45 protein-coding genes and 4 pseudogenes (1 of these 49 running past the window's edge) are annotated in these 53,662 nt (G+C 70.5%); 30 read left to right on the top strand and 19 right to left on the bottom strand.

Annotated features, from left to right (window positions below):
- The 4 genes from AB0M63_RS42380 to AB0M63_RS42395 all read right to left on the bottom strand — a co-directional run.
- Positions 1-1,237, bottom strand: partial view of a DHA2 family efflux MFS transporter permease subunit gene (locus AB0M63_RS42380; RefSeq protein ID WP_355902724.1) — the 5' portion only. Its footprint begins 224 nt before the window's first position; the window shows 1,237 of its 1,461 coding nt (coding positions 1-1,237); its start codon is at positions 1,235-1,237; the stop codon falls past the left edge of the window.
- Between the two features lie 100 nt (positions 1,238-1,337).
- Positions 1,338-1,904 carry a TetR/AcrR family transcriptional regulator gene (locus AB0M63_RS42385; RefSeq protein ID WP_366023161.1) on the bottom strand — a complete coding sequence of 189 codons (567 nt, stop codon included), beginning with the start codon at positions 1,902-1,904 and terminating at the stop codon, positions 1,338-1,340.
- Positions 1,905-1,935: 31 nt separating this feature from the next.
- The gene (locus tag AB0M63_RS42390; protein WP_366023162.1) at positions 1,936-3,141 is read right to left on the bottom strand and encodes an aminotransferase class I/II-fold pyridoxal phosphate-dependent enzyme; all 1,206 of its coding nucleotides are present in this window, start codon (positions 3,139-3,141) and stop codon (positions 1,936-1,938) included.
- Positions 3,138-3,605, bottom strand: coding sequence for a DinB family protein (locus AB0M63_RS42395; RefSeq protein ID WP_366023163.1), 468 nt, complete (start codon positions 3,603-3,605; stop codon positions 3,138-3,140). The genes AB0M63_RS42390 and AB0M63_RS42395 overlap by 4 nt, the downstream gene beginning before the upstream one ends.
- A 382-nt stretch (positions 3,606-3,987) precedes the next feature.
- Here AB0M63_RS42395 and AB0M63_RS42400 point away from each other — a divergent pair, with 382 nt between their 5' ends.
- Positions 3,988-4,143 carry a hypothetical protein gene (locus AB0M63_RS42400; protein ID WP_355902716.1) on the top strand — a complete coding sequence of 52 codons (156 nt, stop codon included), beginning with the start codon at positions 3,988-3,990 and terminating at the stop codon, positions 4,141-4,143.
- Positions 4,144-4,170: 27 nt separating this feature from the next.
- On the opposite strand, the gene AB0M63_RS42405 is transcribed toward AB0M63_RS42400, so the two are convergent.
- The gene (locus AB0M63_RS42405) at positions 4,171-5,622 is read right to left on the bottom strand and encodes an amidase (RefSeq protein WP_366023164.1); all 1,452 of its coding nucleotides are present in this window, start codon (positions 5,620-5,622) and stop codon (positions 4,171-4,173) included.
- A 313-nt stretch (positions 5,623-5,935) separates the two neighbouring features.
- On the opposite strand from AB0M63_RS42405, the gene AB0M63_RS42410 reads away from it, so the two are divergent.
- Positions 5,936-6,874, top strand: coding sequence for a L,D-transpeptidase (locus AB0M63_RS42410; protein ID WP_366023189.1), 939 nt, complete (start codon positions 5,936-5,938; stop codon positions 6,872-6,874).
- A gap of 82 nt (positions 6,875-6,956) precedes the next feature.
- Here AB0M63_RS42410 and AB0M63_RS42415 read toward each other — a convergent pair whose 3' ends face one another.
- Positions 6,957-7,247: a DUF6355 family natural product biosynthesis protein gene (locus AB0M63_RS42415; protein WP_355902712.1), complete on the bottom strand. Its 291-nt coding sequence runs from the start codon at positions 7,245-7,247 to the stop codon at positions 6,957-6,959.
- A gap of 303 nt (positions 7,248-7,550) precedes the next feature.
- On the opposite strand from AB0M63_RS42415, the gene AB0M63_RS42420 reads away from it, so the two are divergent.
- The 3 genes from AB0M63_RS42420 to AB0M63_RS42430 all read left to right on the top strand — a co-directional run bounded on the left by AB0M63_RS42420 (position 7,551) and on the right by AB0M63_RS42430 (position 9,865).
- Positions 7,551-8,405, top strand: a complete 855-nt coding sequence (locus AB0M63_RS42420) for a DUF1206 domain-containing protein (protein ID WP_366023165.1) — start codon at positions 7,551-7,553, stop codon at positions 8,403-8,405.
- 124 nt (positions 8,406-8,529) lie between these two features.
- Positions 8,530-9,390 (top strand): RNA polymerase sigma factor SigF, encoded by an 861-nt coding sequence (locus AB0M63_RS42425; RefSeq protein ID WP_355902958.1) that lies wholly within the window; start codon positions 8,530-8,532, stop codon positions 9,388-9,390.
- 43 nt (positions 9,391-9,433) lie between these two features.
- Positions 9,434-9,865: a hypothetical protein gene (locus AB0M63_RS42430; protein ID WP_366023166.1), complete on the top strand. Its 432-nt coding sequence runs from the start codon at positions 9,434-9,436 to the stop codon at positions 9,863-9,865.
- Between the two features lie 11 nt (positions 9,866-9,876).
- Here the strand turns inward: AB0M63_RS42430 and AB0M63_RS42435 are convergent, their stop codons facing one another.
- Positions 9,877-10,806: an anti-sigma factor RsbA family regulatory protein gene (locus AB0M63_RS42435; RefSeq protein ID WP_366023167.1), complete on the bottom strand. Its 930-nt coding sequence runs from the start codon at positions 10,804-10,806 to the stop codon at positions 9,877-9,879.
- A 157-nt stretch (positions 10,807-10,963) separates the two neighbouring features.
- Entirely contained in the window at positions 10,964-11,743 is a 780-nt protein-coding gene (locus AB0M63_RS42440; protein WP_366023190.1) for a pyridoxal-phosphate dependent enzyme, read from the bottom strand.
- A gap of 446 nt (positions 11,744-12,189) precedes the next feature.
- Here AB0M63_RS42440 and AB0M63_RS42445 point away from each other — a divergent pair, with 446 nt between their 5' ends.
- From AB0M63_RS42445 to AB0M63_RS42455, 3 genes and pseudogenes are all read left to right on the top strand, one after another.
- The gene (locus AB0M63_RS42445) at positions 12,190-13,155 is read left to right on the top strand and encodes a LysR substrate-binding domain-containing protein (RefSeq protein WP_355902706.1); all 966 of its coding nucleotides are present in this window, start codon (positions 12,190-12,192) and stop codon (positions 13,153-13,155) included.
- A 43-nt stretch (positions 13,156-13,198) separates the two neighbouring features.
- Positions 13,199-13,354 (top strand): annotated as a pseudogene (locus tag AB0M63_RS42450) (hypothetical protein); the annotation flags it as partial.
- A 267-nt stretch (positions 13,355-13,621) separates the two neighbouring features.
- Positions 13,622-13,786, top strand: a complete 165-nt coding sequence (locus AB0M63_RS42455; RefSeq protein ID WP_366023192.1) for a hypothetical protein — start codon at positions 13,622-13,624, stop codon at positions 13,784-13,786.
- Between the two features lie 16 nt (positions 13,787-13,802).
- On the opposite strand, the gene AB0M63_RS42460 is transcribed toward AB0M63_RS42455, so the two are convergent.
- Positions 13,803-14,258 (bottom strand): RpiB/LacA/LacB family sugar-phosphate isomerase, encoded by a 456-nt coding sequence (locus tag AB0M63_RS42460; protein ID WP_366023168.1) that lies wholly within the window; start codon positions 14,256-14,258, stop codon positions 13,803-13,805.
- Between the two features lie 68 nt (positions 14,259-14,326).
- Positions 14,327-15,130, bottom strand: coding sequence for a polyphosphate kinase 2 (gene ppk2 / locus AB0M63_RS42465; protein ID WP_355902703.1), 804 nt, complete (start codon positions 15,128-15,130; stop codon positions 14,327-14,329).
- Between the two features lie 156 nt (positions 15,131-15,286).
- On the opposite strand from ppk2, the gene AB0M63_RS42470 reads away from it, so the two are divergent.
- The 11 genes and pseudogenes from AB0M63_RS42470 (at position 15,287) to AB0M63_RS42520 (ending at position 27,672) form a co-directional block, all read left to right on the top strand.
- Positions 15,287-15,652: a ferredoxin gene (locus AB0M63_RS42470; protein ID WP_355902956.1), complete on the top strand. Its 366-nt coding sequence runs from the start codon at positions 15,287-15,289 to the stop codon at positions 15,650-15,652.
- 110 nt (positions 15,653-15,762) lie between these two features.
- On the top strand, positions 15,763-16,941 hold the full coding sequence (locus tag AB0M63_RS42475; protein WP_355902702.1) for an acyl-CoA dehydrogenase family protein: 1,179 nt from the start codon (positions 15,763-15,765) through the stop codon (positions 16,939-16,941).
- Positions 16,942-17,098: 157 nt separating this feature from the next.
- A pseudogene (locus AB0M63_RS42480) lies at positions 17,099-17,287 on the top strand (hypothetical protein); the annotation flags it as partial.
- The gene (locus AB0M63_RS42485) at positions 17,239-19,476 is read left to right on the top strand and encodes a serine/threonine-protein kinase (protein WP_366023169.1); all 2,238 of its coding nucleotides are present in this window, start codon (positions 17,239-17,241) and stop codon (positions 19,474-19,476) included. The pseudogene AB0M63_RS42480 and the gene AB0M63_RS42485, both read left to right, overlap by 49 nt.
- A gap of 48 nt (positions 19,477-19,524) precedes the next feature.
- Positions 19,525-21,111 (top strand): NAD(P)/FAD-dependent oxidoreductase, encoded by a 1,587-nt coding sequence (locus tag AB0M63_RS42490; protein ID WP_366023170.1) that lies wholly within the window; start codon positions 19,525-19,527, stop codon positions 21,109-21,111.
- Between the two features lie 63 nt (positions 21,112-21,174).
- Entirely contained in the window at positions 21,175-21,558 is a 384-nt protein-coding gene (locus tag AB0M63_RS42495) for a hypothetical protein (RefSeq protein ID WP_366023171.1), read from the top strand.
- A gap of 60 nt (positions 21,559-21,618) precedes the next feature.
- Complete coding sequence (locus AB0M63_RS42500) at positions 21,619-22,338, top strand: class I SAM-dependent methyltransferase (protein WP_366023191.1); 720 nt, start codon at positions 21,619-21,621, stop codon at positions 22,336-22,338.
- A gap of 65 nt (positions 22,339-22,403) precedes the next feature.
- Positions 22,404-23,513 (top strand): nitronate monooxygenase family protein, encoded by a 1,110-nt coding sequence (locus AB0M63_RS42505; protein WP_355902694.1) that lies wholly within the window; start codon positions 22,404-22,406, stop codon positions 23,511-23,513.
- A gap of 86 nt (positions 23,514-23,599) precedes the next feature.
- Positions 23,600-25,150 (top strand): acyl-CoA synthetase, encoded by a 1,551-nt coding sequence (locus tag AB0M63_RS42510; protein WP_366023172.1) that lies wholly within the window; start codon positions 23,600-23,602, stop codon positions 25,148-25,150.
- A 107-nt stretch (positions 25,151-25,257) separates the two neighbouring features.
- A complete protein-coding gene (locus AB0M63_RS42515; protein WP_366023173.1) occupies positions 25,258-26,754 on the top strand; it encodes an acyl-CoA synthetase in 1,497 nt (498 codons plus the stop codon).
- 54 nt (positions 26,755-26,808) lie between these two features.
- Positions 26,809-27,672, top strand: coding sequence for an alpha/beta hydrolase (locus tag AB0M63_RS42520; RefSeq protein ID WP_366023174.1), 864 nt, complete (start codon positions 26,809-26,811; stop codon positions 27,670-27,672).
- Here the strand turns inward: AB0M63_RS42520 and AB0M63_RS42525 are convergent.
- Both AB0M63_RS42525 and AB0M63_RS42530 read right to left on the bottom strand, forming a co-directional pair.
- Positions 27,641-29,245, bottom strand: a complete 1,605-nt coding sequence (locus AB0M63_RS42525) for a sulfatase (RefSeq protein ID WP_366023175.1) — start codon at positions 29,243-29,245, stop codon at positions 27,641-27,643. The genes AB0M63_RS42520 and AB0M63_RS42525 overlap by 32 nt on opposite strands.
- Before the next feature lie 954 nt (positions 29,246-30,199).
- On the bottom strand, positions 30,200-31,819 hold the full coding sequence (locus AB0M63_RS42530) for an acyl-CoA synthetase (protein ID WP_366023176.1): 1,620 nt from the start codon (positions 31,817-31,819) through the stop codon (positions 30,200-30,202).
- A gap of 167 nt (positions 31,820-31,986) precedes the next feature.
- Here AB0M63_RS42530 and AB0M63_RS42535 point away from each other — a divergent pair, with 167 nt between their 5' ends.
- The 7 genes and pseudogenes from AB0M63_RS42535 (at position 31,987) to AB0M63_RS42565 (ending at position 38,396) form a co-directional block, all read left to right on the top strand.
- Positions 31,987-32,787, top strand: coding sequence for a crotonase/enoyl-CoA hydratase family protein (locus AB0M63_RS42535; RefSeq protein WP_366023177.1), 801 nt, complete (start codon positions 31,987-31,989; stop codon positions 32,785-32,787).
- A 23-nt stretch (positions 32,788-32,810) separates the two neighbouring features.
- A complete protein-coding gene (locus AB0M63_RS42540; RefSeq protein WP_366023178.1) occupies positions 32,811-33,767 on the top strand; it encodes an OB-fold domain-containing protein in 957 nt (318 codons plus the stop codon).
- Positions 33,767-34,813: a thiolase domain-containing protein gene (locus AB0M63_RS42545; protein WP_366023179.1), complete on the top strand. Its 1,047-nt coding sequence runs from the start codon at positions 33,767-33,769 to the stop codon at positions 34,811-34,813. The genes AB0M63_RS42540 and AB0M63_RS42545 overlap by 1 nt, the downstream gene beginning before the upstream one ends.
- Positions 34,810-35,976, top strand: coding sequence for a thiolase domain-containing protein (locus AB0M63_RS42550; RefSeq protein WP_366023180.1), 1,167 nt, complete (start codon positions 34,810-34,812; stop codon positions 35,974-35,976). Before AB0M63_RS42545 ends, AB0M63_RS42550 begins: the two co-directional genes overlap by 4 nt.
- Before the next feature lie 82 nt (positions 35,977-36,058).
- A complete protein-coding gene (locus AB0M63_RS42555) occupies positions 36,059-36,301 on the top strand; it encodes a DUF397 domain-containing protein (protein ID WP_355902674.1) in 243 nt (80 codons plus the stop codon).
- A gap of 378 nt (positions 36,302-36,679) precedes the next feature.
- Positions 36,680-37,416 (top strand): annotated as a pseudogene (locus AB0M63_RS42560) (dienelactone hydrolase family protein).
- Between the two features lie 350 nt (positions 37,417-37,766).
- Positions 37,767-38,396 (top strand): GNAT family N-acetyltransferase, encoded by a 630-nt coding sequence (locus AB0M63_RS42565; protein ID WP_366023181.1) that lies wholly within the window; start codon positions 37,767-37,769, stop codon positions 38,394-38,396.
- Positions 38,397-38,710: 314 nt separating this feature from the next.
- On the opposite strand, the gene AB0M63_RS42570 is transcribed toward AB0M63_RS42565, so the two are convergent.
- The 3 genes and pseudogenes from AB0M63_RS42570 to AB0M63_RS42580 all read right to left on the bottom strand — a co-directional run bounded on the left by AB0M63_RS42570 (position 38,711) and on the right by AB0M63_RS42580 (position 40,234).
- Positions 38,711-39,058: a peptidase inhibitor family I36 protein gene (locus AB0M63_RS42570; protein ID WP_366023182.1), complete on the bottom strand. Its 348-nt coding sequence runs from the start codon at positions 39,056-39,058 to the stop codon at positions 38,711-38,713.
- A 349-nt stretch (positions 39,059-39,407) separates the two neighbouring features.
- Positions 39,408-39,590: pseudogene (locus tag AB0M63_RS42575) on the bottom strand (IS5/IS1182 family transposase); the annotation flags it as partial.
- Positions 39,581-40,234, bottom strand: a complete 654-nt coding sequence (locus AB0M63_RS42580; RefSeq protein WP_366023183.1) for a pyridoxamine 5'-phosphate oxidase family protein — start codon at positions 40,232-40,234, stop codon at positions 39,581-39,583. The gene AB0M63_RS42580 and the pseudogene AB0M63_RS42575, both read right to left, overlap by 10 nt.
- A gap of 195 nt (positions 40,235-40,429) precedes the next feature.
- Here AB0M63_RS42580 and AB0M63_RS42585 point away from each other — a divergent pair, with 195 nt between their 5' ends.
- Together AB0M63_RS42585 and AB0M63_RS42590 are read left to right on the top strand one after the other, a co-directional pair.
- Positions 40,430-43,327 carry an AAA family ATPase gene (locus AB0M63_RS42585; protein ID WP_366023184.1) on the top strand — a complete coding sequence of 966 codons (2,898 nt, stop codon included), beginning with the start codon at positions 40,430-40,432 and terminating at the stop codon, positions 43,325-43,327.
- Positions 43,328-43,477: 150 nt separating this feature from the next.
- On the top strand, positions 43,478-43,975 hold the full coding sequence (locus AB0M63_RS42590) for a hypothetical protein (protein WP_355902664.1): 498 nt from the start codon (positions 43,478-43,480) through the stop codon (positions 43,973-43,975).
- Positions 43,976-43,982: 7 nt separating this feature from the next.
- On the opposite strand, the gene AB0M63_RS42595 is transcribed toward AB0M63_RS42590, so the two are convergent.
- Together AB0M63_RS42595 and AB0M63_RS42600 are read right to left on the bottom strand one after the other, a co-directional pair.
- Positions 43,983-45,953 carry a peptidoglycan recognition family protein gene (locus AB0M63_RS42595; RefSeq protein ID WP_366023185.1) on the bottom strand — a complete coding sequence of 657 codons (1,971 nt, stop codon included), beginning with the start codon at positions 45,951-45,953 and terminating at the stop codon, positions 43,983-43,985.
- Positions 45,954-46,229: 276 nt separating this feature from the next.
- Entirely contained in the window at positions 46,230-47,372 is a 1,143-nt protein-coding gene (locus tag AB0M63_RS42600; RefSeq protein WP_355902660.1) for an aminoglycoside phosphotransferase family protein, read from the bottom strand.
- Between the two features lie 243 nt (positions 47,373-47,615).
- Here AB0M63_RS42600 and AB0M63_RS42605 point away from each other — a divergent pair, with 243 nt between their 5' ends.
- Positions 47,616-49,124, top strand: coding sequence for a hypothetical protein (locus tag AB0M63_RS42605; RefSeq protein WP_355902658.1), 1,509 nt, complete (start codon positions 47,616-47,618; stop codon positions 49,122-49,124).
- A gap of 38 nt (positions 49,125-49,162) precedes the next feature.
- On the opposite strand, the gene AB0M63_RS42610 is transcribed toward AB0M63_RS42605, so the two are convergent.
- Complete coding sequence (locus AB0M63_RS42610; RefSeq protein WP_355902656.1) at positions 49,163-50,590, bottom strand: SpoIIE family protein phosphatase; 1,428 nt, start codon at positions 50,588-50,590, stop codon at positions 49,163-49,165.
- Positions 50,591-51,138: 548 nt separating this feature from the next.
- Between AB0M63_RS42610 and AB0M63_RS42615 the strand changes: the two genes are divergently transcribed.
- Entirely contained in the window at positions 51,139-53,409 is a 2,271-nt protein-coding gene (locus tag AB0M63_RS42615) for a M4 family metallopeptidase (protein ID WP_366023186.1), read from the top strand.
- Here AB0M63_RS42615 and AB0M63_RS42620 read toward each other — a convergent pair.
- The coding region (locus AB0M63_RS42620; protein ID WP_366023193.1) for a hypothetical protein at positions 53,399-53,662 on the bottom strand (264 nt) is incomplete at its 5' end. The genes AB0M63_RS42615 and AB0M63_RS42620 overlap by 11 nt on opposite strands.

The raw sequence follows: 53,662 nt of genomic DNA on the forward strand, positions 1-53,662 counted from the left end.
TCGCACCGCCGACCTGCCGGGTGGTGTTGACGAGGCCACCGGCCAGCCCGGCGTCCTGCTGCGGGACGCCCTCGACGGACAGTGCTGTCAGTTGGACGAAGGCGATGCTCAGACCCAGGCCGATCAGGACGGTCGGGCCGAGGACATCGGCGAAGTAGCTTCCCTGGGCGCTGATTCGGGACAGCCACAGCAGTCCGGCGGCCTCCGCCAGCAGTGCGCCGGTGACGGTCGCGGTGGAGCCGATCCGGCGGGAGATCCGCGGTGCCAGAGTGGAGCCGAGCATGTTGGCGAAGGCGAGGGGGAGTTGGCCAAGGCCGGTGACCAACGGGCTGAGGCCGAGGACCTGTTGCTGGTAGAGGGGCAGGAAGTAGAACAGGGCGATCCACACCGAACCCAGCAGTGCCATCAGCACGTTGCCGGCGCTGACCCGTCCGGTGCGGAACAGGCGGGGCGGCAGCAGCGGGTTCGGGTGGCGCCGCTCGACCAGGACGAACGCGGTCAGCAGTACGGCGGTGGCGGCGAAGGCCCCGAGGACCGTGGTGTCCGTCCAGCCCGAGCGGCGGGCCGACGTCAGACCCCACACCAGCGCGGTCAGCGCCAGGGTCACGGTGGTGGTGCCGAGCACGTCGAACCGCCCGCTGCCGGTGACCGGCGTGCGCGGCACGCACACCGCGACGGCGGCCAGCACCCCGGACGTGCCGAGGGCGACGGCGTAGAAGATCCACTGCCAGCCCCACGCCTGGGTCAGGACACCGCCGAGGAGGACTCCCGCCGCGCCTCCCGCGCCGGAGACCGCCCCCCACACCCCGAGGGCCCGGCCCCGGCCCGGGCCGGGCGGGAAGAGTCCCATCACCAGGGCCAGCGCGGCCGGGGCGATCGCCGCCGCGCCGACTCCCTGGACCGCGCGGGCCGCGATCAGCACGGTGGACGACGTGGCAAGCCCCGCGGCGAGTGAGGAGACCCCGAACAGCGCGAGTCCGGCCAGCAGGATCCGGCGGCGGCCGAGCAGGTCCGCCGCCCGGCCGCCCGCCAGCAGCAGCGCCCCGAAGGCGAGACCGTAGGCGTTGACCACCCAGGTGATGCCGCTGTCGGACAGCCCGACGCCGGCGCGGATCTGGGGGAGGGCCACGTTCACGATCGAGGTGGCCAGCATGACGGTGAACTGCGCGGCGGCCAGGGCCGCGAGCGCGGCTCCGGGGCCGCGGCCGGTACCGGTGTCAGTGTCGGTGGATTTCACTGCGCACTCCATGTGTGGTCAACCACTCACTAGTGATGCCTAAAGAAAGGCGGGGCTGTGCGCCCCACCTGTGAGACTCGTCGCGCGGTCGCGCCGGGTGTCAGTAGTGCCGGATGTCGGCCGACAGCGTCCGGGTCCACGGGGCGTCCACGTCGAACGCGCCCATGGAGACGATGAGATGGCACAGCATGCCCCGCGAGAAAAACTCCTGCACCTGCGCCTCCGACCCGCCCGAAGCGCCGCGCACATACTCCACCAGCCGGGCATACCCCTGCCGGACCGCTTCCCGCACCGCCGGCTCGGACACCGCCGCCGCCTGCGCGTGCAGTTGGATCAGCATCAGATCGTTGTCGCTGATCAGCTTGGCGTACGCCGCGCCCATCGCCGACAGGACCACCTCCGCGGAACTGCCCTCGGCGCCGGCCGCGCCCTCCTCCAGGCTGGCCCTCACCTGGACGAAACAGTGCTCGACCACCGCCGTGAACAGCAACTCCTTGTTCGGGAACAAGCGGTACACGTACGCCTGCGAGATCCCCGCCGCCTTCGCCACCTCGGTCGTCGTGGTGCCCCAGTAGCCCCGGGCGGCGAAAGCGCCGATCGCGGTACGCAGCACCGTCTCGCGGCGCTCCTCGGCGGTGGACAACTGGCGGGGACGTTCGCTTTTCATGTGAGTACTCAACCACTCACACTTTTGGGTGTCAAGCCACCGGTCGGGTGGGTGTCCGGCCGAGTGCCTTGGTGAGGCCGTTGAGGATGTCCTCCAGCACGGCCTGGGAGGTGGCGAAGTTCAGGCGCAGGAACCCGTCCGCGTCCGGGCCGAACGGGCTGCCGCCGTCCAGCAGGACGTCGCCGGCCCTCAACACCCGTTCCACCGGCGGTTCGCCGAGCCCCAGTGGCCGGGTGTCGATCCAGGCCAGGTAGGTGGCCTCGGGCAAGTGATGGCGTACCTGGGGGAGTTGTGCCTGCAGCACCTCATGGACCCGTCGGCGGTTGCGGTCCAGGACGGTCAGCAGTTCGCGTTGCCAGGCGTCGCCGTCGTTCCATGCGGCCAGGGTGGCGACGACTCCGAGCGGCGACACCGTGCCGTACAGATCCGGCGGTTGTGCGTCACGGAGGGCGAGCAGCCGGTCCGGGCCGTAGTGGGTGATCGCGCAGCGGATGGCGGCGAGGTTGAACGCCTTGGTGGCGGACGTCAGTGTGACGGTCCGGCTCGCGGCGTCGGGGGAGAGGCCGGCGAAGGGAATGTGCCGGTGCGGGGCGTGGGCCAGCTCGGCGTGGATCTCGTCGCTGATGACCAGCAGGTCGTTCCGACGCGCGATGGCGGCGATCTCCTCCAGTTCCCCACGGGTCAGGACGCGGCCCGTCGGGTTGTGCGGGTTCACCAGTACGAGCACCTTGCAGTGCTCCCGTGCCACCGCGGCATCCAGCGCGGCGAGGTCCATGTGCCAACCCGCGTCGGTGTCACGCATGGGGATGGGCACCGTCCGGCGTCCCATCGTCGCCAACGTGGCGAGGAACGGTGGGTAGTTGGGGGTCTGCACGGCGACCGCGTCCCCCGGACCCGTCGCCAGGTGCAGGACGAGTTGGAGGCACTGGATAAGGTCGGTCTGCTCGCGTACCCGGTCGGCGGGTGCCGCCCATCCGTAGCGGTCGGCCATCCGCCGCGCGAAGGCGGTACGCAGCGGGCTGCCGTCCGGCCAGTCCGGATAGCCTAGATCGCGGCGGTCGACGGCGTCGCGCAGCGCGGCGGTGACGGCGGCGGGGACGGGGAAGTCCATGTCCGCCACCCAGGCCGGCAGTACTTGCGGTCCCGGGCGATGCCATTTCACGCTGCGACGAGCCCGTAGCCAGTCGCGGTCCAGGTCGTCGAAGCCGGGCATCGGCCGGGTCACGGTGGTGGTCATGAGGAGGCTCCCTGCTGGAGCAGATCGTGGGTGATCTGTATCTGGCCGTGGTGTTGGGCGAGCTCCTCCAGCACGTGCAACTGGACGCCCCGCACGCTCAGTTCGCGGTCGGGACCTTCGAAGTCGGCGGGTGGTGTGTTGAGCGGCGGTGCCGTCGGCGTCACGGAGTCGAGGTCGGCCTCCAACCGCTCGAACAGTGCGTCGACCTCCTTGCGCAGCTGCCGTCCGTGGCCCGTGGCGGTGAACTCCGAAGCACGGTCACGGTCGACCTCACGTCCCGCGATGATGTGCCCGGTCCAGTAGTCGGCGACCGCCGCGCAGTGGTACGTGATCGCGTACACGGAGTTGGCCCCGGTCAACGGCGGGCGGGTGTTGCCCAGTTCGTCGCCCAGGTCCTCCAGGACGTCGAGCATCCCGTCGAAGGCGCGGCGCAAGAAGTACAGGTACTCGTTCTGATCTTGCAAGGTGGGTTCCTCATCGGCAGTGAGGCGAGACGGACCTTGTCCGGCACGGCCTCCATGGGACGACCGTAGCGTCACCGACTTATGTGGTGACGAATCGAGAGTGGCTCAATCGTGCGTCACCTGTCAATGCGGTGTTCCCGTGTAGTGAAAATGCGGAATCCCGCGACTTCACCTGCATACATCGAGTGCCAGGTCGCCTCACCGTCCTTCTTGCTCACCCTATTGACAGGTGACTTCCGAGGGTGTGACGGTGAGCCATCGCCCACACGAACGAGCCGTCGCGGTCGGTCGCGGTCATCCGCCGACGCGACGCCCAGCCGAAACGCCGTCGAGCGATGCCGTGTGGGCCGAGTCATCCATCACGCACTCCCAGGGACGCCAGATGAAGAAGAGAAGGTCGCTCACCGAGCACCACGGCATCGACTGGGTGAGCTACGCGGCCTCCTTCGTCGTGGCCGCCCTGGCCCACGAACTGCTCAGGACACCGCACACCACTGCAGAGACCACGCCGGTCGACCCGGCTCTCACGACGTCGTGAGAGCCGAGCCCCGGGCTGCCGGTCGTACTAATTCGGTCGCTGGAAGCCGCCCATCCTCTGCTCCAGCAGTTCCGCCAACCGCAGCGGAGTGCGGTCCTCGAACATCGGGCCGATGAGCTGTACGCCCACCGGCAGGCCCTCGGGGGAGCGGCCCGCCGGTACGGCGGTGGCGGGGAAGCCGGGCATGGTGGCGACGCCGGCCCAGACGAGCTGGTCGAAGTACGGGTACCGGACGCCGTCGATGACGAGCCGGCGTTGTCGCGGATCGGGATTGTGGTCGTGCGGGAACGCGGGGGTGGGCGTGATGGGGCACACCACGACGTCGAACTCGGCGAAGAGCTGCCGCCAGCCGTGGCGGTGGACCTCGCGAGAGTTGTTCGCCTCGATCCAGTCGCGGTGACTGAGCACCACGGCGCGCAGCAGCTCCGCGTCGAGACTCCGGTCGTCCGCGTCCAGTCCGGCGGCGCGGGCCCGTACCTCTTCGTACGACTCGACGGGAAAGCGCGCGGCCGTACCCGAGAACAGCAACCGCGCGTAGAGCAGCGCGGCCTCGGTCAGGTCGGGCAGCAGCGGACTGTGCCGTTCGACGCGGGCCCCGCCCTCGGCCAGCGCGTCGGCCACCCGGTTCACGCCCGCCCGTACGGCGGACCCGGTCGGAATGACCGGATGGTCGTCGAGGACCAGGACCCGGAAGTCGCCGAGCCGCTCATGGCGCGCGGGCGGCAGCGTCAGGTCGTAGGCCACACCGTGCGTCAGCGGGTCAGGACCGGCCATGACGTCGAGCAGGAGCGTGAGGTCGCGGGCGGTGCGTGCCATCGGACCGACGACGGCGAGTTCGAGGTCGGTCGGCAAGACCGGCGCGAGCGGCGGCACCATGCCGCGGCTCGCCGCCAGCCCGAGTGTCGGCTTGTGCGCGTAGACACCGCAGAAGTGCGCGGGGGTGCGCAGCGAACCGGCGAGGTCGGAGCCGATGGACAGCGCACCGAATCCGGACGCCAGGGCCGCCGCCGATCCGCCGGAGGATCCACCCGACGTGCGGTCGTGATCCCACGGGTTGTTGGTGGTGCCGTAGATCTCGTTGAAGCTCTGGATGTCCTGCAGCCCCAGGGGCACATTGGTCTTGCCCAGCACCACCGCGCCCGCGGCCCTGAGCCGCGACACCTGTACCGCGTCCTCGGCCGGCACGAAGTCCCGGTGCTGCGGCATGCCCCAGGTCGTGGGCAGCCCGGCGATGTCGTACGACTCCTTGACCGTCACCGGAATCCCGAGCAGCGGCCGGTCCTCGCCGCGGGCGCGCGCCCGGTCGGCGGCGTGTGCGGCGGCCCGTGCGCGGTCGAAGTCCGGCACACAGATCGCGTTGATGTCCTTGTCTTCCCGCTCGATACGAGTAATCGCCTCGTCGGTCAGTTCCGCGGAGGTCACGTCACCGGCACGCAGGGCGGCCGCCAGTTCTTCGGCTGTCCGAAAATTCCACTCCATGAGCGCGAACGTAACCGCCGCTGGTCAGGGCCACGAAATGCCGTTTCGCGCAACGGGGTTGAGGTCTTCGTGACGGTATCGGCGGCCCGGTTCCGAAACCGCGCCCGGCGCACCCCGACTGCTGTGGACCGCCCGGGGTACCGCAGCCAGGGACGAATCTTGAGACACGTTTTACATGGCGGACGCAACTGACACCCGGTCCGTTGTTGTCTGACATGAAGCCGGGTCCGTCAGGGCCGAAGAACGAGAGAGAGTGGGGCACGTCGTGGGACGGCGCAAGGGCAGCATAGGGATCGCACTCGTCACGGGTGTGATGCTGGTGGGCGCGAGTGCCTGCGGCGGGGGCGGCAGCGACAAGGCGAGCGGCGACGACGCGAAGGCTTCGGCGAAGTCGAGCGCGAGCGCCTCGCCGTCGCCGACGAAGCCCGCCGGGCCGCCGATGCTGCTGGACACGATCACCCCGCAGACGGGCACCACGGTCGGCGTGGCCATGCCGATCTCGGTGATCTTCACCAACCCGGTGGCGGCCAAGGCACGGGCCACCGTCGAGAAGCACATGAAGGTGAGCGCCTCGACCTCGGTGGCTGGCGCCTGGCACTGGATGGGCGACCGGCGCGCCGACTGGCGCCCGAAGACGTACTGGCCCTCCGGCACGACGGTGAAGATCGACGCCGACATGACGGGCGTCGGCAACGGCAACGGACGCTACGGCGTGCACAACTACACCCACACCTTCAAGATCGGCGACGATGTGCGCGCCGACGTCTCGGTGACCGGCCACACCATGAAGGTGACCAAGAACGGCGCGGCCGTACGCACCCTGTCGATCAACGCGGGCAGCGCCGAGTATCCGACGTGGGACGGCACGATGGCCGTCATCGACAAGCAGGAGAAGGTCCACATGACTTCCTGCAGCGTCGGCATCAGCTGTGACAAGGGCAGCCCCAACTATTACGACCTGACGCTGCCCTGGGACATCCACCTCACCCAGTCCGGCACCTACGTGCACTACTCGACCGGCGACCCGAACCCGGGCAGCGGCAGCGCCCGCGGCTCGCACGGCTGCGTCCACCTCTCGCTGTCGGACGCCAAGTGGTTCTACGGCCAGGTCAAGCAGGGCGACCCCATCACCATCACCGGATCGCCCCGCGGCAAGGCCCCGGCGGACAACGGCTACGCCGACTTCAACCTCGACTGGAGCCAGTGGCTCGCGGGCAGCGCCTCCGGCGAGGGGACGACCGCGGCACTGTGACGCACCGAGGCGGCGGTACCGGTCGGCACGCGAGAGTGCCGACCGGTACCGCCGCCGTCGTATGCGCGGTTCGGACCGAGTGTCAGCAGGTGCGCCCGGTGTAGTGGGCGCCCTGGATCTTGCGAGCGGACCCGAGCCAGGTCCTGCCGGGGCCGACACACGTCTCGTAGTCCGGCGCCCGGGCGACCTCCACCTTGATGACGACCTGCGAGCCGTCGGAGGTGCAGTGCCGGTAGAAGGCGTCGGAGCCGGTCTCGTAGAAGCCGCACGGTTCGGTGGCGGTCAGGGGACTCGCGGCGGCCACCGCACCGAGCGAGGTGAGCACGAGTGCGGCGGAACCGAGGGCGCTGGTCACCAGGCGACGAACACGCAAAGGGAAACTCCTTGGCCAGGGGAGGCACAGCCCGAAGGGCCGGTGCCTGCCGATCATTTGGACACGCGCCCCAGGATCTCCGCGTCGACCCGCGTGGTCGGTCGAACGCCTCCGCATTCACCCGGTGAATCGATTTGTCGCTACGGCAATCGGATGGTTCGGCGTTTCGCGGCGGGACCGCCCTCCGATTCCGCCTCCGGGCCGCCGCCGCACATCGAAAGGCCCGCTCGGGGCACGCGGCAGTACGGGACGCGAACCGTGCGTCCGGCCTTCGGCCCGTCCAGTGTTGTGAGGAAAGGCATCATGACGTCGTCGCATACGCACAAGTGGGGCCTGGGGAACGCGAGTTCCACCGACCGGAGCCGTACGCCGGGAGAGGCCGAGGGAAAGAAGGCGCTGGCCGTCACCGGACGTGTCGGATTCGTCGCACGTGGTGTCGTGTACGTCCTCGTCGGCGTCCTCGCGCTGCAGATCGCGTTCGGCGACGGTGGCCGGGAGGCGGACCGGCAGGGGGCGTTGCAGCAGGTCGCGGCGCAGCCCTTCGGGAGGGTGATGCTGTGGCTGCTGGTCGTCGGCTTCGGCTGTATGACGATCTGGCGGGCCGCCGGGGCGGTGCTGGACAACGGGCCCCAGCGCAAGGTCGGCTCACGGTTGCTCGACGGGGGCCGGGCCGTGTTCTACGGCTTCGTCTGCTGGGGTACGGCGTCCTTCGCCGCCGGGACCGGTGGCTCCTCCGGCAGCGACGCGAAGTCGCGGGACTGGACCGCCTCGGCGCTGAAGCTCCCGGGCGGTCAGGTGCTGGTGGGTCTGGCCGGCTGTGTCCTGATCGGTGTCGGGGTGGTGATCGCGGTACGGGCGGTGATGCGGCGGTTCCTGCGCAAGCTGGAGACGGAGCGGATGGGTCGCCGGGTGCGCCAGGTCGTCACCGGTCTCGGCGTGGGCGGCGGTGCGGCGCGCGGTGCGGTGTTCGCCGGGGTGGGAGTGTTCGTGCTGGTGGCGGCCATCCGCTTCGACCCCCATCAGGCCAAGGGCATGGATGCCACGCTGCGCACCTTCGCGCACACTCCGGCGGGCCCGTGGCTGCTGGTCGCGGTGGCTCTCGGTCTGGTTCTCTTCGGCGGTTTCTCCTTCGCGTCGGCACGCTGGCGCCGCCTGTGAACTGACGCGCGGTGCGGCCCAGTTGGATTGATGCCGTCCGGACGGACATGCATTCGACCAGAAGGGGCACGCGACGTTGGACCCTGTTCACCACTCCAGCTAAGGCGGCATCGTGGCACCCTCCGTGAACGCCCTCGAAGCAACCGCTCCCGCCCGCACGGCGGCACCGGACACCGTGGACGACCTCCCCTGGATCGAGGACGGGTCCAAGGTGGCTCCCCAGGACGCGCGGACGCTGTCCCGGCTGTTCCTGGACCGGCTGCGGGTCCTGGAGGAGGGCACGCGGGAGTACCAGTACGCGCGGAACACCCTGATCGAGATGAACCTGTCCCTGGTGACCTTCGCCGCGCGCCGCTTCCGCAACCGGGGCAGCGGTGACATGGAGGACGTCATCCAGGTCGGCACGATCGGCCTGATCAAGGCCATCGACCGGTTCGACCTGTCGCGCGAGGTCGAGTTCACCTCGTTCGCGATCCCCTACATCCTCGGCGAGATCAAGCGCTTCTTCCGCGACACCACCTGGGCCGTCCACGTTCCCCGGCGCCTCCAGGAACTCCGCGTCGACCTCGCCAGGAGCAAGGAGACCCTCGCCACCGAGCTGGGCCGCACCCCGACCGTCAAGGAACTCGCCGCCCATCTGAACCTCACCGAGGACGAGGTCATCGAGGGCCTGGTCGCCGCCAACGGCTATGTCGCCGGTTCCATCGACACCCCGGCCGGCGACGACGAGGCCGACAGCGCGCCGAAGTACGCGGACACCATGGGCGATCCCGACCCGGCCCTGGAACTGTTCGAGGACCTCCACACGCTCGGCCCCCTGCTGCAACAGCTCGACGAGCGGGAGCGGACCATCATCGAGATGCGCTTCGGCCAGGAGCTGACCCAGGCGGAGATCGGCCGCGCGCTGAACCTCTCGCAGATGCACATCTCCCGCCTGCTCAACCGCACCCTCGCGAAGCTGCGCACCGGCCTCCTGCCCACGTGATCCCCACCCGCACCGGAGGACCGCACCGAAAGGACCACCAGGGATGAGCGCCGACCACGATCCACTGCACCAACCGTCCGCACCGGTCGTCACGGAGCCGGTACCGGACCTCCAACTGCAGCTACTGGTACGGCTGATCGGCCAGGATGCACAGGCCGCCCTGCCCATCACGCTCACCGTCGGCGGTACTTTCCTCCACGGCGACCTGATCTCGCACGAGGCATGGACGGCCCACTGGGCACACAGCCTGCACGGTGTCGACGGCCCCGGGGCGAAGCTGCTGGAGCGGTTCCCGGAACAGGTGGACGAGGTGATCGTGGAGAAGCAGGGGCGCCCCGCCCCGCAACGGCTGCCGCAGTGGATCCATCTGCGGGACGCCACCGGCGTCGCGGCAGCGGGCGGGTCGGCGGTCATGCCCCTGTGGCGCGGCCGGCTCACGGATGTGTCGGGCTGGTCCCTGGGCAAACCGCAGTAGCCGTCGACACGTCAACGGGCCAGGTGGAAGCGGATGGTCGTGCCGTCCGGAGCCGTATGGACGCGCACGAGATCGGCGACGTAGTGCACCAATAGGAGACCGCGTCCGCCGGGCTGCTCGCGGGCGGCCGGGCGACGGCCGGCCAGAGGATCCGTGAACCGGCCGTGGTCCTGGACCTCGCAGAGGATCTGCTCGCCCTCGGCCCAGATCCGCAGCGTCCCCGAACCGCCGCCGTGCAGCACGCTGTTGGTGGTCAACTCCGCGACGGCCAGCGTCAGATCCTGCAGTCGTACGCCCGCCAGGCCCAGCCGCTCGGCCTCCTGGACCGCGAAGTAGCGGGTCTTGGGGAGCGTCTCCGCGTCGAAGGCGAAGTGCGCGGCGCCCGGTGGACAGCGGAGAGGCTCGTTGTAGCGGGCGAGCACCCGCTGCGGATCGTAGGTCCCGCTGGGCAGGTGGCGGTCTCCGACGATGACGACCGGATGGGTGGCGCGGGCGTCGGCGAGCACGTCGGGTGCCAGGCCGTCCGCGTCGTACGGGCAGAGAATCGTCACCTCGCGGCCCCCGAACGCGGTGTTGATCAGCGCCTCGTGCTGGACGCACGCCGGGTACTCGACGGCGGTGCGGCCGGGCCAGATCGGTTCCCCGATGATCCGTACCCGGCGGCCGGCATGGGCGTCGGCGAAGGCCCGCAGCACACCGGGGATGATCCGCCCCGGGTTGCGGCCGACCTCGGTCATGTCGAGGAACCGCACCTCGGCGGCGCCCGATCCGAGCCCGGTCCTGATCAGTTCCAGCCGGGGGCCGGGAACGGCGACCGCGACGGCCTCCCCGGCGGCCAGCCCGGCCCGCAGGAACGGCACCGTACCGGCCGTGTACTGCTCCTCGCCCCGGTAGAACAGCGCGGGATGCGCGAACGGTTCACCCCGGGTGGCCGTACTCATCGTGCCGCCACCTCGATCCTTGTCGGGCCGGGCCAGGACAGGTCCACGAGCGCGGCGACAGGACGGTCGGCGGGTCACCGCACCGGCAGTCTACGGGGGTAGCGCGACGGGGTGGCGGGAAGTCAGGAGGAACAGAGGCCCACGGCCCCCGAGTTGATCAACCTCGTAGTCGCTCCTCCGCGTGGGGGTTGGCCGCGGTGCCCTCGGTGCTGAGCAGGACCAGGGCCGAGGCGGGACCGACGCCCAGGGCTGCACGGCGTACGTCGGCGCCGTCTCCGGTCAGCGCGGCGCGGGCGCCCGCCAGGGAGGCCGCACCGCAGGGGCCCGAGGAGACACCGGCGGCGGCGAGGTCGCGTGCGGCGCTCGCGCTGTCGGCGTCCGTGACCGCGACGGCGGCGTCCAGCCCCTCGCGCAGGAAGGGCCAGGCCAGGCTGGAGACCGTGCCGCAGTTGAGACCGGCCATGGTGGTGGTGCCCGTCGGCACGTTGACCGGTTCCCGGCGGCCGAGGCTTGCCAGGACACAGGCCGCGGTGTCGGGCTCGACCGACATCAGGGCGGCCGGAGCGGACCCGTTCCGACGACCGCGGTAGTGGGCGACGGCCGCCTGCGCGAGCGAGCCCACGCCCGCCGGGACGACCACCAGACCGGGAGCCTCGGCATCCAGGGCCCCCAACTGCTCGTCGATCTCGGCGAACAACGTCGAGTAGCCCTCCACGATCCAGCCGGGAATCCGCTCGTACCCCGTCCACGCGGTGTCCTGGACGAGCACGGAGTCCGACCCGCGCCGCGCCGCCCCGGCCGCGCGGCGCACGGCCTCGTCGTAGGAGCCGGGAACCAGTACGACGTCCGCGCCCTCGTGCTCGATGGCGGTCACGGCCGCCGGATGGACGCCTCGCGGCACGAAGACCTGGGCCCGCTGTCCGAACAGCCGCGCCATACGGGCCACGGCCCGGCCATGGTTGCCGTTCCGTGGCGGTGATCAGCAGCTTCGGGTCGTCGTCCGCCGTCCGCCGCTCCAGAATCCGGTGGATCGCCCAGGACGCTCCCAGCGCCTTGAACGCGGGCAGTCCCAGCCGCGAGGACTCGTCCTTGACGAACACGCGCCCGACTCCGAGTTCGGAGGCGAGCGAGGGGAGTTCGGTGAGTGCGGTGGGTGCGTAGCCGGGCAGGCCGGCGTGGAAGTCCCGTACCTCGGCCGGGGGCGGGGCGCAGGTCCAGGTTCTGGCGGCGGACCGGACGTACCACGGCAGGCGGCGCGGGACGGAGCTGCCGGAGAGGAGAGAGGTCATGGACACATGATCAGCGTGCGACCAAACATATGATTGGTCCAGCGAATGTTTTCGACGGGTACCCATCAGAAATACCGACCAATGGAGCCACGTCGTGTTCGACCTGCACCGGCTGCGCCTCCTGCGTGAGCTGAAGCACCGCGGAACGCTGGCCGCCGTCGCCGCCGCCCTCTCGTACAGCCCCTCCTCCGTCTCCCAGCAGCTCTCGCAGCTCGAATCCGAAGTCGGCGTCCGCCTTCTGGTGCCCGTGGGGCGCCGGGTGCGGCTCACCCCGCAGGCGGAGATCCTCGTCGCCCACACCGAGGCCGTACTCAGGCGATTGGAGGAGGCCGAGGCGGACATCGCCACCTCGCTCACCGATCTCACCGGCACCCTGCGCATCGCGTCCTTCCAGACCGCGGCCCTCGCCCTCGTGCCGAACGCGCTGACGCTGCTCCGCGACGCCCACCCCCACCTGCGGGTCCACGTCACGCAGGCTGAACCCGGCGAGGCCCTGCCCGCGCTCCTGGCCCGCGACTACGACCTCGTCCTCACCGAGGAGTACCCGGGCAACCCGCACCCCCGCCCCGCCGAACTCGAACACGAACCCCTCTGTGACGACCCCCTGCGCCTGGCCACCCCGAGATCCACCGGCGCCGGACCGACCGAGGAACTCCGGGCAATGGCCGACCACCCCTGGGTCATGGAACCCGTGGGCACCCCGGCCCGGCACTGGGCCACGGCCCTGTGTCGTACCGCGGGCTTCGAACCCGACGTACGGTTCGAGTCCGCCGACCTGGTCCTGCATCTGCGACTGGCCGAACTGGGCCATGCCGCCGCACTGTTGCCGGACCTCGCGTGGAGCGGCCGGCCGCCCGCCGTCGCGCTGCGCGAACTCCCCGACGGTCATCGCGCCCGCGCACTGTTCACCGTCGTACGCGGCGGACGCGGCCACCACCCCGCCATCCGGGCCTGCCGCGACGCACTCCGGCAGGCGGTCGCCGCACAGCCCTCGCCCTCGCCCGCTGGTCGCAGGACTACCTGGTCCGCAAGGGCACCTGGCCCACCGAATACCGGGTGATGCGCGCCCTGTCCGCCCGGGAGGCTGCCTGGGACCGGACCGGCTGGTCCACAAGTCGCCCGGCAGCGGCAGCAGCGACCTCGGCGACTGGCCCGCCGCCAACCGGGACGGATACGTCTTCACCGACGTCAACACCGTCGTCGACGCCTTCCAGTACGCGGCCTTCGACGCCCTGGCCAAATGCGCCACCGCACTCGGCGAACAGCAGGAAGCCGCGTCGCTGCACAACCGCGCGGCCACCCTCGCCACAGCCCTGCGCGACGTCGTCCTCGTCACCCTCCCTGAAACCCGACGTGACCTTCTCCCGCGCCTGGGCCTCCGTCCCGGCGAACGTCATCCCCCGCCAACTGCTCGGCGTCCGCGTCAGCGCCCCGGGCGCGGTCCGGTATCCGTCTCGGTACGCCGCACTGCCACCGGCCACACCACACCCGCGACCCTGCCCCCGAACACCCGGGCCGCACTCGACGTGGAGATCGGCGACGCGAACCCGTCCGACTACCGCGTGAAGGCGACACCCCCGGGCGACCGCACGCAGGCGCAGGTCACGTCCTTCACCGATGTCACCGGCACCGTGCTGCGCTTCGGACCGATCGGGGCCGGCACCACGGAGGTACGGCGCGACCGTTCCTGACAACCCGTCATATCGCCTACGAGGAAGCCCTGCTCAGATCCAGACGTCCGATGCGGGCCACGTTCCCGCGGTCCTCGGCGTCCTCGCTGGCCGCCGCGGCGAACCAGGCGTCGAGGATCTCCTTCAGCAGCGGCTCGGAGGTCAGCCGCAGGCTGAGGGCCAGCACGTTGGCGTCGTTCCAGCGGCGCGCGCCGTCCGCCGTGTAGGCGTCCGTGCACAGGGCCGCCCGTACCCCCGGCACCTTGTTCGCGGCGATCGACGCGCCCGTGCCGGTCCAGCAGCACACGACCGCCTGGTCCGACATCCCCTCGGCGACCTCACGAGCCGCCACCTCCGAACAGACCGCCCACTGAGGGTCGTCCCCGGGCCGCAGCGCCCCGTGCGCCGCCACCTCGTGACCGCGCTCGCGCAACTCCGCGACGAGCGAGCGCGCCACGGGTTCGTCCATGTCCGAGGAAACAGAGATCCGCATGCTTCGGAGGCTACTCCAGGCGTGCGGGTGGAGCGGTTTCCGCTGAGGGGGCTGGTGAGGGCCAGGGCTCAGAGGCTCGCCGCGTGGTCCGGGACGTAGGTCTGCAGGCCGCGCGGCGGACGTTCGTAACCGGTGGACGGCGGGCGGGGCGGGAGTTCGAGGACCGGCGGCGCCACCTCGCGGTAGGGGAGCGAGCCGAGCAGGTGGGCGATCATGTTCAGCCGGGCCCGGCGCTTGTCGTCGCTCTCGACGACGTACCACGGGGCCTCCGAGACATCGGTGTGCACCAGCATCTCGTCCTTGGCCCGCGAGTAGTCCTCCCAGTGGGTGATGGACTCCAGGTCCATCGGCGAGAGCTTCCAGCGCCGCAGCGGATCCTCCAGCCGACGCCGGAACCGGTCCTGCTGCACCGCGTCGCTCACCGAGAACCAGTACTTGCGCAGCACGATCCCGTCCTCCACGAGCATCCGCTCGAAGATGGGGCACTGGCGCAGGAACAGTTGGTACTCCTCCTTGGAGCAGAAGCCCATCACCCGCTCGACTCCGGCCCGGTTGTACCAGGAGCGGTCGAACAGCACGATCTCCCCGGCGGCCGGGAGATGCTCGACGTACCGCTGGAAGTACCACTGGGTGCGCTGCCGGTCGGTCGGCTTCGGCAGTGCCGCGATGCGGGCGACGCGCGGGTTGAGGTGTTCCGCGACCCGCTTGATGGTGCCGCCCTTGCCCGCCGCGTCCCGGCCCTCGAAGACGATCACCAGCCGGGTGCCCTCGGCCCGCACCCACTCCTGGAGCTTCACCAACTCCGTCTGCAGACGGAGCAGTTCGGTCTCGTACTTGGTGCGCGTCAGCTTTGCCGCTTTCTTGCCGGCCATGCTGCCTCAACCCCTCGATGACGTGCGCTCTCGCTCGTGTCCAAGGTCGAACACCTCGAAAGCACCGTACTGATCGCCGGGTGCCCGCGCACCCCGTACGCCCGCCGTGCCGGGTTTGCGGTCGCCGGCAGCGGCAACCCGGACCGTGTGACAGCGATGACGACCCAACAGGAGCTCGTCCGGTTTCTGGAGGACCGATTCGCCTGCGCGCAGGCCTGCACCGAGTGTGCGCGGGCCTGTGTGCTGCGCGTCAGCCGCTCGGATCCGGACGCGACCGACCACGAGGCAGTCGTACGACGCAAGGCGCTGCTGTGCGCGGAAGTGTGCGACGCGACCTGCCGGATGCTGGCCGAACAGAACCTCCAGGACGAGTCCGCCCTCCGTCTCCAGGCCAAGTGGTGCCTGCTCGTGTGCCTGGAGTGCGCGCAGGTCTTCGACGCGCAGCCGGGCGCGGAGGCGGACGCGGACGCCTGCCGGGACTGCGCGCGGGCCTGCACGGAGTTCATGGCCACCCTGAACTGACCGGCGCAGGCGCCCTCTTCGCCGGTATCGCCGCCTCGCCATTCCCAATTTCTGGAACACGTTCTACGGTGTGCGCCGTCAGGACCGGCCTTGGGGAGCCAGGAGGCGCCGTGCATCTCGAATACACGCCCGAGCAGCAGCGGCTGCGGACCGAACTGCGCGCCTACTTCGCCGAGTTGGTGCCCGACCACGCCTACTCCCGCTATGCCGACCCCGCCGCACAGAAACGCTTCTACCGCGAGACGATCCGCCGGCTCGGCACGGACGGCTGGCTCGGGGTCGGCTGGCCGCAGGAGTACGGCGGGCGCGGGCTGACGCCGATGGAGCAGTTCATCTTCTTCGACGAGGCCGCGCAGGCCGGCGTACCGCTGCCGCTGATGGCGCTCAACACCGTCGGCCCGACGATCATGCAGTTCGGCACCGACGAGCAGAAGGCGTACTTTCTCCCTAAGATCCTCTCCGGGGAGATCGACTTCGCGATCGGCTACAGCGAGCCCGAGGCCGGCACCGACCTCGCCGCCCTCAAGACGCGGGCCGTGCGGGACGGCGACGAGTACGTCGTCGACGGGCAGAAGATCTGGACCACCAACGGCGACACCGCCGACTGGGTCTGGCTCGCCGTCCGCACCGACCCCGAGGCCCCGCCGCACAAGGGCATCACCATGCTCCTGGTGCCGACCGCGGACCCCGGCTACTCCTGCACGGTGATCAACACCCTCGCCTCGCACGACACCACCGCAAGCTACTACGAGAACATCCGCGTCCCCGTCTCCCGCCGCGTCGGGAACGAGAACCAGGGCTGGCGCCTGATCACCAACCAGCTCAACCACGAACGCGTCACCCTCGCAGCCCACGGCACGATGGCGATCCGCGCCCTGCACGACGTCCAGCACTGGGCCATGGAGACCAAGCTCGCCGACGGCCGCCGCGTCGTCGACCTCCCCTGGGTCCGTCGCCTCCTCGCCCGCACCCACGCGCGGCTCGACGCGATGAAACTCCTCAACTGGCAGATGGTGAACGCCGTCCAGGAAGGCACCCTCACCCCGCAGGACGCCTCCGCCGTCAAGGTCTACGGCTCCGAGGCCCGCCGCGACGCCTACGCCTGGCTCATGGAGATCGTCGCCGCGGCCGGCGCCCTGAAGGAGGGCTCCGCGGGCGCCGTCCTGCACGGCGAACTGGAACGCGGCTACCGTTCCGCCGTGATCTTCACCTTCGGCGGCGGCAACAACGAGATCCAGCGGGAGATCATCTCGTGGATCGGGCTGGGGATGCCCAGGGTGCGGCGCTAGACCGTCCAGTTTCCGCAAGTCCCGCCCGCCTCGCGACGCCCGGCAGCGGCGGGCGTACGCACCGACTGCGACACCAGCCGCTTCCGCAGCGGGCGCGAGGCCCGCCCCGCGGGCGAACGACGTGACTTCACGGACACGTCCCGGTCCGCCGAGGTTCCCGCCCGGACACAATCTCCGCGCCGTGTCACGGCTGCGCCCCGGCTCTCGCCCACCCCCGTACAAAGTCGGACGATCGCTCGCCATACTGGACGAGCCAGGGGAGGGCGGGACGAACACCGACGGGGGCGATCGCGGGCGATGGGGGACAGCAGGCTCATCCACGGCCGCTACCGGCTGCTCGATCTGATCGGGCGCGGCGGTATGGGCGAGGTGTGGCGGGCGCGGGACGAGTCGCTGGGGCGCCATGTCGCCGTGAAGTGTCTCAAGCCGCTGGGCCCGCACCACGACCAGTCGTTCACCCGTGTGCTGCGGGAGCGGTTCCGGCGCGAGGCCCGGGTCGCCGCCGGGCTCCAGCACCGGGGGGTGACGGTCGTCCACGACTTCGGCGAGTCCGACGGCGTCCTGTACCTCGTGATGGAGCTGCTCGACGGCCGCAACCTCGGCCAGCTCCTGGAGGACAACCAGCAGCGGCCGCTGCCCGTCCCCGATGTCGTCGACATCGCCGAGCAGGTCGCCTCCGCCCTCGCCTACACCCATCAACAGGGCATCGTGCACCGGGACTTGAAACCCGCGAACATCATGCGGCTGACCGACGGCACGGTGAAGATCTGCGACTTCGGCATCGCCCGCCTCGGCGCCGACATCGGCTTCACCTCCCGGCTGACCGGCACCGGAATCGCGATGGGCACCCCGCACTACATGTCGCCGGAACAGATCAGCGGCGACGAGGTCGACCAGCGCAGCGACCTCTACTCCTTCGGCTGCGTGCTGTACGAACTCTCCACCGGGGCACCGCCGTTCGACCTCGGCGACGCCTGGGCCATCCTCATCGGCCACCGCGACACCCCGCCCCGCCCACCGCGCGCCCGTCGGGCCGAACTGCCCGAGTACCTGGAGAAGGCCATCCTCGACCTGCTGGCCAAGCTCCCGGAACAACGCCCGGGCGACGCTCGGGAGTTGGGCCGCCGGATCACCATGGGCCGTACGACACCCGTGTACGTGCCGACAGTTGTGACCCCGCAGCCCCGACTCCGCCCGTCCGAACCGGTGTCACGCGAAGCCCGCCTGCCGTCCTGGACGCGCGGCATGACCACCGGGCACAAGGCGACCGGCGCCGGACTGCGCACCACTCCGCCGGACGCCGGAGCCGGTCTCACCGGCGAATGGATCGCCCGCCCGGCCACCGGCCACGCCGAGGAGCCGGCACCGGCCTCACCGTCCGCACCCTCCCCGGAGATCCTCAACTCCCTTGCCGGACGCCACAACGCGGGCCTGAGCCTGGGCCGGCTCGGCCGCTGGGCGGAGGCCGGCGAGGTGCACCGCGCGGTCGCCGCCGAACGCACCCACCTCCTCGGCCCGGACCACCCCGACACCCTCGCCAGCCGCTATGAACTCGGCTTCACCCTCAGCCGCACCGGACGGCCCGCCGACGCCCTGCGCGAGTACACGCACGTCGCCCGCGCCAGAGAGCGGGCGTTGGGCGCCGACCACTCCGACACGCTCGCCGCCCGGCAGGAAATGGCGTACGTCCTGGGCCAGTTGGGCCGCCACTTCGACGCACACCAGGTGTACACGTCCGTACTCGCCGCCCGCGAGCGCACCATGGGCCCCGACCACCCGGACACCCTGCGCTGCCGCCACAACCTCGCCTTCAACCTCAGCCGGCTCGGCCGACCGGAGGACTCGTACCGCATGGCCTGCGAGGTCGCCGCCGCCCGCGCCCGCGTATTGGGCCCCGGCCATCCCGACACCCTGGTCACCCGCTACGAAGTCGCCTACGCCCTCGGCCAGTTGGGCCGTTGGCCCGAGGCGCTGCAGACCTACGGCGAGGTCGCCGAGGCCCGCGCCCGGGCGCTCGGTCCCGACCACGCCGACACCCTCGCCGCCCGCTACGAGATCGGCATCAGCCTCGGTCGCCTCGGCCGCAGCGCCGACGCCCTCAAGCTGTACCGCGACCTGATCGACGACCGCACCCGCGTCCACGGCCCCGCCCACCCCGAGACCCTGCGCGCCCGCCACGGCCTCGGCGTCAACCTCGGGCGCCTCGGCCGCTGGGAGGAGGCCCTCGCGGAGTCCCGTGACGTGTGCGCCATCCGCGAGCGCGTGCTGGGCGCCGACCACACCGACACCCTGGTCAGCTGCCGCGAGGTCGCCGTCGGTCTCGGCTGGCTCGGCCGCTGGGCCGACGCGCTCACCGAGTACCGCCGAGTGGCCGCCGCCCGCGAGCGCGTCCTCGGCCCGGACCACCCCGACACCCTCGCCAGCCGCAACGACGAGGCCCACTGCCTGGAACAGCTCGGCCGCAGCGCCGAGGCGGTCGAGCTGTACCGCCGGGTGGCGGTGCTACGGCAGCAGGGGGCGTCCGGTGGCCACTGACGCGGTCCACCTCTGGCCGACCTAGATCACCTCGTGTTACGAAGAACCATGCCTGCACACGAGGGACAACGGACGCACGAGGGACACCGGGCGTACGACGCCGTCATCGTCGGCGGCGGCCACAACGGCCTGGTCGCCGCCGCCTATCTGGCCCGGGCCGGGCGCTCCGTGCTCGTCCTGGAACGGCTCGACAACACCGGCGGCGCGGCCGTGTCGACCCGCCCGTTCGCCGGTGTCGACGCCCGGCTGTCCCGGTACTCGTACCTGGTCAGCCTGCTGCCCAAGAAGATCGTGCGGGACCTCGGCCTCGACTTCCGCATCCGCGGGCGCACCATCTCGTCGTACACCCCCGCCGAACGCGACGGCCGCCCCACCGGCCTCCTCGTCGGCGGCGGCGAGCGCCGCACCCGCGACGCCTTCGCCCGGCTGACCGGCGGCGACCGTGAGTACGCGGCCTGGCAGCGGCTCTACGGCATGACCGGCCGCCTCGCGCAACGGGTCTTCCCCACGCTCACGGAGCCGCTGCCCACCCGCGAGGAGCTGCGTCGGCGCGTGGACGACGAGGACGCCTGGCGGATGCTCTTCGAGGAGCCGATCGGCGTCACGATCGAGGAGAACTTCACCGACGACCTGGTCCGGGGCGTCGTCCTCACCGACGCCCTCATCGGCACCTTCGCCGACGCCCACGACCCCTCCCTCGCCCAGAACCGCTGCTTCCTCTACCACGTCATCGGCGGCGGCACCGGCGCCTGGGACGTCCCCGTCGGCGGCATGGGCGCCCTCACCGACGCCCTGGCCACCACCGCCCGCGAGGCCGGCGCCGTACTCGCCACCGGGCACGAGGCCGTCCGCATCGACACGGACGGGCGGGCCGCCGAGATCACGTACCGCACGGCCGACGGCGACGGCGTCGTGGCCGCCCGGCATGTCCTCGTCGGCGCCTCGCCCCAGCAACTGGCCGCCCTCACCGGCGACGAACCGCCCGCCCCCGCCGAGGGCGCCCAGCTCAAGGTCAACATGCTGCTCAAGCGGCTGCCCCGACTCCGCGACACCTCGGTCGACCCGCGCGAGGCGTTCGCCGGCACCTTCCACATCGCCGAGGGCTACGACCAACTGGCCGCCGCACACGCCCAGGCCGCGGCGGGTTCCCTGCCCGCCGCTCCGCCCTCCGAGATCTACTGCCACTCCCTCACCGACCCGAGCATCCTCGGCCGGGACCTCGTCGAGGACGGCTACCAGACCCTCACCCTCTTCGGCCTGCACACACCGGCCCGCCTGTTCGAACGGGACAACGACGCCGTACGCGAGGAACTCCTGAAGGCCACGCTCGCCCAGCTCGATGCCCACCTCGCCGAGCCGCTCGCGGACTGCCTGGCCACCGACGCGGACGGACGCCCCTGCATCGAGGCGAAGACCCCGCTCGACCTGGAGCGCGACCTGCGGCTGCCCGGCGGCAACATCTTCCACCGCGAGCTGACCTGGCCGTACGTCCAGGACGGCGCCGGCCGCTGGGGCGTCGAGACCCGGCACGCGAATGTCCTGCTGTGCGGGGCGGGCGCGGTGCGCGGCGGGGGAGTGAGCGGGGTACCGGGGCACAACGCGGCGATGGCCGTGCTGGAGGGCGACGCGGGCTGACCGCCCTGGTGCCCTGCCGGGGAAGTGGTGCTTTTCTTGGAGTGGACGAGAGGAGCGATCGCCATGGACAGCGTGCATCTGGTGCCAGGGCACCCGGAATCCGTCTCGGTGGAGATCAGCGGGTGCAGCAAGGAGGACGCCCGGATCGTGTTCGACACGCTGTGCGCGTGCTTCGGATCCGACCGGTGCGCCGACGACGTGCCCCGGGACCACCACGACACCCGCCCCACGGTCTGGCTCGGCACCTTCGACGTCGCCGACGCCCATGAGGAAGGCGCCGGTGGCCCGCCCCGGCTCGCGGCCTCCGTCGACGCGGACGTCCAGGGCGGGTACTGGGCCGTCGAACGGTTCCGTACGACCCTGGACTCCCTGTTCACCGTGCACGACCTCGCCACCACCTCCGGTGACCAGGAGCGGGAACTGCACGTACGACTCGGGAACCGGTAAACGGAGGTCGTGTCCTCGGTCCGGGACTTCTACGACGGGCTCGCCGCCGACTACCACCTGATGTTCCCGGACTGGGACGCGAGCATGGCACGCCAGGCCGAGGCGCTCGGCGGACTCGTGCGCGCCCGGCTGGGCGCGGGGCCGCAGCGAGTGCTGGACTGCTCCTGCGGCATCGGCACCCAGGCCATCGGGCTGGCGAGGGCAGGACACCGGGTGACCGGAAGCGACCTGAGCCCGGCCGCGGTCGCCCGGGCCGCCGCCGAGGCCGCGGCTCGGGGCGTAGTCCTCCCGGTGACGGCGGCGGACATGCGGGCGCTGCCGTTCCGGACCGCCGCCTTCGACGTCGTGGTCTGCGCCGACAACTCGCTGCCGCATCTGCTCACTTCGGACGACGTACGCGCCGCTCTGGTCGGTATGCGCCGGGTCCTGCGCGAGGACGGACTCCTCGTCCTGAGTGTCCGGGACTACGACGGAATCCGCGCCGCCCACCCCGCGTCGGCACCGCCCCAGGTGTCGACGACCGCCGAAGGCCGGGCGATCACCTTCCAGTTGTGGCACTGGCACGAGGACGGCGAGCACTACGACCTGGAGCACTTCCAACTCGTGCCGGACGGGGACGGCTGGGCGGTACGGGTCCGGCGGAGCGCCTACTGGGCCCTGACGCGGCGCCAGTTGACCGATGCCGTGCTCGACGCGGGCTTCACGGACGTCGGTTGGCGCGAGCCGGAGAGCAGCGGCTTCTTCCAGCCCGTGCTCACGGCTCGGCGGGCCCGGCGCTGAGGAAAATCTGACGGAGCATCAGAAAAGGCCTTCCGTCGTCCGGAGGACTGCGGCATTCTGCGCCCATGCAGACGGAGTTGAGCAAGAAACTGGGAGTCGAGCACGCCATCTTCGGCTTCACGCCGTTCCCCGCCGTCGCTGCGGCCATCAGCCGGGCCGGCGGTTTCGGAGTGCTCGGCGCGGTCCGCTACACCGCCCCCGACGATCTCAAGCGAGACCTCGACTGGCTGGAGGCGCACGTCGAAGGGATGCCGTACGGCCTGGACGTCGTCATGCCGGCGAAGAAGGTGGAAGGGGTCACCGAGGCCGAGGTCGAGGCGATGATCCCGGAAGGGCACCGGCAGTTCGTCACCGAGACCCTCGCGAAGTACGGCGTGCCCGAACTCGCCGAGGGCGAGGCGTCCGGCTGGCGCATCACCGGGTGGATGGAACAGGTCGCCCGCACCCAGCTCGACGTCGCCTTCGACTATCCGATCAAGCTGCTCGCCAACGCCCTCGGCTCCCCGCCCGCCGACGTCGTCGCCCGCGCCCATGACCAGGGCGTGCTCGTCGCCGCGCTCGCGGGCAGCGCCCGGCACGCCCGCAAGCACGCGGAGGGCGGCATCGACATCGTCGTGGCACAGGGCTACGAGGCGGGCGGGCACACCGGCGAGATCGCCTCCATGGTGCTCACGCCCGAGGTCGTCGAGGCCGTCGACCCGCTGCCGGTACTGGCGGCAGGGGGCATCGGCAGCGGACAGCAGGTGGCCGCCGCGCTAAGCCTCGGCGCCCAGGGTGTGTGGCTGGGCTCCATATGGCTGACCACCACAGAAGCTGAGCTCACCTCGCCCAAGCTGGTCGAGAAGCTGCTCGCCGCGGGCTCCGGCGACACCGTCCGGTCCCGCGCCCTGACCGGGAAACCGGCCCGTCAACTGCGCACCGAGTGGACCGACGCCTGGGACGACGCGAGCGGACCCGGCACCCTTCCGATGCCGTTGCAGGGCCTGCTGGTCGCCGAGGCGGTCTCACGCATCCAGAAGTACGAGGTCGAGCCGCTGCTCGGCACGCCGGTCGGCCAGATCGTCGGCCGGATGAACAGCGAACGCAGTGTCCAGGCCGTCTTCGACGACCTCACCCGCGGCTTCGAGCACGCCGTCGACCGCATCAACCGCATCGCCGGAAGGAGCGGGCAGTGAGCACACAGGGGGAGAACACACAGGGCGGGGCCACACAGCGCGCGGCCACACAGGGTGGCGTCACACAGAGGGGCGCCAAACAGGGTGTGAGCACACCTCCCGCCGGTTTCTGGGCGCAGGCGGCGCTGGACCCCGACCGTGAGGTCCTCGTCGCTCCCGACGGCGAGGTGTGGACGGCCGGACGTCTGCACGCCGCCACCAACCGACTCGTCCACGGGTTGCGCGCGGCCGGGCTGGAGCGCGGCGACGCCTTCGCGGTCGTCCTGCCCAACGGCGTCGAGTTCTTCACGGCCCATCTGGCCGCCACTCAGGCCGGGTTCTACCTCGTCCCCGTCAACCACCACTTCGTCGCTCCCGAGATCGCCTGGATCGTCGCCGACTCCGGCGCCAAGGTGCTCATCGCGCACGAGCGGTTCGCCGAGCCCGCCCGCCAGGCCGCCGACGAGGCCGGCCTCCCCGCCACCCACCGGTACGCGGTCGGTACGGTCGAGGGCTTCCGGCCGTACGCCGAACTCCTCGACGGACAACCGGAGTCGGCGCCCACCGACCGCACGCTCGGCTGGGTCATGAACTACACCTCCGGCACCACCGGACGCCCCCGCGGCATCCGTCGCCCGCTGCCGGGCAAGCCGCCCGAGTCGGCATACCTCGGCGGTTTCCTCGGCATCTTCGGCATCAAACCGTTCGACGACAACGTGCACCTGGTCTGCTCGCCGCTCTACCACACGGCCGTCCTCCAGTTCGCGGGCGCGAGCCTGCACATCGGGCACCGCCTGGTCCTCATGGACAAGTGGACCCCGGAGGAGATGCTCCGCCTCATCGACCGTGAGAAGTGCACCCACACCCATATGGTCCCGACCCAGTTCCACCGCCTCCTCGCCCTCCCCGAGGACGTACGGGCGCGCTACGACGTCTCGTCCATGCGGCACGCCATCCACGGCGCCGCCCCGTGCCCCGACCATGTGAAGCGGGCGATGATCGACTGGTGGGGCCACTGTGTGGAGGAGTACTACGCGGCCAGCGAGGGCGGTGGTGCCTTCGCGACCGCCGAGGACTGGCTGAAGAAACCCGGCACGGTCGGCAAGGCCTGGCCCATCAGCGAACTCGCGATCTTCGACGACGACGGAAACCGGCTCCCGCCCGGTGAACTCGGCACGGTCTACATGAAGATGAGCACCGGCGGCTTCGCCTACCACAAGGACGAGGCCAAGACGGAGAAGAACCGCATCGGCGACTTCTTCACCGTCGGCGACCTCGGCCTTCTCGACGAGGACGGCTATCTCTTCCTCCGCGACCGCAAGATCGACATGATCATCTCGGGTGGGGTCAACATCTACCCGGCCGAGATCGAGTCCGCGCTCCTCGCCCACCCCGCCGTCGCCGACGCCGCCGCCTTCGGCATCCCGCACGACGACTGGGGCGAAGAGGTCAAGGCAGTCGTCGAACCGTCCCCCGGCCACGAGCCCGGCCCGGACCTCGCCGCCGCCCTCCTCGACCACTGCTCCGAGCAACTCGCCGGCTACAAGCGGCCCAAGAGCGTCGACTTCATCACCGAGATGCCCCGCGACCCCAACGGCAAGCTGTACAAGCGCCGGCTGCGGGATCCGTACTGGGAGGGCCGTGTCCGGCCTATGTGAGGGCGGCGTGCGAGAGGGCGGCGTGTATGGGCCCGGCACATGTGGGCCGGGCCCACCTCGACCACCCGGCTTGACCCGCCCGGGCGTCGGCCCGAGGATCATGTGTCATGACGCCCGGACACGGCAGCACGGTTGACGGGGTACTGCGACGCAGCGCCCGACGCACTCCCGCACGCGTGGCGGTGAACTACGGCGAGCGCTCCTGGACGTACGGCGAACTCGACGACGCCGTCTCCCGCGCGGCGAGCGTGCTCCTCCGCCAGGACCTCGCGCCTGGCGACCGGGTCGGTTCCTACGGCCACAACTCGGACGCCTACCTGATCGGCTTCCTCGCCTGCGCCCGCGCGGGCCTGGTGCACGTACCGGTCAACCAGAACCTCACCGGCGACGACCTCGCGTACATCGTCGGCCAGTCCGGCAGCGCGCTCGTGCTCACCGACCCCGATCTCGCCGGCCGACTCCCCGACGGCGTACGGACGTTGCCGCTGCGGGACGCGGACGGCTCGCTGCTGGAGCGACTGGAGTCCGCGCCGCCGTACGACGGTCCCGAGCCGCGCACCGAGGACCTGGTCCAGTTGCTCTACACCTCGGGCACCACCGCGCTGCCCAAGGGCGCGATGATGACCCACCGGGCCCTGGTACATGAGTACTTGAGCGCGATCACCGCCCTGGACCTGAGCGCAGGGGACCGGCCGGTGCACTCGCTGCCGCTGTACCACTCGGCGCAGACGCATGTGTTCCTGCTGCCGTACCTGGCGGTCGGCGCCACCAACATCATCCTCGACGCGCCCGACGGGGACCGGCTCTTCGACCTGATCGAGGCGGGCCGCGTGGACAGCCTGTTCGCCCCGCCCACGGTGTGGATCGGCCTGGCGAACCGGCCCGACTTCGCGACCCGCGACCTGAGCGGCCTGCGCAAGGCGTACTACGGCGCGTCGATCATGCCGGTGCCGGTCCTGGAGCGGCTGCGCGAGCGGCTCCCCGGGCTGGCCTTCTACAACTGCTTCGGGCAGAGCGAGATCGGACCCCTGGCCACCGTCCTGGGCCCCGACGAGCACAAGGGCCGGATGGACTCCTGCGGCCGACCCGTGCTGTTCGTGGACGCCCGCGTGGTCGACGAGGACGGCAAGGACGTACCCGACGGTACACAGGGTGAAGTCGTCTACCGCTCACCGCAGTTGTGCGAGGGCTACTGGGACAAGCCCGAGGAGACGGCAGCCGCCTTCCGCGACGGCTGGTTCCACTCCGGCGACCTCGCGGTGCGGGACGCGCACGGCTTCTACACAGTCGTCGACCGGGTGAAGGACGTCATCAACTCCGGTGGAGTACTGGTCGCTTCGCGCCAGGTCGAGGACGCGCTCTACACCCACGAGGGAGTCGTCGAGGTCGCCGTCATCGGCCTCCCCGACGACCGCTGGATCGAGGCCGTCACCGCGGTCGTCGTCCCGCGCGGAGAGGTCACCGAGAGCCAACTCATCGACCACGCCCGCGAGAAGCTCGCCCACTTCAAGGCACCGAAGCGGGTCGTGTTCGTGGAAGAGCTGCCGCGCAACGCGAGCGGGAAGATCCTTAAGCGGGAGTTGCGGGAGCGGTTCGGGGGCTGAGCGCCCGATCAACCGGCTTGCGCCGCCCGGTGACCGGCGGTGAGGATCGACGGCATGCCGACCTTCACCGCCACCGACGGCACCGAACTCGCCTACCACGTACGGGGCGTGGGCGAGCCGTTGCTCGTGCTGCCCGGAGGGCCCATGCGGGCCTCCGCCTATCTCGGTGATCTGGGCGGGCTGACCGCGCATCGCCGGTTGATCCTGCTCGATCTGCGAGGCACCGGTGACTCCGCGGCGCCGGCCGACCCGGCGACATACCGCTGTGACCGGCTGGTCGACGACGTGGAGGTGTGGCGCGCCCACATGGGGCTGGACCATATGGATCTGCTCGCCCACTCGGCGGGCGGCAGTCTCGCGATGCTGTACGCGGCCCGGTATCCCGAACGGGTGGCACGGCTCGCGCTCATCACCGCCACCCCATGGGCACTGGACATGCCGGCCACGGCCGAGGACCGGCTCGCCGCGGCCCGGCTGCGGAAGGGCGAACCGTGGTTCGAGGACGCGTTCCCGGCGTTCGAGGCGTGGCTCGCGGGCACCGGGGACTTCGATCCGGTCTTCGAGCCCTTCTTCTACGGCCGGTGGGACGCCGCCGCCGAGGGACACGCCGCGCTCGGGGACGAGCAGAGCGCCGACGAGGCCGCCGACGCGTACTTCGCCGAGGGCGCCTTCGACCCGGCCGCCGCCCGGGCCGCCCTCGCAGGCCTGCCCGCCCCCGTCCTGCTGCTCGCGGGTGAACTCGACGGCGGCCCCCGGCCCGACCTCGTCCGCCGTGCCGCAGACGTCTTCCGGAACGCGGAGTCCGCGGTCCAGCCGGGGGCCGGTCACTACCCGTGGCTGGACGACCCGGAGTGGTTCGTGCGCCGCGTCACCGCGTTCCTCGACGTCACTTCGCCTGGCTCCCGAACGCCGTCATGAAGCGGTCCCGGAACTTGTCCATGCCCAGCACCGGCGCGTTGTCGGCGGGCTTGATCCCGTCCGTCCAGCCCCAGTTGGAGATGCGGTCCAGCACCTTCGGGTCGTGGGCGACGATGGTGATCGGGACGTCCCTGTCGCTGGTGCCGCCGGTGACCGTCGGGACGGGCTGGTGGTCACCGAGGAAGACGAGGACGGTGTTCTTGTTGCCGTAGCGCTGCATCCACTGGGTCAGGCTGTCCACGGAGTACTGGATGGCCTTGCGGTACTCGGTGCGCACGCGCTTGGCGCTCTTCCAGACCTCCGTCGGGTTCGTGCCCTCCTTCTTGATCTGGTTGAAGATCGTGCCGTCCCCGAGCTGGTTCCAGGGGATCGTGTGGGCGATGGGGGACCAGGGGTTGTGGCTGGAGGCGAGGATGATCTCCGCCATGATCGGGTCGCGGTTCTTCTTGCCGTACTCCAGCTTCTCGAAGGACTCCAGGCTGAACTGGTCCGGCACCGGCGTCCAGCTGAAGTACGGACCGTTGTAGCCGAGGTGGGTGGAGTCGTAGATGTTGTCGAGGCCGAAGTACTTGCCCTCGGGCCAGGACTTGCGCACGCCGGGGACGATGCCGACCGTGCGCCAGGCGCCGGTCTTCTGGAAGTAGCTGGTCAGAGTCGCGCGGGTGCTCGTGGTCACGGTGCGGTAGCGCTGCTGGTTCTTGATCCACAGGCCGGACAGGAACGTCGAGTGGGCGAGCCAGCTTCCGGCGCCCGTCACGGGCGACCTGAGCCAGGCGCTGCGCGAGGCGAAACCGGCCGCCTTGAGCCGGGCATCGCCCGCGGCGAGCGTCTTGTCCATCTCCGGTGCCATCGTCGGATCGTCGAGCGCGACCCGGCCGTAGCTCTCGATGAAGGTGAACAGCACGTCCTTGCCACGCAGTCCGGTCAGCAGTTGGTTGGACGGCGTCTTGGCGAAGGCGTCGACGGTGAGCTGCTTCTTGAAGACGTCGGCGTCGCCCAGGCCCTCGCGGACGTACTTCACACGATTGCTGAGGAACTGGCTGTAGCCCTTGGTGGCGAGCGTGACCCCACCGACCTGCACACTCAGGGTGAAGCACATGATCCACACAACACCGAGCACAAGTGTGGTGCGTACGGCCATGGGGCGATGCCTGGCCATCACGTCCGCCAGCCGCACCATCGCGAGCGCGCTAGCCGCGAGCACGACGATCAGCAGGACGATGACCCCGATGATCGCGAGTACCTCGCCCGAGTGCCCGAACGAGTCCTTCATCCAGTCCGCCGCGTCGCTCAGCAGAACCCAGTCGAAGACCAGGTCGAAGGGGCGGGCCAGGGTCTGGTAGAAGCCCATGTCCATGCACTTCAGGACGGTCGTCAGCCCGACGAACGCGCCCAGGACGACAGCGGCGATCCGCCGCGCCCGCGACGGCAGCGCGAGCAGCACGACCGCGAGGATGATCAGCTCCACCGGGAGTCGCAGGAACGACTGGAACGTCATCCGGTCAAGCCGATCCGGCACGACCAGCGCGACGAGCAGCAGCACAGCGGCGAGGACACTCGTACCTACGCCCACGACACGTGCGGCACGTGGATATCGCCGACGCCAGCCGAACAACCCGGCTCGGGCCGGGAGGTGGGCAGCCGGTTCGGCGGCTTCCGGGGGCGTGGCTGATTCGGCGGAGTCGCCGGGCTGAGTCGACTGTGCGGGGTTCTCGGGTTGAGCAGGCTCGGCAGACTGCGAGGGTTGGGCGGATTGCGCGGGCGCCGCCGATTCAGTGATCTCGGCGGGCTGAGCAGATTCCGTCGGTTCGCCAGACGCATCAGGTGCGTCTGGTTCAGCGGGGTCGTCAGGCTGAGTCGACTCCGCGAGGTTGTCGGGTTGAGCGAGTTCGCTGGACGTTGCGGCTGCTGTGGATTCCGCAGGCACGGCTGATTCGGCGGGGTCATCAGGCTGAGTCGGCTCTGCGGGGTTGCCGGCTTGAGCGGATTCTGCGGGTGATGCGAATTCCGCAGACGCGGCCGGTTCAGTGAGGTCGCCGCGTTGCGTCGGCACCGCGGGGCCGCCGGACTCCGTGGGCTCGTCAGGCGCTGCGGGTGCTGCCGGCTCGGCGGACTTGGCTGATTCGTCCGAGTCGATCGCCTCGACAGAAGCAGCGGCCTCGTCCGACCCAGCCACCCCATCCGACCCGGCTACCCCTTCCAGCTCGACCGCCCGGTCCGACGCGGCCGCCTCACCCAAGCCGCTCGCGTCGCCCGATCCCGTCGACTCGGTCGCGCCCGCCAATTCGTGTTGCTCAGGTGGCTCCTGTGGTTCGGGTGATGTGGCGGCCTCCGTCGCCGCTGTCGGATCGGTCTCCCCGGTGGCCTTCTGGTCCGGCGATGGGTGAGAGCGAGTGAAGAGCGGCACCCGAACGTCCTTCCGTGCTGAGCCCGGTGATGGCATGGCGGACCCGGCCCGGGCCACCGGATCCGTCACCACCAGTACGGGCGCACGCTACCGCCAGTTCAACCCAGGGTCGGCACTGGCTCACTCATCCGCCGCGACGGCCACCTCCCGCGCCCACCGGTAGTCCGCCTTGCCGCTCGGGGAGCGCTGGATGGACTCCGAAATCACCAGTTGGCGCGGGATCTTGTAACCGGCCAGGTGAGTGCGGCAGTGCGTCTGGATGTCGTCCAGCGACGGTCGTACCGCGCCCGCGCGCAGTTGTACGACGGCGGCCACATGGTTGCCCCACTTCGCGTCCGGCACCCCGGCCACCAGCGCGTCGTAGACATCCGGATGCGACTTGAGCGCCTGCTCGACCTCCTCCGGATACACCTTCTCGCCACCGGTGTTGATGCACTGCGAGCCACGCCCGAGGACCGTGACGACGCCCTCCTCGTCCACGGTCGCCATGTCGCCCAGCAGCACCCACCGTCTGCCGTCCTTCTCGAAGAAGGTCTCGGCGGTTTTCCGCGGGTCGTTGTAGTAGCCGAGCGGCACGTGGCCGCACTGGGCGACCCGGCCGATCTCACCGACGGCGACCGGCTCGTTGGTGGCCGGATCGACCACCTGGGTACGGGAGTTGACCCGGATGCGGAAGGACTGCCCGGCCCCCGAGTCGGCCGTCGCCGTGCCGTTGAAGCCGGACTCGGACGAACCGTAGTTGTTCAGCAGCATCGTGTTCGGGAGCAGCTCCTGGAACTGCCGGCGCACCGTCTCCGACATGATCGCGCCCGAGGACGAGACACTGAACACCGACGAGCAGTCCGTGCCCTTCATCGGCCCGTTGAGGGCGTCGATCAGCGGCCGCAGCATGGCGTCGCCGACCAGGGACATGCTGGTGACCTTCTCCTTCTCGACGGTCCGCAGCACCTCCTCGGGCGCGAACTTCCGGTGGATCACGATGCGTTGGCCGAAGTTGAAGCCGATGAACGCGGTGAGCGTGGAGGTGCCGTGCATCAGCGGGGGAGTGGGGAAGAACGTGATGCCCGCCCCGCCGGCCGCGACCCGCTCGGCCAACTCCTCCGGTTTCTTGACGGGTTCACCGGTCGGCGCGCCGCCGCCGAGCCCCGAGAAGAACAGGTCCTCCTGGCGCCACATCACACCCTTGGGCATCCCGGTCGTGCCGCCGGTGTAGATGATGAACTGGTCGTCTCCCGAGCGGGCCGGGAACCCGCGCTCGGGAGACCCCGCCGCCTCCGCGTCCGCGAAGGGCACGGCCGGTACGTCCGGGGCGCCTGGTGCCGGTGTCCCCACCCGCACCAGGTGCCGAAGCTTCTCCGTCCGCGGCAGCGCTGCCGCCACCCGCTCGGTGAACTCCGTGTCGAAGACCAGCGCCACGAGATCGGCGTCCCGATAGAGGTACACCAACTCCTCTTCCACGTAACGGTAGTTCACGTTGACCGGTACGACCCGCGCCTTGAGGCAGCCCAGCACCGTCTGCAAGTACTCGATGCCGTTGTAGAGATGGAGCCCCAGGTGCTCACCCGGACGTATCCCGCTGTCGATCAGATGATGGGCGATACGGTTCGCGGCCGCGTCCAACTCCGCGTAGGTCAGGCGGCGTTCCGCGCCCGTGCCCGGGTGGTCGATGTACACGAGCGCCTCGCGGTCGGGGACCACGTCGACGACCGACTCGAACAGGTCGGCAATGTTGTACTCCACCACTCCTCCTGACGTCGGTTCGCCGGTCATCAGAGCAAAGGGCGCGGCAACTGTGAAGGGTCCGCGCAGAAGAAATCTGACTGAGTGTCAGAAACCTCTTGTACTGGCAGGGCACCTCCTGCAACCTGTTCTCGTTCCGGAGGCGGTACGGCGACGGGAGGACGACCATGGGCGGTACGGAACACCTGACCGTGCGGCGCGAGGGCGCCACACTGGTGCTCACGCTCAACAGGCCCGAGGCGAAGAACGCGCTCTCGCTGCCGATGCTGGTCGGCCTGTACGACGGCTGGATCGAGGCCGACGCGGACGACGCGATCCGCTCGATCGTGCTGACCGGCGCGGGCGGCGCGTTCTGCGCGGGCATGGACCTCAAGGCCCTCGCGGGCAAAGGCATGGAGGGCCAGCAGTACCGGGACCGGCTCAAGGCCGACCCCGACCTGCACTGGAAGGCGATGCTGCGCCATCACCGCCCGCGCAAACCGGTGATCGCCGCCGTCGAGGGCCACTGCGTGGCCGGCGGCACCGAGATCCTCCAGGGCACCGACATCCGGGTCGCGGGGGAATCCGCGACCTTCGGCCTGTTCGAGGTCAAACGCGGTCTCTTCCCGATCGGCGGCTCGACCGTCCGTCTCCAACGGCAGATCCCGCGCACCCACGCCCTGGAGATGCTGCTCACCGGCCGCCCGTACAGCGCACGGGAAGCGGCGGACATCGGCCTGGTCGGACATGTCGTGCCCGACGGCACCGCCCTCGCCAAGGCCCTGGAGATCGCCGAACTCGTCAACGCCTGCGGGCCGTTGGCCGTCGAGGCTGTCAAGGCGTCGGTGTACGAGACCGCCGAGCTGGCCGAGACCGACGGTCTCGCCTCCGAACTCAAGCGCGGCTGGCCGGTCTTCGACACCGCCGACGCGAAGGAGGGGGCCCGTGCCTTCGCCGAGAAGCGACCGCCCGTCTACAAGCGAGCCTGACGCTCGCAAGGAGGCAGCCCCTCATGCCCGAAGTCCTCAAAGCTCCCCTGACCCTCGAATTCCCCTTCACCCGCTCCCTCGGCCCGGTTCAGAGCGCCTTCCTCACCGGGCTGCGTGAACGGGTCGTCCTCGGGGTGCGGACCGGCGACGGCCGCGTGCTCGTGCCGCCCGTCGAATACGACCCCGTCACCGCCGAGGAGATCCGCGATCTCGTCGAGGTCGCCGCCGTCGGCACGGTCACCACCTGGGCCTGGAACCACGAACCCCGCCGCGGCCAGCCCCTCGACACCCCCTTCGCCTGGGTCCTGGTCCGCCTCGACGGCGCCGACACCGCCCTCCTGCACGCCCTCGACGCCCCCGGCCCCGACGCGGTCCGCACCGGCATGCGTGTCCGCGTCCGCTGGGCCGGCGAACGCACCGGAGCCATCACGGACATCGCCTGCTTCGAACCGTACGAAGGCAGTTACGAAGGCAGCGAGGCGCACCAACTCGCCGACCACACCGGCGAGTTCGAGGACATGGTCACCGGCATCGTCGCCCCCGCGCGCCTCGACTACGTCTACTCGCCCGGCCGCGCCCAGACCGACTACATCCACGCGCTGTCCGAACAGCGCACCGTCGGCGAACGCTGCCCCTCCTGCCGCAAGGTGTACGTCCCGCCGAGGGGTGCGTGTCCCACATGTGGCGTCGCCACAGCGGAACATGTCGAAGTGGGTCCGCGCGGCACCGTCACCACGTTCTGCATCGTCAACATCAAGGCGAAGAACCTCGACATCGAGGTGCCGTACGTCTACGCGCACATCGCCCTCGACGGCGCCGACCTCGCGCTGCACGGACGGATCGGCGGTATCCCGTACGACCAGGTGCGCATGGGGCTGCGCGTCGAGGCGGTGTGGACCGAGGGTGGGCGTTATCCCGACCACTACCGGCCGACCGGCGAGCCCGACGCGGACTACGACGCCTACAAGGAGCTGCTGTGATGCGTGAGATCGCCGTCGTCGCCTTCGCGCAGACCGACCACCGGCGCACCACCGAGGAACTCTCCGAGGTGGAGATGCTGATGCCGGTGCTGCACGGCGTCCTCGAACAGACCGGCCTCAAGACCGCCGACATCGACTTCACCTGCTCCGGCTCCAGCGACTACCTCGCCGGCCGCGCCTTCTCCTTCACCCTCGCCCTCGACGGCGTCGGCGCCTGGCCACCGATCTCCGAGTCGCACGTCGAGATGGACGGTGCCTGGGCGCTCTACGAGGCGTGGACCAAACTCCTCACCGGCGACGCCGACACCGCGCTCGTCTACTCGTACGGCAAGTCGTCCCCCGGCTCCGTGCGCGACGTCCTCACCCGGCAACTCGACCCCTACTACGTCGCCCCCCTGTGGCCGGACTCCGTGGCGCTGGCCGCCCTCCAGGCGCAGGCCCTCATCGACGCGGGCGACACCGACGAACCCGCGCTCGCCGCCGTGGCGGCCCGCAGCCGCACCGACGCGAGCGCCAACTCCCATGCGCAGATGCGTGGTTCGGTCCCGCAGGGTGACTACGCCGTACGCCCGCTGCGCACCGGCGACTGCCCGCCGATCGGCGACGGGGCGGCCGCCGTGATCCTCGCGGCCGGGGACCGGGCGCGCGAACTGTGCGAACGGCCCGCCTGGATCCGGGGGATCGACCACCGCATCGAGGCGCACAGCCTGGGCGTACGGGAGTTGACCGACTCGCCGTCCACCCGGCTGGCCGCCGAGAAGGCCGGGGCCTTCGAACGGCCCGTCGACACCGCCGAGTTGCACGCGCCGTTCACCGCGCAGGAGGTCGTCCTGCGCAAGGCGCTGCGGCTCGGGGACGACGTACGCGTCAACCCGTCCGGCGGCGCCCTGGCCGCGAACCCGGTCATGGCCGCCGGGCTGATCCGCATCGGCGAGGCCGCCGCCCGCATCCACCGGGGCGAGTCCGACCGGGCCCTCGCCCACGCCACCTCCGGCCCCTGTCTGCAACAGAACCTGGTCGCCGTACTCGAAGGGGATCCGCGATGAGCAAGGAGCCCGTGGCCGTCGTAGGCATCGGCCAGACCAAGCACGTCGCCGCGCGCCGGGACGTGTCCATCGCGGGACTCGTCCGTGAGGCGGCCCGACGGGCCCTGGACGACGCCGAGTTGACGTGGGCCGACATCGACGCTGTCGTCATCGGCAAGGCGCCCGACTTCTTCGAGGGCGTCATGATGCCCGAGCTGTACCTCGCCGACGCGCTGGGCGCCGTGGGAAAACCCATGCTCCGGGTGCACACCGCAGGCTCGGTGGGCGGCTCGACGGCCCTGGTCGCCGCCAATCTCGTCGCGGCCCGCGCGCACGGCACCGTCCTCACCCTGGCCTTCGAGAAGCAGTCCGAGTCCAACGCCATGTGGGGACTGTCCCTGCCGATCCCCTTCCAGCAGCCGCTCCTCGCCGGTGCGGGCGGCTTCTTCGCCCCCCATGTGCGCGCCTACATGCGGCGCACCGGGGCGCCCGACACGGTCGGCTCCCTGGTGGCGTACAAGGACCGGCGCAACGCGCTGAAGAACCCGTACGCGCATCTCCACGAGCACGACATCACCCTGGAGAAGGTCCAGGCCTCGCCGATGCTGTGGGACCCGATCCGCTACTCCGAGACCTGTCCCTCCTCGGACGGCGCCTGCGCGATGGTCCTCACCGACCGGGCAGGAGCGGCCCGCGCCCCACGTCCGGCGGCCTGGATGCATGGGGGCGCCATGCGTAGTGAACCCACACTGTTCGCCAGCAAGGACTGTGTGTCACCGCAGGCCGGCAAGGACTGCGCGGCCGATGTGTACCGGCAGGCGGGGATCGCCGATCCGCGCCGGGACATCGATGCCGTAGAGATGTATGTGCCGTTCTCGTGGTACGAGCCCATGTGGCTGGAGAACCTCGGGTTCGCCGACGAGGGAGAGGGCTGGAAGCTCACCGAGTCGGGGGTGACCGAGCTGGACGGCGACCTTCCCGTGAACATGTCAGGGGGAGTGCTCTCGACCAATCCGATCGGCGCCTCGGGCATGATCCGCTTCGCGGAGGCCGCCCTCCAGGTCCGCGGGCAGGCCGGAGAACACCAGGTGGAAGGCGCCCGGCGGGTTCTCGGGCACGCCTATGGCGGCGGATCCCAGTTCTTCTCGATGTGGCTCGTGGGCAGCGAACCGCCCGCCTCCTGAAAGGTCCCCCTCACGTGGCCTGTTGGCATCAGAAACCGATCGCTAGGCTGGCCGCGGACGACGAATCGGGAGGAGCACGGACGTGGCCGAGAGCACCATCCAGCAGCACCCGCTTGCGGGCTGGGAGAAGCCGGAGCTGGACCTCAGTGACGCCGATTGGCACTCAGGCAGCCGTGGACTGGGGGATGTCCAGATCGCTTTTGTCGAGGGATTCATCGCTATGCGCAACAGCGGCCGCCCGGAAAGCCCTTCCTTGATCTTCACGCCCGCGGAATGGGGCGCGTTCGTGTCGGGAGCGCGGGAAGGGGAGTTCGACCTGACGTGAAGGGTGTTTCACCCGTTTTGCCGGACGCGTCATGTGGAGTGCGTTGCGGCGCGTGAACCAGTCGGAAAGGGCTTGGGCGTACGCCCTGAGTGGCCGTGGGCTTCTGACGGTGGACAAAGGCAGCGTCGCTGCCCGTGGCGAGGTGACCGAGCCGGCTGGTTCTTTCTCCGGCCTGGCGGTCACCCCGGCGACCCGGCGTTTGTCGACGACACCGGGTCGTCGGTGCCGTCCGAGCATTCGACGATGCCGTACAGCGAAGCCCTGAGCTCCCGGCCCCCGTCACCCATGCGACTCAGTGTCATTGGTGGTGATGTTGACCGTCTGCCAGCGGCAGAACACCGGCCGGATCGGGCTCGACGATCACTACGGTCCAGTCCCATGACGAAGATTACGACGCGTACGGTGGAGTACCCGGCCGACGGTCTGACGATGATCGGGCACCTCGCGCTCCCGGCCGGTGCCAACCGTCGCCCCGCGGTGCTGCTCGGACCGGAGGGCATGGGGCTCAGCGACGTCGAGCGCCGCCGGGCCGATGCTCTCGCCGAGCTGGGATATGTAGCGCTGGCCTTCGACCTTCACGGCGGGCGCTATTTGGCTGACCCCGAGGAGATGCTGGCCCGTTGCCTGCCACTGCTCGCTGATCCCGACCGGATGCGGGGCATCGGCCATGCGGCGCTCGACGTGTTGCGCGCCGAACCGCGGACCGACCCCGACCGGATCGCCGCCGTCGGCTACGGCACCGGGGGCGCCGTCGGGCTGGAACTCGGGCGCGACGGCGTCAGCCTGCGCGCGATCGGGACAGTCAACGCACTGACCACCGGCCGACCGGGCGAGGCGGCGCGCATCCGCTGCCCGGTGTGGGCCGGGGTCGGGTCGGAAGACCCGATCATGCCGCCCGCGCAACGGAACGCGTTCACCGCTGAGATGCAGCTGCGGGCGTCGACTGGCGCCTCGCGGTCTACGGCGGCGCCTTGCACGCCTTCCACCACCCGCCGGTCGACCACCCCGTGGTTCCAGGCGTCGGCTACCACTCACGGCACGCGCAGCGAGCCTGGCGCGATGTCGTCGATCTGCTCGCCGAGTGCCTGCCCGTGACGGAGGATCTGGGGGCATGACCCAGGTGAGCATGCTGGCGCCGGGCCCGGTCCGGATGCTCGATCGCGGAGACGCGGTCGCCCGGCACGTCGGAGCGCGACCCTTCCGCCCGCCGTCGAAGGTGAGTCCGAGCGCATCAGGGCTTCAAGACCATCTTCGGGTTCGCGGTGAAGAACCTTCAGTTTCCCTGAACTCACGGGCCTCGCGGGGCTCCAGGAACATCTGGTAAGCACGGCGCGTGGAGGAACTTGCACGACTCAGCGATATCGAGCGGGCCGCGGCCGGCGACGGGCTGACAATCTGGGCCGCCCAGGGGCAAGGCGATGGCAGCCTGGGGCCAGGGGTACGGGCTTGGCGCCACGGTGCGGCGGTGGCGGTGGCCAGCCCCAACTCGCAACAGGATCGGCTCGCGGTCCGGGGCGACAGTGCCGACGCGGCCGTACTGGTGACGCGGGTATGGGAGGAGGTCGGCCCGTCCTACCGGCTCTTGGGGGAGGCTGCCTTGATCGATGTGCTGTTGCGTCGATTGACCGTCCTGGAGCTGGTCCACCACTTCTTCTGGATGGAGACCATGTTGCCCTCCGGTGCCGCTGGCGCGGGTGCGCGGTGGCTGGACGCCGGCGAGGAGAAGGCGGCGACGGCGCTGTTCGACCGCTTCTTCCCGGACTCCTATGCGCAGCCGGAGCGCGCGGGTGTGCGCCGGTGGGCCGGGGTCCTCGGCGAGGTGGACGGTGGCGCCGGGGCGGAGCCGTTGGCGGTGGCGGCGGACGCGTGGTCCGCGGCCGGGTGCGGGTTCATGGGCGGAGTGGTCACCCACCCTGCAGCCCGCGGGCGCGGCCTCGCGCGGGCGGTGTGCGGCTTCGTCGTGGATGCCCTCGTCAACCAGCACGGCCGCGCCTCTCTCATGGTGCTCACCCGCAACGCGCCGGCCGTCGCCACGTATGAACGCCTCGGTATGACCAAGCGTCTGTTCGGAGCGGCGCACATTCCGGCCCGGTGAGGCCGAGACCCACCGCGGCAAGCCGATGCTGGACGGCGCCCACATGGAGTGGTCACTGGCGGCCAGACAACTCCCTGCCAACTGGCCGCCAGTGGGAATCTCAACTGGCCACTGTCATGGCCGGCCCGTTCGACGGAGTTCCGTTTCTCGTACGGCTCTTCGTCGCATCCGCCAGGCTGCCCGCAGCGTGAGCCTTCGCGCCGGCGGGCGGCCTGGCTGTGGCCTTCTCCGGGATCATGCGCCGGATCCTCGGCGTCGCAGATACGCCCAACGGGGCCGTTGTTCGATCAATCGTGCCCTATCCCCGTCGCCTCTCAGCAGGGCTTCACCCACCAGACCCATGACCAGTCGGCGGAGGCGTCCGAGTCGTAGGCACCACCATCCGTCCAGCGCGTCACGTGGTCGGAACTCCTGAATTGTGCGCGGGTTCCAGGGGTCTGGTTGTTGATCCACGAACCCAGACTCGACCATGGCATGTCGTATTCGGTGCAGTTGTACATGAGTATCGGGGTGCCGGTGAAATTTGCTCCCGGGTAGGCGCAGAAGTACTTGTACGGGCAGCTGGCCGCCGCTGTTGAGGCGGTCCCGGCACTGTGTGTCGCTGCGCCGGCGGTGGAGGCCATGGTGAGGACGGCCGAAAATCCGGTGGCGACTGCCACCATGCCACGCACCCACGTCCGACGGCTCCCGCCGCGGTTTTCGGTCATAGTCAAACTCTCCTCGAAGAGACCCTGTCGGTTGACTTCACCGAATCTAGGGACTGCCGAAGGAACGACGCCAACCTTTCGACCTCACCCGAATTGAGCGGCTGCCCGCTTCCCGCCGTGTGAGTTCATCGGTAAGGTCTGAACTTTGACACAGCCTTGAGACCGCTCATGAATTACGTGCTGGGCCGGGCTCGGCTTTATGGATTCGTCGCTGGTCACGTTGGGTGGAATGCAGTGAGAAGCCCTGGCAAAGGCGTCGGACGTTTCTGTAGGTGATGAGACAGGCGGCGAGGCCGAGGAGGGGCTCGTGGATGTCGTCGCGTCGTTCCCAGCGGATGTGCAGGCGACGGAATCCGCGCAACGAGGCAATCGTCCTTTCGACGACGTACCGGGAGATGCCCAGGCCCGTACCGTGGGGCTGGCGTCGCTCCGCGACCACCGGGAGGAGTTGGGCGACGTCGTTGCGGTTGCCGCCGGTCAGCGACACCGCGGGCCCTGCCGGTCCGGGACCCGCGGTTTGCCCTCGACCAGCTTCGGCGCCGGCTCGGGCAGCAACGGCTCGATCAGCGACCGTAGTTCGTCCGACACGATCCACGGTCGCGACTGGACTCGCTGAGGTTGGACACCCATACGGCGCCGTCGTGGTGCACGGACACGCCGGGTCGCCGACCCCGCCCGCACCGCCGGCCCTGTCCTCAGGAGATGGCGAACCCCGCCCGGTCGAGAGCAGCGTGCGGGCGAGCGCGTCGATGACGGACGGGCTGGGCCGGGTCTCCGTGCCGCGCTCCAGGCGCGCCACCGGACGGCAGACCGACATCCTCGGGTGTCACGCGGGTGGCTCGTCGTCGAGCCGGGCCAGTGACTCCTTGACGGCCGTAGGAAGTCCGCCGCGCTGTCCTCCTCGCCCGCCGCCACGGCCGGACCACGCACCCGGATCTGACGGGCCAACGACGACCAGTAGAACGGCAGGGCGGCAAAAGGCCGTTGGGCGGGATCGCGGGCCTTGACACTGCCGGCGTCCGATGCGAACCGCCAGCCGTCGGGCCCAACGCCCTTGAGGATCAAGGTCCGTGCCGTCGGATTCCCGTCGGCCCGGGCCGACGAGTCCGTCATCGCGTACGGCTCGCGCACACCTGCCTCGGACGCGCAGCAGTTGCCGTAGGTCGTCCGTCGCCCACTGCCCCCGACGACTCAGGAGCACCGGCCGGTACGCCTTCGCCGACTAGCGGGTCGCGGCACCCCCGGGAAGCGTACGCTGAGGTCCCTGTAGCTCACGGTGTGCGGTCGCTCCCCGCGCGGGCGCACCACCGTGGCAGGGGGTATGGGATGGGGCAGCGGAGCGCACGCAGCAGAAGGACGCTTTTCGAACGTGAGAGTGAACTCACCGCCGTGGACGAGGCGTTGGGCGAGCTCACCGGTCTGCGCACGGACGGAGCGGAACGGGAGGACCGGCCTCGCGGCGCCCTGCTCGCCTTCGCGGGACGAGCCGGCATCGGCAAGACCACCCTCCTTGCGGAGGTGCGCCGCCGCGCCGCCGCCCGGGGCTGCACCGTGCTGTCCGCGCGGGGTGGCGACCAGGAACAGCGCGTCGCCTTCCACGTCGCCCGCCAACTGCTGCAACCGCAGTTCGCGGCGTCGGGCGACGCCGATCTCCGTGACGCGCTGGGGAGTTGGTACGACATCGTCGGGCCGGCCCTCGGACTGTGCGCCCCCACCGAAGGCTCCCCGCCCGACCAGCAGGGGCTGCGCGACGGCCTCGACTGGGTGCTCACCCACCTCGCGGTGAAACGGGCCCCGATGGTTCTCGTCCTCGACGACGCGCACTGGGCCGACCCCGAATCCCTGGGCTGGCTCGCCGCGTTCGCACCCCGCGCCGAGCAACTCCCGCTCCTGGTCGTCGTCGCCTACCGGCCCGACGAACTCCCCACTCACGCCGAGTCGTTCAGGGGACTGCCGGGCCGGGCCGGCGGACGCCCCCTCGACCTCGAACCGCTCAGCGCCCCGGCCGTCGCCGACCTGGTGCGGGAGACCCTCGGTGAGCACGCCGACGACGCGTTCTGCCACGAGTGCTGGGCCGTCACCGCCGGGAACCCCTTCGAGACCGTCGAACTCACCGCGAAGATCCATGACCGGGGTCTGACACCGACCGAGGCCGGGGCGTACCTGCTGCGCGACCTCGCCGCCGCCGTCAAGGGCAGCGGCCTCATCACCCGCCTCGAACGGCTCGGCACATCGACCGTCCGCTTCGCCTGGGCCTGCGCGGTCCTCGGCACCGCGACGCACCCGGCCCTCGCCGCCGCCGTCGCCGGACTCGGCCACGAGGAAGCAGCCGACGCCGCCGACGCGCTGCGCGGCGCCCGGATCCTCACCGGCACACCGACCGACGCGGGCACCCTCGAATTCGTCCACCCGCTCATCGCCACCGCCGTCTACCGGGCCATCCCGGCGGGCGTCCGGGTCGCCCTGCACGGCCAGGCCGCCTGGTGCGTCATCAACGACGGCCAGGGCCCCTCCGCCGCCGCCCGCCACCTCATGGAGACCCACCCCGACGGCGACAACTGGGTCGTCCAGCAACTCCGCGCGGCAGCCGGCGAAACCCTGCGCGCGGGCGCCCCCGACACGGCCCGCAGCTACCTCGCGCGGGCCCTGCGCGAACCCCCGCCCTTCGACGACCGGGCCGCCGTCCTCTACGAACTCGGCAGCGCCTCCCTGCTCACCGAACCGGCGACCACCGTCAACCATCTGCGGGCCGCCCTCGAAGAGCCGATCAGCGACGCGGGTCTGCGGCAGAACATCGTCTACCGCCTCTCCCAGGTCCTCGCCCACAGCGACCGCCTCGCCGAGGCCTCCGACACGCTCGCCCGCGAGATCCGCGTCACCGGCGACGCCCGGGTCAAACTCCGCATGCTCTCCGAGCAGTTCATGTGGGACGCCTTCCGTGCCGACGAGCCGGACCACCCCTCCCGCTCGCGCCGCCTCACCAAACTCGCCGACCGCCTCAAGGGCCGCGACCTCACCGAGCGGTACATCATCGGCCTGCGCACCTGGGACGCCGTACTCCGTGGTGAACCCGCACATGTGGCCCTCCACCATGCCGAACGCGCACTGAATGGTGGCCTCGGCTGGGCGGAAGCCGATCGCGGGTTCGAGGTGCCGGTGCTGGTGGCACTCGCCCACATGTACTGCGACCGGCCGGGCCGGGCCGAGGAACTGTTCGCCACCGGCATCGCCGACTTCGAGCAACAGGGCTGGCGCGGCGCACATCTGGCCTTCGGCTACACACTCCTCGGCTACCTCCGCTACCGGCGCGGTCGGCTCGCCGAGGCCGATGACTTCGCCCGCGCGGGCCTGCGCCTCGCCGAGCGGGTCGGACCCGGCACCCCCGTCTACTGGTACGGCACGGGCATCCTCATCGAGGTCCTGCTGGCCCGCGGCCGAGTGGCGGAGGCGGCCCGGCTCGCCGAGGACCACGCCTTCGCGGAGCCCTTCCCTGCCGCCGTCGTCTTCCCGGACGCGCAGACCGTGTACGGCGAACTGCTGCTGGCGCGCGGCCGCACCAAGGACGCGGCCGAAGAACTGGCCGCAGCCGGCCGCCGCCTGGACCCGCGCGGAATCCGCAACCCCGCCTGGTGCCCCTGGCAACTCCACCTTGCCCGCGCCGAGAGCCACGACACCCCTGAGCGCGCCGTCGCCACCGCCCACGAAGCGGTCGCCCGCGCCCGCCAGTTCGGCACCCCGTCCGCCATCGGCCAGGCCCTGCGCATCGCCGCCGAGGTCTCCTCCGGCTCAGCGCGCGCGAAGCTCCTGGAGGAATCCGTCGCGCACCTGGAACGCTCCCCGGCCGCCTACGAACTCGCCTGCGCCCTGGTCGCCCTCGGCACCGAACTCCGCCGCACCGGCCGTTCCGAAGAAGCCGCCGAACACCTCTACCGCGGCCTCGACGCGGCCGTACAGTGCGGCGCGGACGGCCTCGCCGACACGGCCCGCGCCGAACTCGCCGCAGCGGGCCTGCGCCCCCGCCGCCTCCACAGCACGGAGACGGACACCCTCACGACCCGCGAACGCACAGCGGCGACCCTTGCGGCCGACGGCCACACCGACCCCGAGATAGCCGTAGAACTCCACACGGACGAACAAACAGCGGTACGTCTGCTCTCAGCGGCGTACCGAAAACTGGGCACAGACCGCACAGGCCTGGAAACAGCACTGATCAAACCGACATAGGGCCAAACCCCCCAAGGGGCGCGGGGCTGTGCCAATGTGCGGCTCCGCCGCGTGGGCGCACCTAGCCTTCACACACCCGCACCAGACCACACACCCGCGCCTACCACCGCCCCACCGCCGGACGGCACCCGCACCCCGTACCATGGCTTCATGTCGTTCCTCCGCCGCCGCAGCGCCACCCCCGCCGGGCCCGAATTCGACGTCCTGGCCATGGACCCGGGCGACTGGCCCGGCAACCTCGGTGCCGGTCTGCTGCCCGCGCCCGACGGCAGTTGCCAGGGTGTGTTCCTGCGCTACGACCTCTTCGGCGGTCGCGGCCCCGCGATGGTCATCGGCAATCTGCCGGAGGGCTCCCCGGCCCGTGACATCGCCGAGGACGAGGTCCCCTTCGAGGTCGCCCAACTGCTTCTCGCGCTGGAGAACGACGAGGAGGTGACGGTCGTGGGCACCGAGGACATGCCGGTGATGCAGGGCGACAACCTGCTGATCGTGCGCCGCCTCAAGCTCTCCGAGAGCCGGATCTCCTGCGTTCAGTTCGACCGCAGCGACAATGTCCTGGTCACCATCGCCGCCTGGGACCGCCCCATCACGGACGACCTCTACGCCCTGCTGAAACCGCTCCCGGCGGAACTGTTCCAGCAGGGCTGAGGCCCGGCTACCGGCCCGACCGCGCCAGCGTCACATCGGCGGCCCGGACGAACTCCACCCGGTGGCCGTACTGGATCTCGTAGTAGAGATCCTTTCCTACGACGACCTTGTGCGAGTCGGTGGTGAAGGTGACCGCGTAGTAGTACTCGCCGGGCACCCTGTCACCGACCACGTACTTCTGGCCCTTGAGCAGGGTGTACGGCAGCGGGGACACCGCCTGGACGGGCACTCCCGTCGGATAGGCCGAGGCCTCCGGGTAGGCGCGGCCGTACACCGGGACGCTGTCCACACCGGCCTTCGGAGTCACCACCAGGCCGGCCGCCTTCACGGCGGTGGGGTGCTTCTTCGGGTTCTTGAACCAGGCCTCCTGGCCCAGGTACCAGATCGCCGTCCAGTCGCCGGAGCGGTCGGCCACCGCGTACTGCTGGCCGGTGGACACCCGCGACGACAGGTCGTTGACCCCCGTCGTCGGGGTCGTACCGAGGCCGATGTCCTTGATCAGCGGATAGGTCTCGCCGGGCCCGGAGTACAGCCTGACCTCGCTGGACCCGTGTGCCGCGCACGGCTGGCCCGCGGTGACGCAGCCCGTGTACACCGGCTGGTTGGTGGCGTAGTCGGGACGGATGGTCACCAGGCCGCCGCCCTTCTTCGCGGTCTGCTCGAAGGGGTGTCCCAGCAGGGTGAAGTAGTGCGCCCAGTCCCAGTACGGGCCCGGGTCCGTGTGCATCCCGGGGATGGTGGACGTGGTCGGACCCGGCACGGTGTCGTGGCCGAGGATGTGCTGCCGGTCCAGCGGGATGCCGTACTTCTTCGTCAGGTACTTCACCAGGCGTGCCGACGACCGGTACATCGCCTCCGTGTACCAGGCGTCCGGCGCGGCGAGGAAGCCCTCGTGCTCGATGCCGATCGACTTGGCGTTGATGTACCAGTTGCCCGCGTGCCAGGCCACGTCCTTGGCCTTCACATGCTGGGCGATCAGACCGTCGGTGGAGCGGATCGTGTAGTTCCACGACACATAGGTGGGGTCCTGGACCAGGTTCAGGACACCGTCCCACTGGCCCTCCGTGTCATGGACGACGATGTACTTGATGCTCTGCGACGCGGGACGGTCGCCCAGGTCGTGGTTGCCGTAGTCGTTGTCCCCGAACTCGGAGTACGGCGCCGGGATCCACTCGCAGGACACCTTCTTCGGGCACTCCGTGCCGTCGGCGGAGACGGTACGCAGCCCGGTCTCCCGCAGTTGCGCGGTGTCGGGCGCCAGGCCCGGCCGGGCGGCCAGGGCGACCCGCTGCCCGGCGTCCGTGGTGCGTTCCTCGCCGGTGTGGATGACGTCGTAGACATCGTTGGCGAAGGAGGCCGCGGTCGCCGTGTCGTCGGCGCCGGAGAAGCGGGCGATCGCGCCGTACCACTCGGCCGGGTCCGCGCTCAGCGGCTCGCCCAGGCTCTGCTGCGCGTCCGCGAGCAGCGCCGCGCCGCCGGCCACGTTCGCCGCCCCGTCGGTACGGAGGTCGGCTGCCGGAAGGCCGGTCAGCTCGGCCGCCTTCGTCAACGTCCGCAGACGGGCGGGGAGTTGGGAGTTCGCCGGGATCCGCGCGATGGGGTGCAGGGCTGAGCGGGCGCTGTCGCCGCGTGCGTCCTCGGTGCCCTCGCTCAGGTGCTCCGTCGTGGCGAGGGCGGTGCGGGCGTCCGTGAGGTGCATCGGGCCGTAGCCGCCGGTCACACTGGGCGCTCCGCCATGGGTGTCCCAGCGGGACTGCAGGTAGGAGACGGCCAGCAGCACGGTCTGCGGTACGTGGTACTCGGCTGACGCGGAGGCGAACGCCTGCTGGAGCGTGGAGGCGGAGGCATCGGTGGCGCTCTGCGACGGGGCCGCGCCGAGCAAGGGCAGCAGCAGGGCGGCGGTGGCGAGCGCGCCGGCGGATCTTCGCGCGCGTCTGTGTCCGGGAGAGCGGTTGGGGTCGGTCGTGGATCCTCGCAATGCAGCCTCCAGGGACGGTGGGGGGACGAGCCGTACGGGGCCGGGCGTGCGTCAGTGGTACCGGCTGGCCGACGATCCGTCAATCATGCCCAGAGGGAGGCGATTTCCCATGTCAACAGGGGATACGAGGAGTTTCGTGGCGGCGGCTTTCGGGCCTGCGGGGCGTCAGTGGAGTACACCAATGAGCGAGCCATATATAGGGGAGCCACATGTGGCCGCGACATACAAAAGTCCGCGGTGCGCCGTTGCAGGGCGCACCGCGGACCGTCGTCCCCGTCAGCGGGTGCCGACCGCCGCGCGCACGGCCCGTCGGGCCAACTGGCAGTCGTCGTGCAGCCGCCGCAGCAGCAGCCGTTGCTCCTCGCCGGACGGCGCGGCACCCGGGTGGGCCGGACCCGGTGCCGCCGGGGTCGTGTCGTGCATCGAACGCTGCACGGCCATCTCGTAGGTGCGGATCTCCCGGGTCAGCACCAGCATCAGGTTCACCAGGAACGCGTCACGCGACGCCGGTCCCGCCGACTGCGCGATCTGACTGATCTGCCGCCGCGCCACCGGCGCGTCCCCGAGGACCGCCCACAGCGTGGCCAGGTCGTAGCCCGGCAGATACCAGCCCGCATGCTCCCAGTCCACCAGCACTGGACCGGCCGGTGAGAGGAGGATGTTGGACAGCAGGGCGTCGCCGTGACAGAACTGGCCCATGCCCTGACGGCCCGCGGAGTGCGCGATGCCGTGCAGCAGCTTCTGCAGGTCTCCCATGTCCCGGTCGGTGAGCAGCCCCAGCTCGTGATACCGGGAGATCCGGGCCGCGTAGTCCAGCGGGGCGTCGAAGGTGCCCGCCGGCGGCCGCCAGGCGTTGAGCCGGCAGATCGCGCCGAGCGCCGCCCTGATGTCCGCCCGCGGCGGGGCCTCCGCCGGGTGCCGGTGCAGCGCCGCCACCCGGCCCGGCATCCGCTCGATGACCAGCGTGCAGTTGTCCGGATCCGCCGCGATCAGCCGCGGCACCCGCACCGGCGGGCGGTGCCGGACGAACGAGCGGTACGCCGCTATCTCGTGCCGGATCCGCTCGGCCCACGCGGGGGAGTGGTCCAGTAAACACTTCGCTACGGCCGTGCTGCGTCCGGTCGTTCCGACCAGGAGCACGGAGCGCCCGTTGCGGCGTAGCACCTGCACCGGAGTGAACTCCGGGCAGATCCGGTGCACCGACGCGATGGCCGTACGCAGCTGGGCGCCCTGAGGGCCGGACAAGTCGAGTCTCCCGCTGAGCGGTTGGGTGCCGATCCCCGGAACGCGCCGCGGCCTGCCCGCACCGAGCACGGGGCCGGCCGCCGGGCGCGCCGGGTCGAGGTAGGGGCCGCCGGCGCCCGGGCGGGGGTGCAGCGACCGGGGCGGGGCGGACACGGAGGACGATGCTGTGTACATGGGAGAGACAGATCCCTTCGTGTGCCTGCAGTGCCTGTCCAAGCAAGCGCGCTGCCCGGCCCGGTCCCCCGGGTGCATCCTGGGGAATGTCCCTCGGTGACCGGGTCGGGGTGGCGCGTTCCTACCTGACACCAGATGCGCAGTGGCACACCATCTGGCGCACCCTGGCGAACCCTGGCGAATAGTCGCCCGGCAAGGCGCACCGGGCTATGTTCAAGTCAGCCGAGAACCTGGGGGCTTGACGTGAACGGACAACCCAACTCCCGTCTCTCGGACCTGTTCGGCCTGGCCGGCTGGTCCAAGGGCGAACTCGCGCGGCGGGTCAACCGGCAGGCGGCGGCCATGGGCCACCCCCAGCTCTCGACCGACACCTCGCGGGTACGGCGTTGGATCGACACGGGAGAGATCCCGCGCGATCCGGTGCCGCGGGTGCTGGCGGCTCTGTTCACCGAGCGTCTCGGCCGTGTCGTGACCATCGAGGACCTCGGTCTGGTCCGGCACGGGCGTGTGGGGAAACGGCCTGGCGACGGGGACGCGGAACATCCCGACGTCGTGCTGTGGGCGCCCGGACGGACTGCTGCGGTCCTCACCGAATTCACGGGAATGGACCTCATGCTCAACCGACGCGGCTTGGTGGGCGCGGGCGCCGCGCTCGCCGCAGGATCCGCACTCAGCAGCGCCATGTACGACTGGCTGCACTCCGATCCGACTCTTTCCGCCGACGCTCCCCGATCCGACGATCCGCTGCACGCCGACCCCGCCGGGTTCGACCGCTATGAGGCCGCCCCCATCGGGTCGCAGGAGATCGAGGAACTGGAGGCGTCCGTCGAGGTGTTCCGAGCCTGGGACGCGGCCCGCGGCGGCGGGTTGCAACGCAAGGCCGTGGTGGGACAGCTCAACGAGGTGGGCGGCATGCTCGCCTACCGTCACCCCGACCATCTGCAGCGGCGCCTGTGGGGCGTCGCCGCCAACCTCGCCGTACTCGCGGGCTGGATGTCGCACGACGTCGGCCTGGAGCCCACGGCGCAGAAGTACTTCGTCATCGCCGCCCACGCGGCCCGTGAGGGCGGCGACCGGCCCCGCGCCGGAGAGGCGCTCTCACGGGCGGCTCGCCAGATGGTGCACCTGGGCCGGCCCGACGACGCACTCGATCTCATGAAGCTCGCCAAGGCCGGTTCCGGCGACGAGGTGCTGCCACGCACCCGGGCGATGCTCTACACCATCGAGGCCTGGGCACAGGCGTCGATGGGCAAGGGCCAGGCGATGCGCCGCACCCTCGGCCAGGCGGAGGACCTCTTCGTCTCCGACCGGGCCGACGTACCGTCGCCGAGCTGGATGCAGACGTTCAAGGAGGAGGACCTCTACGGCATGCAGGCCCTGGCCTACCGCACGCTGGCCGAGCACGAGCCGGGAGCGGCCGCGCACGCCCAGCACTACGCGGAGAAGGCCCTGGCGCTGCGGGTCGACGGACGGCAGCGCTCGAAGATCTTCGACTTCCTGTCGATGGCCTCCGCGTGCTTCATCGCGGACGACCCCGAACAGGCGGACCGGTACGCGCGGTTGGCCCTGGTGTCGATGGGAACCAACTCCTCCCACCGCACCTGGGACCGGCTGCGCGAGATGTACCGGCTCACCGCCCAGTACTCCAACGACCCGAATATCCACGAACTCCGGGAGGAGATCAGGCTCGCGCTGCCGAGGACACAGGAGAGGAGCCCGAGGGCAAGGGGAGGCAACAGCGCGCAGGCGTAAGGGGGTTGTGCGACTGATCGTCCGTCAGTGACGGTTCGTCAGGTCGCCCTGGCGATGAGCACGCAGGCGTCGTCCTCGCGCTCGGTGTCGCCGAACTCCTCCACGACCATCCGTACGCAGTCCTGTGCGGTGCGCGCCTCGCCGAAGCGCGGGGCCAGGTCGAGCAGTCGGTCCGCGGCCTCGGGGCGACCGCGCCTGGGCACCAGTCCGTCCGTGTGCAGCAGGAGTACGTCGCCCGCTTCGAGGATCTCCTCGGCCTGTCCGTAGGCCGCTCCCGAGGTGGCGCCGAGCAGGACGCCGTCCGGTGCGCTCAGCATGCGCCCCGTCCCGCCGCGGAACAGCAGCGGGGCGGGGTGTCCTGCCTGCGCCCAGGTCAGGGTGCGGGTCTCGGGCCGGTAGCGGCAGCACACCGCGCTGCCCAGAGCCGGTTGCACGGTGGCGTCGAGTAACTGGTTGAGCCAGGACATGAGTTGGCCGGGCTCGGTGCCCGCCATCGCCATGCCGCGAAGGGCGCCGAGCAGCATCGCCATGCCCGAGGCGACGGCGACACCGTGTCCGGTGAGGTCGCCGACGCTCAACAGCGTGGTCCCGTCGGAGAGTTGGAGCGCGTCGTACCAGTCGCCGCCGATCAGCGCGCTCGTCGACGAGGGCAGATAGCGGGCGGCCAGGTCCAGGGTCTCCGGTCCCTGGTGCGGGAGCCGCAAGGAGCCGCGCCACGGCGGCAGCACGGCCTCCTGCAGCTCGACCGCGAGCCGGCGCTCGGTCTGCGCGTGGTGCCGGTGACGCTGGAGCGAGTCACGGGTCTCGCTCACCGTCCGCTGGCTGCGGCGCAGTTCGCTGACGTCCCGCAGCACGGCCCACATCGAGGCGGTGCCACCGTCGGCGTCGAGCACGGGCTCGCCCATCATGTGCACGGTCCGTACGGCGCCGTCGGGCCGTACGATGCGGAACTCGCCGTCGATGGGTTTGGCGTCGACCAGGCAGTCCGTGACCATCGCGGTCAGCCGCGGCCGGTCCTCGTCGAGGATCAGGGACGGCAGTTCGTCGAGGGTGAGCGGGGGAGCGGCCGGGTCGCGGCCCAGGATCTGATAGAGCTCCCCGGACCAACTCGCCTCGTCCGTCAGCAGATTCCACTCGGCACTGCCGACCCGGCTGAGCAACGACTCCTGCCGGGCCGCCCGCGGTACCGCGGGCGGGGCGAACGGCGGCTCGACGGACGCCGGTACGGGCGGCGGGCCGTCCCGCAGTTGGCCCAAGTGCTCGTCGAGATCGTTGAGTTGATGCAGCGCCAGATCGCACAGAGCCCGCTGCCACCGCTCGCGCGGGTCCGAATCGTCCTGCTGCGCGTCCCGCCGTACGGCGTCCACGTCGCCCATGAGCCGGCGCGCCTGCGTTATCAGCGCGTCGACCGAGCCGCGCGCGGGCGGCTGGGCGGCCGGGCGGTCCGCAGAGAGATGGGACGGCATGACGCACTCCGATGCGGGGACGGTACGACCAAGGCGGATGGAGGGACCGGTTACGACTGTCGCACAGCCTGCGACGCCCTGTAAGGGATTTGGCAACACCCGATCCGGTGGTGCTTCTGGCATATGCCAGCGTCTTCGCGGGCGGTTTGCGCCGAGCTCGTGGCGTAGCTGTCCTGGTGAGGCAAGTCGTGGACGCCGTACGTGAGTTGAGGGGTTGGATACCCCCTCCGGTCATCATTCAACCACCTGTTCGACGGCTCTCTGTTCAGGCAGGTCGCGCCGCCCGATGCCCGGCCGAAAAGTGTTGCCCAGGTGCGCGAACCGCAGTACGGACCCGCCATTTTGAGCCGTTGCTTTGTAGTAGCCATGACAATTCTGTGGGTGCGATGCCACTCTGCTGAGCATCACGCTCACCGAGCGTTCACCTTCCCCTCACCCTTCCACCTCTTCCACCTCTTTCGCCCGCGCGCCGCCGGACGGCCCCACCACGGCCCGACCCGCTCTCCAGGACTCCACCGAGTCCGACCACCCCACACGAGGAGAACGCCTTGACCCGGCATGACCGTTATCCGCACCACCCCAGATACACAGCGGCCCTCGTGCTCACCGCGGTGGGCACCTTGCTGGCGGCCGGTATGCAGACCGGCACGGCCTCCGCCGCCCCCGGCAGCCGCACCCCGTCGAAGATCCTTGCCACTCCCCGCGCGGGCGCGGCCCCGGCCGCTCTGACGCCGGCGAAGCACACCGCCCTCCTCAGGAGCGCCGGCGCGGCCGTCGGGACCACGGCGAAGAGCCTCGGCCTCGGGGCCAAGGAGAAACTCGTCGTCAAGGACGTCACGCAGGACGTCGACGGCACCACCCACACCCGCTACGAGCGGACGTACTCAGGGCTGCCCGTCCTCGGCGGCGACCTGGTCGTCCACGCCAGGAGCGGCCGCCTCACCGTGACCAAGGCCGCGAAAGCGGAGCTGACCCTGCCGGACACCACCCCCAACGTGTCGTCGACGACGGCGCGGACCAAGGCACTCGCCACCGCGGTGAAGGCGGGCGGCGAGCAGGCCAAGGCCGACGGCGCTCCACGACTCGTCGTCTGGGCCGCCGGGGTCAAGCCCGTCCTCGCCTGGGAGGCGGTGGTCGGCGGCTTCCAGGACGACGGGACCCCCAGTGAACTCCATGTGATCACGGACGCCGACTCGGGCAAGGCCCTCTTCCGCTACCAGGGCATCGAAACGGGTACCGGCACGGGCCAGTTCAGCGGAACGGTCCCGCTCGGCACCACGCTCTCCGGCTCGACGTACCAACTCGTCGACGGCGACCGCGCCGGACACCGCACCTACGACCTCAACCAGGGCACCTCGGGCACGGGCACCCTGTACACGGATGACAACGATGTCTGGGGCGACGGGACGCCGGCCGACCGGCAGACCGCGGGTGTGGACGTCGCCTATGGTGCCGCCGCAACCTGGGACTACTACAAGGATGTGTTCGGCCGCAACGGCATACGCAACGACGGCGTCGCCGCCTACAGCAGGGCCCACTACGGCAACAACTACGTCAACGCCTTCTGGTCCGACACCTGCTTCTGCATGACCTACGGCGACGGCTCGGGCAACACCCATCCGCTGACGGCGCTGGACGTGGCCGCGCACGAGATGAGCCACGGCGTCACCGCCGCGACCGCCGGCCTCACCTACTCCGGAGAGTCGGGCGGCCTCAACGAGGCCACCTCGGACATCTTCGCCGCCGCGGTGGAGTTCCACAGCGACCTGCCCGCCGACGTCCCCGACTACCTGGTCGGCGAGAAGATCGACATCAACGGCAATGGCACACCGCTGCGTTACATGGACAAGCCCTCCAAGGACGGCGCGTCCCGCGACTACTGGAGCTCGACACTGGGCAGCGTCGACGTCCACTACTCCTCGGGCCCCGCGAACCACCTCTTCTACCTGCTGTCCGAGGGCAGCGGCGCCAAGACCGTCAACGGCGTCGCCTACGACAGCCCCACCTACGACGGCCAACCCGTCACCGGCATCGGCATCGAGAACGCCCAGCGGATCTGGTACCGGGCGCTCACCACATACATGACCTCGTCCACGAACTACGCCGGTGCCCGCACCGCGACCCTCCAGGCCGCCGCGGACCTCTTCGGCACCTACAGCCCCACCTACCTCGCCGTGGCCGACGCGTGGGCGGCGATCAACGTCGGCAGCCGGATCGTCCTCGGTGTCAACGTGGCCCCGATCCCCGGCCAACTCAGCGGAGTCGGCCAGGCCGTGTCCCTGCAGACGGACGCGTACACCACCAACTCCGGTGCGGGCCTGACCTATTCGGCCACGGGACTGCCGGACGGACTGACCATCGGCGACACCGGCCTGATCGCCGGCATCCCGACCACGCTCGGGACAAGTGACGTCACGGTGACCGTCACCGACGCCACGGGCGCGACCGCCACCGTCGCCTTCACCTGGCGGGTCGCGAACATCTACGGCAGCACCACCCGCGTCGACATCCCCGACGCCGGAGCCGCGGTCGAGTCCCCGATCACGGTCACCGGCCGCGACGGCAACGCCTCGGCCACCACCCAGGTCTACGTCAAGATCGTCCACACCTACCGGGGCGACCTCAGCGTCGACCTCGTCGGCCCCGACGGAACCGTCTACCCCCTGCTGAACCGCACCGGCAACTCCGCCGACAACGTCGACCAGACCTTCACCGTCGACGCCTCCGCCCAACCGGTCGCCGGTACGTGGAAGTTGCGAGCACAGGACCATGACCGTCTCGATGTCGGCTACATCGAGCAGTGGCAGCTCACTCCGTGAACTGGTCCGCGTAGCCGGGTAGTTCAAGGGCGCCGCCCCAGGGTTCATGACTGAACGACCAGTTCGGACCGGCCGAGGCGGGTTCGTCAATCCCGACATCGTGCACGGCCAACGGCTGTTCACATCGGGCGACACGTTGCAGTGTCCCGGAGTGGTGGTCGACGGTCTCGCGCCCCACCGTCACGAGCAGGTCGTCCCCGACCTCGGCGCGGAGGAAGTCGAGGTCGTCCTGACCCTGCACCTTGTTGCCGAC

This window comes from Streptomyces sp. NPDC051576 (assembly GCF_040681835.1).
GTDB lineage: Bacteria > Actinomycetota > Actinomycetes > Streptomycetales > Streptomycetaceae > Streptomyces.

Coding starts and splice junctions, on each gene's coding strand:
- AB0M63_RS42385 (WP_366023161.1), bottom strand. CDS start 1,904: ATGAAAAGCGAACGTCCCCGCCAGTTGTCCACCGCCGAGGAGCGCCGC.
- AB0M63_RS42390 (WP_366023162.1), bottom strand. CDS start 3,141: ATGACCACCACCGTGACCCGGCCGATGCCCGGCTTCGACGACCTGGAC.
- AB0M63_RS42400 (WP_355902716.1), top strand. CDS start 3,988: ATGAAGAAGAGAAGGTCGCTCACCGAGCACCACGGCATCGACTGGGTG.
- AB0M63_RS42405 (WP_366023164.1), bottom strand. CDS start 5,622: ATGGAGTGGAATTTTCGGACAGCCGAAGAACTGGCGGCCGCCCTGCGT.
- AB0M63_RS42410 (WP_366023189.1), top strand. CDS start 5,936: ATGCTGGTGGGCGCGAGTGCCTGCGGCGGGGGCGGCAGCGACAAGGCG.
- AB0M63_RS42420 (WP_366023165.1), top strand. CDS start 7,551: ATGACGTCGTCGCATACGCACAAGTGGGGCCTGGGGAACGCGAGTTCC.
- AB0M63_RS42430 (WP_366023166.1), top strand. CDS start 9,434: ATGAGCGCCGACCACGATCCACTGCACCAACCGTCCGCACCGGTCGTC.
- AB0M63_RS42435 (WP_366023167.1), bottom strand. CDS start 10,806: ATGAGTACGGCCACCCGGGGTGAACCGTTCGCGCATCCCGCGCTGTTC.
- AB0M63_RS42440 (WP_366023190.1), bottom strand. CDS start 11,743: ATGGCGCGGCTGTTCGGACAGCGGGCCCAGGTCTTCGTGCCGCGAGGC.
- AB0M63_RS42460 (WP_366023168.1), bottom strand. CDS start 14,258: ATGCGGATCTCTGTTTCCTCGGACATGGACGAACCCGTGGCGCGCTCG.
- ppk2 (WP_355902703.1), bottom strand. CDS start 15,130: ATGGCCGGCAAGAAAGCGGCAAAGCTGACGCGCACCAAGTACGAGACC.
- AB0M63_RS42470 (WP_355902956.1), top strand. CDS start 15,287: ATGACGACCCAACAGGAGCTCGTCCGGTTTCTGGAGGACCGATTCGCC.
- AB0M63_RS42485 (WP_366023169.1), top strand. CDS start 17,239: ATGGGGGACAGCAGGCTCATCCACGGCCGCTACCGGCTGCTCGATCTG.
- AB0M63_RS42490 (WP_366023170.1), top strand. CDS start 19,525: ATGCCTGCACACGAGGGACAACGGACGCACGAGGGACACCGGGCGTAC.
- AB0M63_RS42495 (WP_366023171.1), top strand. CDS start 21,175: ATGGACAGCGTGCATCTGGTGCCAGGGCACCCGGAATCCGTCTCGGTG.
- AB0M63_RS42500 (WP_366023191.1), top strand. CDS start 21,619: ATGTTCCCGGACTGGGACGCGAGCATGGCACGCCAGGCCGAGGCGCTC.
- AB0M63_RS42505 (WP_355902694.1), top strand. CDS start 22,404: ATGCAGACGGAGTTGAGCAAGAAACTGGGAGTCGAGCACGCCATCTTC.
- AB0M63_RS42515 (WP_366023173.1), top strand. CDS start 25,258: ATGACGCCCGGACACGGCAGCACGGTTGACGGGGTACTGCGACGCAGC.
- AB0M63_RS42520 (WP_366023174.1), top strand. CDS start 26,809: ATGCCGACCTTCACCGCCACCGACGGCACCGAACTCGCCTACCACGTA.
- AB0M63_RS42535 (WP_366023177.1), top strand. CDS start 31,987: ATGGGCGGTACGGAACACCTGACCGTGCGGCGCGAGGGCGCCACACTG.
- AB0M63_RS42540 (WP_366023178.1), top strand. CDS start 32,811: ATGCCCGAAGTCCTCAAAGCTCCCCTGACCCTCGAATTCCCCTTCACC.
- AB0M63_RS42545 (WP_366023179.1), top strand. CDS start 33,767: ATGCGTGAGATCGCCGTCGTCGCCTTCGCGCAGACCGACCACCGGCGC.
- AB0M63_RS42550 (WP_366023180.1), top strand. CDS start 34,810: ATGAGCAAGGAGCCCGTGGCCGTCGTAGGCATCGGCCAGACCAAGCAC.
- AB0M63_RS42570 (WP_366023182.1), bottom strand. CDS start 39,058: ATGGTGGCAGTCGCCACCGGATTTTCGGCCGTCCTCACCATGGCCTCC.
- AB0M63_RS42585 (WP_366023184.1), top strand. CDS start 40,430: ATGGGGCAGCGGAGCGCACGCAGCAGAAGGACGCTTTTCGAACGTGAG.
- AB0M63_RS42590 (WP_355902664.1), top strand. CDS start 43,478: ATGTCGTTCCTCCGCCGCCGCAGCGCCACCCCCGCCGGGCCCGAATTC.
- AB0M63_RS42600 (WP_355902660.1), bottom strand. CDS start 47,372: ATGTACACAGCATCGTCCTCCGTGTCCGCCCCGCCCCGGTCGCTGCAC.
- AB0M63_RS42610 (WP_355902656.1), bottom strand. CDS start 50,590: ATGCCGTCCCATCTCTCTGCGGACCGCCCGGCCGCCCAGCCGCCCGCG.